Genomic DNA, 56,460 nt, shown 5'->3' on the forward strand with positions numbered 1-56,460 from the left:
GTCCCTGGTCACTTCACCGAGCAACTCACCCAACGACGCGTTATCCGCTTTCTGATGCGCCTCACTCGGCGGCATCTCCGGAATCTGGCTACTCACAGCTGGCGTCCTTCCGTTGACCGGTAGGTGCCGTCAGCAGCGTGGTAGCTGCCGTCCTCGTCACGGTACGGGTCATCCTCGAACCGGAGCGGGGTGTCCTCCGTGCTTCCCGAGGGGAGCGTGGAGGTGGAGACCGGCGCTCCCGAACCCACCACCGGCTCATCAAAGAGGTCATCAGTTCCTGCTGCGTACACCGTCTCCTGATGGATCGGAGCCACCGGGGCGGACTGCACCGGCCGCTGGGCCGGGCTGGACTGCACGGCACCCTGCGAATCCGTTGCGCCTGCCGCGAGGCCGCGGGTAAGCCGGCCTGCCAGGACACCGGCCCCTGCTGCCAGCAGGAGGAAAGTTCCGGGCCGGTTCCGGGCGAACCTCTGGACCTCGCCAAGGAGATCGCCCGGCTGCTTGTTTTCAAGCCAGGACGCCACCGATTCACTGCGCTGGGCTGCCTGGCGGATCAGGTCGCTGGCCACACCCTGCTGGTCGGGGGCGCTTGCCATGCTGTGCAGCTGGCTGGAAATGGTCCGGATGCCTTCGGCGGCCTTCTGCTGCTGCGTTCCGGCCTGGCTGGTCAATCCGGACTTTGCCTGGGCCAGCAGATCCTGGGCGTTGCTCTTCGCCTCTGCGGCGACGTTGGCAGCTTCATCCTTGGCAGTGTGGGCTACGCCCTGGGCTGCAGTGGCGGCGTGGCCGGCCACATTCGAAGCCTCGTCCTTTGCCGCGTCCTTCTTGGAGGTGCCGCCGGTGCCCGGAGTGCCTGGGGTGGCATAAGTGTCTTCAACACCCACTTCGGAAGCACCGTACGGGTCCGAGATAGCGGGGTTGGGAGTCTGGGGCCATTGGTTCTCTGTCATCATGCTCTCTTTCGCAAAGGGTCAGCTGGCGATCAAGAACCAGCAATGCTGGCAATAAGTAGTAAGCAGGGTTACTAGTTAGATACTAAGCACACTTCCCATTTGGATTGCAAGGGGGTGTGTTGGGAGCTTCCCTTTTGAACGGCCCTGCGGCAGGGCGGATAGTAAGCGTACTTGCGAACAGGATGCTAAGCATGCTTATTGTAGGTAGGTAGCGACGCATGAAGGGGTAACTACACCTGCACTTCGCCACCTACAGGAAGGCCGCGGCCGATGACGAGCAACCTCGATCCGGATGCACGGAACAGCTACCGCCTTATTACGCTGGCGGCACGCCTGGTCCAGCGGCGTCAGGATGATGCTCTGGCGCCCCTTGGCCTGACCCGTGCAGCTGTCATAGCCCTGGAAGGGCTGGCAGCCGGACCCCTCAACCAGGAGCAGCTTGCCGAGGTGGTCCGGGTGCAGAGCCAGACCCTTGGCAGGGTGCTTACCCGGCTTGAAGGCTCAGGGCACATCACCCGGACCCGCCAGTCCACAGACCGCCGGCAGTTTAGGGTCGAACTCACCGATCTCGGCCGGGCGGCCCTCGAGGCAGCCCGGCAGGCGGAAATCGACGCCTACCCGGACGATCCGGAGATCTCCTGGAAGGTTCTGCAGGACGAGCTCACCAAGTTCATCCGTGCGGTGCCGCCCGGCAGGGACCCGGAGGTGGTTCCTTTTGTTGCGCCCGAACACCACCGCACTCCGCGCCGGTTTCCGGGTGCGCGCAGCCATGGTTTTCGTGGACTGGACCATCCGCAGCAATGAGCGCGGGAAGAATGAGCACGGGAAGATAGCGCAAAAGAGGGGCAGGGCCGGCAGCCCTGCCCCTCTCCCTGCGCTCTGGCTACTTGTTGTTCTCCTGCGTTCCGGTTCCGGTCGCGTCGTTGTCCTCCAGCAGCCCCCGCTGGGCCAGGTCGGCGGCTTCGGAGGCCTCGGCCGGCAGTGGATCCGTTGCCGGAGGAACGTCGCTTGGTGCGTAGTCGGCAAGGCCCGCAGCAACACGCTCCTGCTCGGCCGCAGCCTCGTACGCGTCGTCGTCCACGTCCTCCGGCATTTTGCCGTGGCCCGTCCGGGTGGGATTCGGCAGCGCATCCTCTTCGGGGATAATCACGCCGCCAGGGGCAAGGTCCTCGTTGTCATTTCCAATTGCCATAGCTGCCTTCCTTCCTGTCAGTTCGCTTGCTGCTGGGGATGACTTACGACGACGGCACGTCCGGGCCCGTGGACCAGCGCAGCAGGGCTGCCACGCCGGCACCCTCCGGCAGGACCGGACCGGGGACCAGCAGCACCTGCGCATCGGTGAGCGCGGCCGCCCGAAGCAGGGCTGCGGGAGCGGGGACTTTGCCCAGTACAGTGGCGCCCAGGGATTCCTCCTCCGCAAGGGCAATCCAGGGCTCGGCATCAAGTGCGAACAGGGTCCGCTCCGAAAGTGCGGCGTCGTCAAAGATGAGCACCTCCACCTGGGCCTGCTGCAGCGCGTGCACCACAGCCCCGATCCCGGTGGCGGACTCAGGATTGGCCTGGCCTTCCTGCATGGCCAGGCGGTCCATGATCTCCTGCTGTTCGGCGGCCCACTGTTCCGCGACGCGCTGGTTGACCTGGTCTTCGAGGAGGCCCTCATCCGCACCCGCTGTGTGCGTGTGGGAATCGATGGTGGACACCAATGCCTGGGTGGCCTTGGAGAGTTGCTCTTGTACGAGCCTCCGCGCGTGGATATCGCCGGCAAGGATCACCAGCCGTGCGCCGCTGCTGGCCACCACCCGGTCAATTTCCCCGGCCACCTGGTCCGCGTTGCGGCGCCAGACGTCCTCGGTGTGGTGCTGGAAGCGGAGATGCGCCCAGCCCCCTCCTTGGAACTTCTTGATGTGCTGGGTATCGCCTTGGACTTCCTCGGTGCTCGCCGGTGCCCCGGCTCCCGCGTAATGCAGCCGGATCTCGCCATGTTCGCGGCTGACTTCGGCAACAACGAAGGGGAATTCCTCCGGCCGGTGCTTGACCAGCGGCAGGAGGTCCGGGATGGAATCCACCGATATCCGCTCCGGCAGCACGAGCGCGCCGGGCAGTACCTCGTTGATCTCCACGTTTCCCTGGTGCACCAGGACGAACCGGGACACGGGGGAGGGGGTGCCTGTTTCGGGCTGCAGGGCCTGCTCCACCGCATCAAGGTCCGCAGCGGAAGCACCCTGCGCTTCGAGGGCGGCGCGGACATTGCCGGGCCGTACATCGCTTGCTTCCAGGCTGTCCACGGTGCCTGTTCCCGCGTCCACGTAAGCGGTGCACCAGGGGCCGGGGAGCCGGTACCGGTCCGCGTGCTCCTTCAGGCTCCGGGTCACTGTTCCTCCTCCGCGTCGCTGATGGAATCGGGGGAAGCGACGGGATTCAGGGCCTCCTGGACTTCAGCAGGATCCGTATCGTCGGGGAAAGGTTCGGTTTCGCGCCACTCCTCCGCGTGGGGAGGCTGGTTTGCATGGACCGCGCCCTGGGTTTCGTGCTTCAGCTCCTCATCGAGGATGGGGCCGTGTTTGGTGTTGCCGCGTTCAGCCATGACGATCTCCTTCGCTCGTGAATTTAGTATCACAGGCTTACTAGTTCGTCATTTCACGGTAGCACCAGGAGGCGGCGGCCAAAAGGGGGAATTCAGGAGGTCTCTGCCGGCTCAATCCCCTGGGTGCACTCAGGCTGCGCAGGCATCCTTCAGGGCCTGGACGGACTCGGACGGCACCTGGTCTCCGGCCTCCGCAATCTGGCCCAACGGCGTCGTAATTTCAGCAGGTACACCGGCGGTGCGGGCGGCCGATACCAGCCCGCCGAGGGCCCGCTTGTCCTCCACGCTGACCAGGCCGTCCTGGACAACGGCGCAAATCTGCCGGTTCACTTCCTCCGCCGCAGCCGTGGCCACCTTCGACGCGGCGTCGCTTGCAGCATTCCCCGCGGCTTCCTCGACGGCGCCGCAGCCGGCGAGCAGCAGCATCAGGGGGACAGCGGACAGGGCGGCAAGGCGGCGGTTCATGGTTCCACCCTAACAACCGGCTAATAAACCGCCGGTGCCCGGGTTCGGGGCCGTTACCGGCCGCTCGCCGCGGGGACGCCGAGGATGTGGTCCAGCAGTCCGTTGCGGAACTTGCCCTCGGGATCGTGCGAAGAGGCCAATGAGCGGAATCCGGCGAAGCGGGGGTACAGCGACTCCCAGTCGTGCCGGGCCGGGGAGAACAGCTTGCCCCAGTGCGGCCGGGCGCCGAAGGGCCGGAGCGCGTCCTCGAGTTCGGGAAGGAGAGCTTCCACCTCGGGCTGCAGCGGCTTCCATGTGAAATGCAGGGCCACGCTCTGCTGCTGGTAGAAGGGGCTCAGCCAGAACTCGTCTGCAGCACCTGTGCGGATTTCCGAGACAAAAAGCAGCGGCGCCAGCTTGTCCGCCAGGCCGCGGACCGCCTGAAGCGCCTCCGGCGCGTTCTCCAGCGGCAGGATGAACTCGCTCTGCAGCTCCTCGCCCTTGCTGGGCGTGAACTCGTGCCGGAAATGCGGCAGCCGGTCCAGCCAGTGTCCCGGCTCATCAAGCTGGATGGTGCAGTTTTCCGCGGACATGTCCGGCAACGGGTGGCGGGGGAGCGTGGCGGCGGTGGCACCGAACAGGTCAGCCAGCGGCGGCTCCTGGTCCAGGGCCTTGAGCCAGACCTGGCTGATGGTTTGGCCGGCGTAGTCCGTGAACAGGCTGACGCTGTACGCGCTGGACATGATGTTTGTGAAGTCTGTCAGCGCCCGGTCCCATGGCAGGTTTTCCAGGACGCGCTGGCGCATCCGGAAGCTGGGCTGGACCGTCAGCTCCAGGCCCGTCACGATGCCCAAGGCTCCCAGGCCCACCACGCTGGCCAGGAACTCGTCCCCGTCCGCGCGGGTCAGCGTAACGCATTCACCCGAGGGGCGGACCAGGTCGATCGACTCTACTGCCCCGGCGAGCGAGGGGTTGTTCACGCCGGAGCCGTGGGTTCCGGTCTGGACGGCTCCGGCCACCGAAATGTGGGGGAGTGACGCCAGGTTGTGGATGGCCATGCCGGATTGCTCCAGCGTGCGGCACAGGGCTCCGTAACTGACTCCGCCGCTGACCTTGACGGTGCTGCGCTCCCGGTCAAGGAGCACCTCCTGCGGCAGGGCTTCAAGCAGAACATGCACGCCGTCGGTGTCCCCTACGCGGTTGAAGGAGTGCCGGGATCCCAGGGCCTTGATCCGGCCCGCGCGCTGCACAATCCGGGCCAGTTCCGCTACCGATTCCGGCCGTTCAACACGCGCGGAGGAGTATTCGAGGTTGCCTGCCCAGTTCTTCAAAAGTCAGCTTTCCGGTGGGGGACGAGAATTCGCTTTCTCAACTGTCAGCGCTAACAAACGGCGGTGTCAAGGCGCTTCCACGGAGTGCACGCTTTCCCGCGGGGAGTGCATTTCCACCCGGGCATCCGGGTACGGGCATCCTGAACAGCCGCACACCTGAAATTCATTTGGCCGGCGCCGTTCGGCGTGCGCGCGAATCGTGGCAGAGTGGGATGCAGTCGAGTTGAGGGAGGAACTCAGTGTCTGATCTGGGAGAAGCGACCACCAGCGTGTCTGGGGCCGATGCAGTAGAACAGGCCGGCGAAACCGGCAACACGACTGGGCCGGAGGCTGCAGCGGTGACAGAACCGGCAGAATCCATCGAGGAGACAGAGTCCTCGGAGGTGCCGGAAGCTCCGGAAATTACTTTCGACGAAAAGTTCTACCCGGCGCGGCCCAAGGCACTGCGCCCTGTGGCCCGGCGTCGGCAGTATTTTGCCAATGCACCGTCACTGGAACTGGACGGCCTGAACAAAACCTACGTGGAGTGGCTGCGGAACCAGGCGATGCTCGGCGACGCCAACGTCCTGGCGAGGCAGCTCTCGGGGCAGGCCAGCATGTGGCAGCACTCCTACGCGCACCCCAACCCGCGCGCCGCCGTCGAACGCGCCTCAGTGTGGTTCACCGCCTACCCGCTGTCCTACATGACCACCCCGGGGCAGTCGTTCCTGGGGGCGCTGGGCGACCCGGAGCTGTGGAAAACGTTCCGGGAAATCGGAATCAGGGCCATCCACACGGGCCCCGTCAAGAAGGCCGGCGGGCTGCAGGGGTGGCGGGAAACGCCAAGCGTGGACGGCCACTTTGACCGCATCAGCATGGCCATCGATCCGCTGTTCGGCGAGGAAGACGAGTTCCGCCGGATGTGCGAGGTGGCCGGCGAACACGACGGCACCATCATTGACGACATCGTCCCCGGACACACCGGCAAGGGTGCGGACTTCCGCCTCGCCGAGATGAACTACCGCGACTATCCCGGCATCTATCACATGATCGATATCCCGGAATCGGACTGGCATCTGCTGCCGGACGTCCCGCCGGGCGAGGACTCGGTCAACATCAGCCCCGACGCGGAACTGGCGCTGCAGCAGGCCGGGTACATCATTGGCAGGCTTCAGCGGGTCATTTTCTACGAACCCGGCGTGAAGGAAACCAACTGGAGTGCCACCCGGGCCATCGTGGACACCACCGGCCAGAAGCGCCGCTGGGTGTACCTGCACTATTTCAAGGCCGGCCAGCCCTCCATCAACTGGCTGGATCCCACGTTCTCCGGCATGCGCCTGGTGGTGGGCGACGCCCTGCACTCGCTGCTTGACCTGGGCACCGGTGCGCTGCGGCTCGACGCCAACGGCTTCCTCGGGGTGGAAAAGAGCGCCGAGGAACAGCCCGGCTGGTCCGAGGGGCATCCGCTCTCCGAGGCAGCCAACCAGCTGATCGGCAGCATGGTCCGCAAGGTGGGCGGCTTCACGTTCCAGGAACTGAACCTCACGATTGACGACATCAAGGCCACGTCGGAAACCGGGCCGGACCTGTCCTACGATTTCATCACCCGCCCTGGCTACCACTACGCCCTGGTCACCCAGGACACGGAGTTCCTGCGCCTCACCCTGCGCCTGGCTATGGAGATCGGTGTGGATCAGGCTTCGCTGGTGCACGCGCTGCAGAACCACGATGAACTGACGTACGAACTGGTGCACTTTGCCACCCGGCACAAGGACGACGTTTTCGAGCTGGCCGGCACCGAAATGAACGGCGCGGAGCTGACGGAGCATGTCCAGGAAACGCTGCGGAATGCGCTGACGGGGGAGAACGGCCCCTACAACGCCGTGTTCACCACCAACGGCATCGCCTGCACCACGGTCAGCGTGATCACTGCGGCCCTGGGCATCAAGGATATTTCCGCGCTCACCGCCGAGCAGATCGATACGGTGCGGGAAGCGCACCTGCTGCTGGTCATGTACAACGCACTGCAGCCCGGCGTGTTCGCCCTGTCCGGCTGGGACATGGTGGGCACCACCACCCTGGACAGGGCGCAGGTCCAGGAGCTCACTTCCCAGGGCGATACCCGCTGGATCAACCGTGGCGCGCACGACCTCATGGGGACCAACGCCGAAGCGACCGTCTCGGCCTCGGGAATGCCGCGGGCCCGCAGCCTGTACGGGCCGCTGCCCGAGCAGCTCAAGGATGAAGGGTCCTTCGCGCGGCGGCTCCAGAAGATCCTGAAGGTCCGCGAGGAGTGGGGCATTGCCACCGGCGTGCTCCTGGACGTTCCGCAGGTTTCCCAGCGCGGACTGCTGGTGATGGTGCACCGGCTCGCGTCCGGCCAGATCCAGGTGACGGTCCTGAACTTCTCCGGTGAAAGCATCACCGGCAGCGTCAACTCCAGCCACCTGGAGGCCGGCGCCGGGGTGCGGGACCTGTTCACGGACGAGACGGTGGGCCAGGTGGATGACCTGCACAGCTTCTTCATTGAGCTTGGTGCGTACCAGGGGACGGCGCTGCTGATTGAAGAGCCGGCTCCCGAGGAGGAAGAGGCGCCGGAGGGCCTGTAGGACCTCATGCTGCCTTGACCAGGGGGAGCTCCTCCCAGTGCGTGGTGTACCGGGGTGAGCGCATCCCGCGTTTCATGGTCCAGTCCGGTCCGCCGCGGATCCCGGCATGGCCCAGGCCAATGGATCCGCGGCCGTAGCGTCTGGTGATGTCCTCCAGCAGCGGGCCGATGTGGCGTTCCTCGTGCGGGTTCTCGAACAGTTCCAGCGGCTTCTGGTTGCCGCTGGGCCGCAGGTCCGTGACCATAATGCCCGCCCGGGCGTACCTGGTGCCTTCGACGATGGCGGGCAGCAGCGCATGGGCTGCCTTGGTGAGGATGACAGGGTCCGCCGTCGGCATGGGAAGCGGAACGCAGACGGACGGAAACGCCGCCTGCCGGGCGTTGAAGTGCGATGTCCCGGCGAAGGCGGTGAGGAGTTTCGCCTGCAGGTTGTGCTTGGCCAGCCGCCCGCTGGCCATCTGGGCGTAGACGCTGAGGACCTGCCGCACGTCCTGGGCCGTGGTGATTGGGGTGGAGAAGGAGCGGGAGAAGATCAGTTGGTCACGCCCGATCCGCGCCTCTTCCATGGGGATGCACGGTGTGCCCTGCAGCTCCAGGACCGTGCGCATCATCACCACGGAGAAGCGTTCGCGGATCCTGACGGGGTCCGCGCGCTTGAGGTCCAGGATGGACTGGATCCCCATGGCGTTCAGGCGTTTGGTGATCCTTGTTGCCACGCCCCAGATTTCGATGACCGGAAGCCGGGCCATCAGGGCCTCCTGCTGATCGGGCGGCACTGAGTCCCAGCGGCAGACACCGCCGAACGCCGGGTTGTGCTTGGCCCACTTGTTGGCGAGCTTGGCCAGCGTCTTGGTGCGGGCGATGCCCACGCAGACGGGCACTCCGACGTTCCGCGCCACGACAGCCTTGATGGTCCGGCCGAGGTCCAGCAGGTGTTCCGGGCTGCCTTTGACGCCGAGGAAGGCCTCATCAATGCTGTACACCTCCAGCCAGGCGGAATACCGGCCCAGCAGTTCCATGACCCGGGCACTGATGTCCCCGTACAGCTCATAGTTGCTGGATTTCGCGATGAGCCCCCACTCCCTGGCCCGGGGTGCGAGCTTGAACCAGGGGTCCCCGGTCTGGATGCCCAAGGCCTTCGCCTCCGGCGAGCGGGTGACGGCGCACCCGTCATTGTTGGACAGCACGATCAACGGCTTTCCCTCCAGCGAAGGGTCAAAGACGCGTTCGGCGCTGGCGTAGAAGCAGTTCACATCGACATGGGCGATCTCGGGCATCTGCCGCATGATGGCCGGCTTCATGGCAACTTCTCACACATGGTGCAGGCACCTGGTGGCCACACCCCAGATGGTCAGCTCGCTCAGCGCGGAGACCCTGATGTCCGGGTACTTGGGGTTTTCTGCCTGCAGCACCACGCCCCCCGGGGTGATCCGCAACCGCTTAATGGTCAGCTCGCCGTCCAGCACTGCGACCACCACCGAGCCGTCCCGGGGCTCGAGGGCCCGGTTGACGATCAGTTCGTCCCCGTCGCTGATCCCCGCGCGCTCCATGGAGTCCCCGGTCACCCGGACCACGAAGGTGCTGGTGATGTCCTTGATCAGGTGTGCATTCAGGTCTATCCGGCCATCGAAGTAGTCCTGGGCGGGCGAGGGATAACCCGCTGCCACCGGCACCGGGGACAGCCAGGCCAGGTGCAAAGAGAGTCCCGCATCTATCACACGGGGACCGATAATAACGCCCACAACACACCCTTATTCGAATATATGTTCGATACTTTGAGTGTACAGCCGGGGGCGGACAATGACGACGGCGCGCTACCCGGTCCGCTCCACGGCCGCGAGGATGGCGCGTCCCAGTTCAGCGGGTTTGGTGAACTGGGGCCAGTGCCCGGTGGGGAGGTCCACGTATTCCACGTCGCGCATCCGGCCCAGCTCGGCCACAAAGGGGTGGCCGGCGTCGATCCACTCCTTCAGCATGGCGGACGGAAACTCGCAGGCGATGATGGTGGCCGGAACGTCGTAGCGGCGCTCGTCGTGAAGGTGCTGCTGCTCGTAGGCCACCCCCTTCGGCTGCGGGATGGCCCGGGCCCGGAAGGCCTCGCGGAGCCCGGTGTCGAGGTCCACCAGGTCCGCGTCCTCGAACTCCTCCCACGGCGGCAGCGGAACGTCGTCGCCGTCGGCTGCCAGTTCGTCGTTGATGACGCCCCCTTCGCCCAGGGGTCCGCTGTCCACATAGATGGCGCGTTCCACCCGGTTCGGCCGCGCATCCAGGGCGCCATGGATGATGGCGCCTCCCCCCGAATGCCCAACGAGCACAACCCTGCCTTCCAGGGAGTCGATGGCGGCAACCACGGCGTCGATATGATCCCGCAGCCCGATCCCGGCCCGGTCGGCGTCAACCGACTCCAGGCCGGGAAGGGTGAGCGGATGCGTCCTATGGCCGGCGGCGTCCAGCGTGGGCGTCACCTCCGCCCAGGAGGAGGCGTCCAACCAGAAACCGGGAACCAGGATGATGTCCATGACGGCACCCTACTAGCCGGGACGGACAAACAGAATGTGCGCTCAGCGACGCTTCCCCGCCCTTCCTTTGGTTCCGGAGCCTTCCTTCCTTTCCGCCGTCTCGCGCTCCGCCCACCGCTGGGACTTCCCGGCGGACACCACCTTCTGGTGCCACTCCCGTTGGTAAGCCCGCTGGGCGGCGGCATCGCTCCGTCGGGCCAGGGCGGCCAGTTCGCGCTGCAGCTTCAGGTAGTTGTGCCAGCGGCGCTCCTCCAGCGCGCCGCCGGCAATGGCTTCCTGCACGGCGCACCCCGGCTCGCCCTGGTGGGCGCAGTCCGAGAACCTGCACCGGGCTGCGAGCACCTCCACGTCGCCGAACATCTCACCAATGCCGTCCTCGGCGTCGAACAGTCCAAAGCCCCGCACGCCGGGGGTGTCCATCAGGACTGTCCCGTTGGGAAGCGGCACCAATTCACGCGACGTGGTGGTGTGCTTGCCCTTGAAGTCCCCGGCCCGCACCTCCCCGGTGTCCTGGACGTCCCGCCCCACCAGGGCATTGATCAGCGTTGACTTGCCGGCACCGGACGGGCCCAGCAGGACGATGGTGCCGCCCGCCGGAATGTGCGCCAGGAGTTCGTCGATGCCGTCACCGTTCTCCGCGGAGGTGGTGACCACGTCCACGCCCGCCGCCTGCAGGATGACTTTGCCGACGACGTCGTCCGCCACCGCGGCGAGGTCCGCCTTGGTGATGATCACCAGCGGAGTGGCCCCCGAGTCCCAGGCGGCAACAAGGGTGCGCTCCAGCCGGTTGTGCGTGAGGGGCCGGTCCACCGGCACCACCACGCCCACCATGTCCATGTTGGCGGCCAGGACCTGCGCGGCGGAGGAGTCCTCGAAGGCGCGCTTGCGGCTGAGTTCCGAGCGGCGGGGAAGGACGCCAAGGATCTGGCGCTCGCCGCCCCGGTTGGGGCCTATCCATACCCAGTCGCCGGTGACTGCGGTTTCACCGGTCAGGGGGTAGGGCAGGTGCAGGAGGTCTGCGCCCACTGCCACGAGCAGCAGGTTGCGGTCCACGCGGACCACCCGGCCGCGCTCGCTGGCATGTGCGAGGGGATGGTTGTCGAAATGTTGGGCGACGGCGGGGGTGTAGCCGTAGAGGAACGGGCTGTTGTTCACTGTGATACCTCGGGGTATGCCCCCTGCGCACCGGCCGCTGACGGCCTTGGCGTTCGGCGCTCCGCTGGTCAGGCGGCGAAGGTGCGGTGCAGGGGAAGGGTTTGGATGAAGGGTGCGGAGCGCTCGGGGCGAGCGACAGTGACAGTCATCAAAAACACCTCCCTCTCCAGCAGCAGGGACCGGTATCCAGTCCGGCTCTTACTGTAGCTGCGGCTGGCTGGATCCGCCACAGGGGTCGTTAGCGCTGCAGCTCCAGCGCCCGCCGCTGCCGCGCCGAGATGCTCGAGACGAAGCCGCAGTTGGTGCACGTGATCCGGTAGGAGCGTGAGGTGGTGAACACCGGGATGAAGAACAGCGTGAACTTGGTGGCCCGTTCCTCCAGGTGATGGTGCACAAAGGATCCGCAGTTCCGGCACGTTGCGGGCTTGCCGGGCAGGGCTTTCAGTACTGTCTTGAAACCGAAGAGAAGGAGCACGGTTCTGCCTTTCGGGATGGTCCTGCGGGCTATTAGACAACTTTAGGCCCGGCGCGTGCGTCAGGGGTTGTCCTGACAGGTTCGCGGGCCGATGCCATACTTGGGGTCGGCACGCTTTTCCGCACTCGGGGGGACTTCGGATACATGGTTCTGGATACCGCGACCCTGAGAATCGCGTTTGGCCTGATGGCCCTGGTTTTGGTGTTCCTCTTCTACTTCTCCGCGTACCGGATCACGCGCTCGCCGTACAGCGGCTGGTGGTGCCTTGCCCTGATCTTCTTCCTCACCGGATCCGCATGCTTCCTGCTGGACGGCACCCCGCATCAGGTCTGGGCCAACCCGGTGGGAAACGTCCTGCTGGTCCACGGTGGCGTGGCGGTCTGGGCAGGCGCACGCTCGCTGCGCACGGTCCCGCCCATCAAATGGGCTTTCACCGGCATTCCGCTGGTCACGCTGGTTGCCTCCGTCCTGGACAATCCCGCCACCAACACCTGGTCCGGCGGCCCTGTGTTCCTGGGCGCCATGTGCCTCACCATCGGGCTTGCATCCCGCGAGCTGTGGCGCCTGGAGCCGGGATATTCGCGCGTCCGGATTCCCATGGCCGTGGCGGCAGGCGGCCTCGCGGTCTTCTATTTCCTGCGCTGGCTGGCTTTCCTGGTGGAGGGGCAGAACGGCCCGACTTTCGTTACGGTCTTCGGATCCGCCGTTACCACCATGGTGACCATGGTGCTGCTGGTGGTGGTCTCCTTCAGCATGGCCGCGCTCAGCAGCGAACAGCAGACCAGGGCACTGCGCGTGGTGGCCACCCGTGACGACCTCACCGGGCTCCTCAACCGGAAGGCTTTCCTGGACCTGGCGGCCGAGCAGTTGGCGGACCGCAGCACCACGCGCGGCTCCGGCACCCTGATCCTGGCCGACCTGGACCATTTCAAGTCCGTCAACGACACCTACGGCCATGCCGCCGGGGACCTGGCCCTGCAGTCCTTTGCCAATGCCTGCACCGACACCGTGCGGTCCACCGACCTGGTGGGGCGGTACGGGGGCGAAGAGTTTGTCCTGTTCCTGCCCGGAACCAATGCTGAGCGGGCCGAAAACATTGCCGAGGAGATCAGCCGGCGCCTGGCCGCGGCCCCCGCAGGGGACGGCATGGAAATGCCAACAGCGAGTTACGGGATTTCCACGTACGACGCGGGCACCAGGGATGTGGAGGGCCTGATCGCCGCCGCGGATGCTGCCTTGTACATGGCCAAGTCACTGGGCAGGAACCGTACGGCCCGCAGCGACAGGATGCGCTAGCACTGCGGACCGGCGGCGGTGCCTTGGAAGGCCGGAGTCAGGCCGGTTCCCCTGCGAGTTGTCCGAGTTTTGGTGCTGCCGCGGCAGCACGGACCGTACCAACCGACCCGCGCCGGACCAGCGTTGCCGTGAACTGCGCCGGTGCGGCCCGGGGGAGCCCTTCCATCTGCCGGATGAGGGCCTTCGCGGCGGCTGCCCCCATGTTGTACACCGGTTGGGCGATCACGGTCAGAGGCGGGCTGGTGAGCCGTGTCCACGGAAAGTCGTCATACATGAGGAACGAAACGTCGGCCGGAATGGACAGTCCCAGCTCCTGGATCGCTTCCACGACGCTCAGGGCGATCAGGCCATCGGACGCCACCACCGCAGTTGCCTGCTCCGGACCCCGGAGAACCTCCCGGGTGATGCTGCGGATGGAGTCGGCGTCGCCGGCATTCAACCGGACCAGATCCTCCGGGAAGGGCAGCCCGTCCGCCAGGAATGCCTGCCGCATGCCCTCAAGGCGGTCCGCGATCTGCGACGAATCCAGCACCGTGTCCGCCCGATAGGGAGCGTCGGTCCTCAGCGTTGAAATGAACGCGATCCTCCGGTGGCCGGCACCGAGCAGATATTGCGTGGCCTGCAGGGAAATCTTCGCCATGTCCACGGCAACCGTCTCAACGTCCAGGGTGCCGCCGCTGCGGTCAAGGAAGACCAGGGGGCGGCCGGATTGGTGGACCTGCCGGAGGTGTTCGGTGTCCACTGACGATGCCGGCGCGACGATCAGGCCATCCACCCGCTTGTCCAGCAGGACCCGCACCGCCTCCACTTCGGCTGCCCGGTCCTCATCGGTATTCACCAGGATGACGTTGTAGCCCGCTTTCTTCGCCGCATCCGTAATGCCCCGGGTAGCCAGGCCGAAGTGCGGGTTTTCAATGTCACCCACCACTACGCCAATAGTGTGCGATTTGCCCGTATTCATGCTGCGGGCGAGTTCGTTGGGGCGGTAGGAAAGAGCCTCCGCCGCGGCGAGGACCCGTTCCCGGACATCATCGCTGACGGCTCCGTAATTTCCCAAAGCGCGTGCGGCCTGCGCTTTGGAGACCTGGGCCGCCTTGGCGACGTCGGCAACTGTTACGTCCCGCCGTCGTGCTCCTTCACCGTTCATCTTCACCTTTCGAAGGGCTGTTGACGGCCCCTGTGACTTCGGCTACATTTCTATCCATCGATGTGAGTCCGGTCTCAATCCTAAGCGGTGAGACCGGACTCAACAAGAACATCGGCGACTTTCTTCGGCGGCCCTGACAGCACCGCCTTCCCACCAACGATTGGACAACGCTGTGAAGAAAATGACATTCCGGCCGGCCGGCATTGCCGCGGCAGCACTGGCCGCCGTCCTGGCGCTCTCCGGCTGCGGCTCGACCTCGGCGGCCTCCACCACGGAAAACAATCCGTATGGACTCATCCAGCCGGGCACCATCAGGGTGGCGAGCCTGGGCGATTCAAAGCCGTACACCTTCGCTGACGGCTCGGGCAATTTCACCGGCTTCGACGTGGAGCTTTTCAAGGACGTGGCCCACCGCGCCGGCGTAGACAACGTGGTCTTCACCGGCCAGGACTTCTCCGGCCTCCTTGCAGCAGTCGCCAACGGGCAGTTCGACGCCGGCGTGGCCGCGATCGGCATCACGGACAAGCGCAAGGAAACGGTGGACTTCTCCGACGGTTACCTCGCCGGCTACCTGACGGTCATCACCACCAAGACATCAGGCATCACCAGCGCTGACGGCCTGGCCGGGAAACGCCTCGGCGTAGTCCAGGGCACCCTCCAGGAGGCATTTGCGGTGAAGAACTTCACCTCGGCCAGCCTGGTGCGCTTCCCGGACAACAACACCGCTGTTGCAGCCCTGAACAGCGGAACGGTGGACGCCCACTTCCTGGATTACGAGGCTGCAAAGGCCTACCAGGAACAGCACGGCCTGGTCAGCGCCGCGGACATCCCGTCCTTCGACGCGCCCGCCGGCTTCGCCGTCGCGAAGGGCAAGCCGGCATTCAAGGAGGCCCTGAACAAGGGCCTGGCCGCGGCCATGGAAGACGGCACCTGGAAAAAGCTCTACCAGAAGTGGTTCCCGGGCTCCCCGATGCCCGAACAGTACCTGCCCAAGGCTGAACAGGCCGCTTCGCCGACGCCGGGCAAGTAGGCCCGCAAGCGGGCCTCCATCCACCTGACCGGGCGGGCAGCCGCACGCTGCCTGCCCGGCACCTCCCTAATATCTACGTCTGAGAGCAACCATGGACTGGTTCAACACCATCATCCGTACCTTCTTCGACTTCGGCGCTATGGCCGAGGTCCTGCCCCAACTCCTGACGGTTGGCCTGCTGAACACGCTGATCATTTCCATTGCCGCCACCGTCCTTGGCACCGTGCTGGGCATGGTGGTGGCCGTCATGGGCATCTCACCGTCCAAATGGCTGCGGGTTCCGGCCAGGATCTACACAGACCTGTTCCGCGGCCTGCCCGCCATCCTCACCATCCTGCTGATAGGACAGGGCTTCGCCCGGCTCAGCCAGTCGGTCTTTGGGCCCTCGCCCTACCCCCTGGGCATCATCGCACTGAGCCTGATCGCCAGCGCCTACATCGGCGAGATCTTCCGCGCCGGCATCCTCAGCGTGGACAAGGGCCAGGGAGAGGCCTGCCGCGCCCTGGGCATGAGCTACGCCAAGTCCATGGCGCTGGTTGTGGTGCCCCAGGGCGTCCGCCGGGTGCTTCCGGCCCTGGTGAACCAGTTCATCGCCATCGTCAAGGATTCCTCCCTGGTGTACTTCCTGGGCCTGCTGGTCAGTGAACGCGAACTCTTCCGGGTGGGACAGGATGCCGCTGTCCTGTCCGGCAACCTTTCGCCCCTGGTGGCAGCCGGGATCTTCTACCTGGTGATCACCGTTCCACTGACCCACCTCGTGAACCACTTCGACAACAAGTTCCGGACAGGACGCCGCCGCCCCGCACCGCCCACCAGCGGCCTAAAGGAAGTCAAGGAACTCGACGCGGCATCGCCGCTCACCACCGGGAGCAACACATGAACATGCCATCCACCACCACTGCCGGACCCGGCGCCGCCGGCCCCGAGACCTTCCACGGGTCCAGCCTGGAACTGCGCAACCTCACCATGGCCTACGGCGACATCGAGGTGCTGCGCAACGTCAGCCTCACCGTGGCCCCGGGCACCACCACCTGCATCATCGGGCCTTCCGGATCCGGTAAATCCACCCTGTTGCGCGGCGTCAACCGGCTCCACGAACCCAAAAGCGGGAACGTGCTGCTGGCCGGGGAAAGCACACTGGCCGCCAACCCGGACACGCTGCGGACCCGTATCGGCATGGTGTTCCAGCACTTCAACCTCTTCCCGGACCACACCGCCGAAGAGAACGTTGCCCTTGCCCTGTGGAGCGTCAAAGGCATGCCGAAGGCCCAGGCCATGGAACGCGCCCGCCAGCGGCTTGCCGAGGTTGGGCTGGCTGAACGCGCCGACCACCGCCCCCGCGACCTCTCCGGCGGCCAGCAGCAACGCGTCGCCATCGCACGTGCCCTGGCGATGGAACCCGAAGTGATGCTCTTCGACGAGGCCACCAGCGCCCTGGACCCCGAACTCGTCAAAGGCGTCCTGAACCTCATGGCCGGCCTGGGCCGGCGCGGCATGACCATGCTCGTTGTCACCCACGAGATGGGCTTCGCCCGCAAAGTGGCCGACCAGGTGGTTTTTATGGACGAAGGCGAAGTGGTGGAAGCCGGAACGCCCGCCCAGCTCTTCGACAACCCTCGCAGCGAACGCCTGCAGCGTTTCCTTTCCGAGGTGCTCTGATGCGCACGGTTGGTAAGGCACCCATCAGGACCGCCGTCGTCGGCTTTGGAATCTCCGGCAAGGTCTTCCACGCACCCCTCCTCGCGGCCAACCCGGACTTTTCGCTGGACGTCATCGTCACGGCGCAGACGGAACGCGCGGGGGAGGCGGCACGCCTCTATCCGCAGGCACGGATTGTTGCCACCCCGGAGGAACTGTTCGCCCTGGCCGCGGACCTGGACCTGGTCATCCTGGGCACCCCGCCGCACACACATTTCGGGCTGGCCGCAACGGCCATCGCCCACGGCCTGAACGTGGTGGTGGACAAGCCTTTCGTGCCCACGTCCGCGCTTGGCGAGGAACTGATCAGCAGGGCGTCCGACGGCGGGGTGCAGCTGACGGTGTTCCAGAACCGCCGGTGGGATGCCGACTTCCTCACCTTGCAGAAAGTGCTGGCCTCCGGAGGCGTAGGCGAGGTCACCAGCTTTGAGTCGCGGTTCGAATGGTGGCGGCCCGAAGGCTTTGGCAACTGGCGGGACACGGTGTCCCTGGCGGAGGGCGGCGGCATCCTGCACGACCTCGGCGCCCACTTGATCGACCAGGCCATCCAGCTGTTCGGCCCGGTGGAAACGAGCTACGGCGAGACGGCCAACCGCGGCCCGCATCCGGACGCGGCGGACACCGAAGCCTTCGTATCGCTGCTGCACGCCTCCGGTGTCCGCACACGGCTCTGGATGAACGGCATGGCCGCCCAGGCCGGGCCCCGCTTCCACGTCCTCGGCAGCCGCGCCGGCTACACCAAGTGGGGCCTGGACGGACAGGAACCCGCGCTCGCCGCCGGGATGCCGCCGTCGGACCCTGCCTACGGCGTGGACCCCCAGGAGCATTGGGGGCTCCTGGGGGTGGACGGGGCAACCGCTCCCGTACCTGCCGAGCGCGGCGCCTACCCGCAGTTCTATGTCCAGCTGGCCGCCGCCCTGCGCGGAAACGGGCCTCTTCCCGTCGACCCAGCCGAACCTCTTGAGGTCCTGAAGGTCATCGAAGGCATCCACGCCCTGGCCTGAAGTCCCGAACTCTTCCCAGCGACGCAGGTAAGCGTCTTCCGCTCCCATAAATTCCACAGAAAGGGACACCATGTCCTCTGCTCCAGCCTCCCCGCGCACTGCCACCAAGCGCGTCGCCGTCATCGGCGGCGGCATCCTCGGCGTCTCCACCGCAGTCCACCTGCTCCGCGAAGGAGCCTCCGTGATCCTGCTGACTGAGCGCGGCCTCGCCAGCGAAGCCAGCGGGCGCTCACTTTCCTGGCTGAACTCCGCCGGCGAACGGTCCACCCCCTACCACCAGCTGCGCGTGGCCGGCGTGGACCGCTACCGCACGCTTTTCGCCGCGGACCCCAGCCGGGAATGGCTGCAGTTCGGCGGCGGCCTCATGTGGAACGCCGCTGGGCAGCGCGAAGCCACCGAGGCCAGGCACGCCTTCGAAAAATCCATCGGTTATGACTCCAAGCTGGTTGCTCCAGGCGAAATCTCGTCCGTTACCCCCGGAATCGATCCGGACGCCGTGCCGGAGAACGCCATCTTCAATCCCGGCGAAGGCTGGGTCAGCCTGCCGGACCTGATCGACTTCCTGATGGAGGAATTCCACGCCAGGGGCGGAGAACTGGTCCTCAACGCCGGCAAGGCTTCCGTTATGGTGGAGGGCGGCCGCACCTCGGGCGTGGAAACCTCGTCGGGCGGGACGTACCCGGCCGACGCCGTACTGGTGGCCTGCGGCGCAGCGACGCCCGCCGTCGTCGGACCCCTGGGAGTGCACATCCCGAACGGCTCTCCAGTGTCCATGCTGGTGGTGACCAAGCAGGTGCAGCACAGCGTGGCAGCGGTGATGAACACCCCGCGCGCAGCCGTGCGGCCCAACCCGGGCGGCACCTTCGCGCTGGACCACGACTGGTATGAGGAACACATCACCGAGCACGCCGACGGTTCCTTCAGCATCCCGGACGGTGTAGTGCAGGAACTGGCCGACGAAGCTTCAAAGCTCATCGCTGGCAATCCCGAGCTCAAGCCTGCGTCCTGGAAGATGGGCTACAAGCCGATTCCCGGCGATGGCGAACCGGTCCTGGGCGAGCTGGGACAGGTACCCGGATGCTTCGTTGCCTTTACGCACTCCGGGGCCACGCTGGGGCTTATTGCCGGCGAACTGCTTGCCGGCGAAATCCTGACCGGCAAAAAGCACCCCATGCTGGCTACCTTCCGGCCCGGGCGCTTCTCCTGAGGTGTGCCGGCAAGGGGCGGGGCTGCACCTTGCGGCCCCGCCCCCGTGGCGGGTACAGGCGGCCGGTCAGGCCCCCAAGTGCCCCGTGAGGCGGCGGTGGAAGCCGGTGCTGCGCTCATCAAGCCCCTGGATGGCCACGGTGGCCCCGTGGGCGCTGTACTTCGTTTCGATGGAGTCGAGGGCGGCCACCGTTGAGGCGTCCCAGATCTGGGCGCGGCTGAGGTCGATGGTTACCGATGCGGGGTCATCGGCGTAGGCGAACTGCTCCACGAGGTCGTTGCTGCTGCCGAAGAAGAGCGGCCCCACCACGTCGTAGCGGACGCTCCGGCCATCCTCGGCCGGGGTCCGTTCCACGCTGATGACGTGGGCCACCCGGCGGGCGAACAGGACCATCGCCAGGACGACGCCGACAAGGACGCCGTAAGCCAGGTTTCCGGTGAGGACCACAACGGCCACCGTGACCACCATGACCAGGGTCTCCGGGATGGGCATCCGCTTCAGCGTGGAGGGTTTGACGCTGTGCCAGTCCACCGTGGTGACGGCTACCACCATCATGACCGCTGCGAGGGCGACCATGGGGATCTGGCCCATGACGGAGCTGAGTCCAGTTACGAGCGCCAGCAGGAACAGCCCCGCCACGAAGGTCGAGATCCGGGTACGAGCCTGGCCCGTCTTTACATTGAGGACCGTCTGGCCGATCATCGCGCACCCGGCAATGCCACCGTAGAAGCCGGCAAGGATGTTCGAAACGCCCAAGGCCCACGACTCACGGCTTTTGTGCGAGGGCGTTTCGGTGATGTCATCAACGAGTTTCGCCGTGAGGAGGGTTTCCATGAGGCCGACGAACGCCACACTCAGCGCAGTGGGCAAGACCAGTTGGAAGGTCTCAAGGGTCAGCGGAACCTGGAAAGGGGTGATGCCGGGCATCCGGCCGGTCAGCGGGCCCTCATCCGAAACGTTTGGTACGGCGAGGCCGGCGACGATGACAATCGCCGTAACCACGACGATGGCCACCAGCGGCGACGGGACCACCTTGGTGAACCGCGGAAGGATGAAAATGATCGCGAACGTCAGGGCGAACAGGGCGTAGGCCGGCCAGGGGACGTTGAGTACGTGGGGCACCTGTGCCATGAAGATCAGCACACCCAGGGCGTTGACGAACCCGATCATCACCGATCGCGGGATGAACCGCATCAGGCGCGCAAGCCCGGCCAAGCCAAAGACCACCTGGATCACACCGCCCAGGAGCACAGCCGGCAAAACATACTGGACACCGTGCTCATGCACGAGCGGGGCGATCACGAGGGCGACAGAGCCCGCTGCGGCTGTAACCATCCCTGGACGCCCGCCAAGGATGGACATGGCCAGGGCCAGCACGATGGAGGCCACGAGACTCACCATGGGATCAACCCCGGCAACGATCGAGAATGAAATCACTTCCGGGACCAAGGCCAGGGTGGTGACCATCCCGGCAAGGACTTCGCGGGACAGTTGCCGCGGTGAGCGGAGGGCCGTGCGAACCGTGATCGGTTGCCGCAGAGGGCGGGGGCGGTCGGCGACAGCCAAGGAGCGGCTCCAGGGGCTTGGCTCTTATGGAAAAGAGCGGTTGGGGGGGATCGCTGCACGCCACGTTGCGCGCGGTCCAGCCCCGTCATGGGAGGGAGCCGGAGTGCAAAGGGGTGCGCCGGTGACTTTTGGCTGCAGGTTCAAGATTACCCGGACGTGAGAGGGGGACGTCATCCGGGAGCAGGCGGAACCGCGGCTGATAAAATGGCCAGGTTGCAGGGCGGCCTTTTCGCTGGTGCAGCCAGCGCCGTAACGAAGTAGGGGACCAACACACATGACGGCAGGCGGTGCACACCTCGGGACGTCGGAAAGCCAGCCTGGCCCGCCGGCCACTGCCGCGGCCGCGCCCGTGAAGCGCCGGGTCTATGTAGCAACCATTGAAGGATTCCTCGGCGCCCTGATGATGTTCGTGGGCTCGATCGGCACCGGCTGGATCGCCAACGGCTCGCCCATGATCCGCCAGCCCATCGTCATCGCACTGCGCACCGAGGGCTGGGGCGTCACAGTGTCCACGGTGCTGCTCACGGTGGGTGCCATGGTGCTGATGCGTTCGTGGCTCCGGCTGGGCCAGCGCCTTGCCGAGTGGGGCGCTTCCTCGTTGCGGTCCGTGGTCATTGCCATCTCCGCCTGGTCCCTGCCGCTGCTCTTCTGCGTGCCGGTCTTCTCCCGTGACGTCTACGCCTACACCGGCCAAGGCAGGCTGGTGATGGAAGGCCAGAACCCGTACCAGGTGGGCATTTCCACCCTCAACAACTGGTTTGCGCTCGGCGCCGATCCGGCCTGGGCCGAAAACAGGACCCCTTACGGCCCCTACTTCCTGTGGCTGGCGCGCGCCGTCGTCGGACTGACCGGAGCCCAGCCCGACGCATCAGTGCTGCTCTTCCGCCTCCTGGCCGGCGTGGGCGTCCTGCTCTGCGTGATCTATGTGCCCAAACTTGCGGAACTGCACGGCATTAACGGGGCGCGCGCCCTGTGGATCGCCGTAGCCAACCCCCTGTTCCTGATCAGCTTCATCGCCAGCGCCCACAACGACGCCCTGATGGTGGGACTCGCCGTCGCCGGCGTCTACTTCGCGGCCACCCGCCGCTACCTGCTGGGCATTCTCCTGGTCACCGCGTCCATCGGCATCAAGCCCATCACCGTGCTCCTGCTGCCGTTCATCGGTGTGATGTGGGCCGGTCCCTCCGCGTCCTGGCCGCGGAAGTTCCTGATCTGGGGCGCGACGGCGGGCATCAGCCTCGCCATTCTGGCCGTCAGCGGGATTCCGTACAACCTTGGACTGGGCTGGACCTGGGCGATCATGGACCCGACCCCCGGCTACACCGGCTACTCACCGTCGGGCTTCCTGGGCCAGCAGGTGGAGTTCCTGGCCAACGTGCTGGGGTTGCCGGGCGGCACCTTCGCCACCCTGCTGCGGACGGGCATGAAGTATGCCGCGGTCGGGCTGGTCCTGCTGCTGATGTTCCGCGGGGACTACTCGCGTGCGGTGCGGCGGATGGCCCTGGCATTCACCGCCGTGGTGATGCTCTCACCCATCATCCAGCCCTGGTACATCCTCTGGTTCATCCCGTTCCTGGCCGTCACCGGGATCCGGGACGACTGGCAGATCAGGTCCTTCTACGTGGCCGTCACGTTCTTTGTGGTGTTCGGGGCGCAGGACCAGCTCTCGGTGTGGTCCTTTGTGGAACTGCCCATCGACGCGTCGTCGCTGGCATTCATTACCGCCCTGGCATTTACGTTCTACCTTCTATTCCTCGACGTGCATACACGCAAACTGCTCATCGAGGCCAAGCCCTGGGACCTTGCCAAACGGGGCTGGACCTGGAGCCTGGACCGGTGGGAAAGGTACCAGGCCTCGCGGAGCGCCTAAGCGCCCGCAGGCACCGCGGCAGGCTTCCGGCCCAGTTCCGCCGTCCGCTTTACGGACCACCACAGCAGCACCACCAGGAGCACGTTGCGCGCAGTGAGGATCGCGGCCATCACCGGGTGGGCGTGGATGAGCGGGGTGTAGAACAGCGGGTAGATCACGAAGGTGGTCATCGCGATCCCCATCAGCAGGGCCGCCGGGACCTTCCACCTGTTCCAGTCGTGCGTAAGCCCGGCAATGATCACCGGTGCCAGCCAGATGATGAACTGCGGGGAGCCCACCTTGTTGAACACGATGAAGGCGGTGACCATCATGAGCGAACCCTCAAGGAACAGTTCCTCCCGCTCCGCCCCGCGGTTCAGTGCACGGACCAGCAGGACGGCGGCTCCCACCGCGGCGAGGATCAGCAGGGGCTGCATCAGGAAGGCTGCCGTGCCGGCCCCCGGGCCGTAGACCTCGGTGGAGTTGATGGCGGTGTTGTCCGCCATCTTCGAACCTGCGATCTTGAAGACGCTCAGCCACACCCATGGTGTGGAGAAGGTGGCCTCCAGCTGCATGCCCCGCTCGCCCTGGTTCAGGAGGAAATCCAGGATGTGCCTTAGCCCGCCGGACAGCCAGGTTCCCAGCGCCACCGCGGCGGTCACCGCGGCGCCGGCGAGGACCACCTGGATGCGCTTCCGGCTCGCAATGACGATGGGCACCAGCACCGCCGCAGGCCACACCTTGATCCACGTGGCGATGCTGAGCAGGACACCTGCCACCACCGGCCGCTGGGCGGCGTAGAGCAGCGCGATCAGCACAATGGGAGCGGTGATGCCTTCCACCCGCGCGAAGCTGAGGTAGCCCATAAACACGGTGAAGAACAGCCACCACCAGGCCGGCGCGATGCCGCTGACCTTCCGCGGCCCGCGCGTGAGGAAGGCAAGTCCGACGGCGTTAAGGGCCGTGATGATCAGGAACCAGACGAGCAGGTACAGGCCGGGACCGGTGATGTTCGCGAGGAAGATGGGGAGCTGCGCCAGCACCGGGTACACCCACGGGCTGATCTTTTCGTCCAGGTCCTGCGGGTTGTAGCCGTCCTGGGCCCATTGTCGGTACTGCTCGGTGTCGCTGAAGGTATCGCCGTTGAGGAAAAAGGACGCCATCCAGCCCAGGAAGTAGAGATGGACGACGGCGAAGCCCCACCACACGCTGGACGGGCGGGCGAACCAGTCCACCACCGTGGCGGGGAGGACTTTGGTGCGGACGGTCACCAGCCGGTCAAAGAACTTCGTGGAAATCTTAGGACTCCTTGAGCGCGGGAGCGGCTGCGGGCGTCTTCTTGCCCAGCAGGTAGAGGCGCCGGACGCTCCAGATGAACAACACCACCAGCAGGACGTTGCGGATGGTCAGCACCAGCGCCATCCACGGGTTGTTGTGGCTGAGGGCGTCGTAGAACAGCGGGTAGATGAAATACGTGGCCACGGCGATGACAATCAGCATGGCGGCAGGCACCCGCCATTCCCGCCAGCTGTGGGCCAGCCCGACGGCGACCGCAGGGGCCAGCCACACCATGAACTGCGGGGAGCCCACCTTGTTGAAGACCACAAACGCGGTGGCGAGGGTCAGGGCGCCGGCCAGGAGAAGCTCGGTGCGGTCCACGCCGCCGCTGGTTTTTCCGTTGTGGAGCGCCCAGAATGTCAGGCCGGCCACCAGCAGCGCGGCCAGGACCAGGAGGGGCTGCATCAGGACGGACATCAGCGCAGTACCGGGACCGTCCACCTGCATGGAGTTGATGTCCGTGTTCATGTACATCCGCGAGCCGCCCACATTAAGGACGGACAGCCAGAGCCAGGGCGTGGTGAAGGTGGCCTCGAGCTGCATGCCGCGGTCGCCCTGCTGGGTGAGGAAATTCAACAGCTTGGGCACGCTGCCGACTGCTGCTGCCAGCGCAATGACGCCCGCCGTCGTCGTGATTCCGGCAAGCACCACCAGGATCCGGTTCCGCACCACGGCGAACAGGGCCAGCATGATGGCCGCCGGCCAGACCTTCACCCAGGTGCCGACGGCCAGCAGGATGGAGGCGATGAAGGGCCGGCCTACACCGTAGGCGAGGGCCACCAGGACCAGCGGTGCGGTGAGGCCGTCCACGCGGGCGAAGCCGAGCCAGCCCATGAGGAAGGTGAACGCGAGCCACCACCAGCCGGCGGGGATGGCGTTCTGGTCACGGCCGCGGTTGGTCAGCTTCAGCAGTGCCCAGCCGTTGAGCAGGGTGGTCATCAGGACCCAGAGGAAGAAGAACGGTCCGGGGCCCGCGATGCCGGCGATGGCCATGGGAATCAGCGCGAGGATGGGGTACACCCAGGGGCTGGGGCCACCGGTGAGGTTGGCGTCGTCGAAGCCTGCCATGGCCCAGTCCCGGTAGATGAACGTATCGCTGAAGGCTTCGCCGCGCAGCGACAGGGAAGCGGCGAAGACCAGGAAAACCAGGTGCATCACGATGAAGCCGCCCAGCAGTCCGCGGCCGGTGTTCAGCCGGTTCCGGGCGGGTGCGGGAAGGATGACGTTGCGGATCCGGGTGAGATTGCCGAAGAAAGCGTCCGTGGAAATGGCGGGATCCTTGTCAGGTCGTGGCACAGGTATGGTGTTGTGCTGGTGGCTTGGGTTCTGCCGCATGGCTGGTTCAGGGGCATCGGAGCCGTCCGGAAACAGCTTCCACTCCTGTCCAACTCTAATTCACGGTGCTTTGGCCCCGTAATTTGCTGGAGCGGGCCCCGGCCGTCAAGCGTTTGACCTGCGACGACTTATTACTTGATTTTTCAAGTTGCTGGTGATCCATTACTCGGGCATCATGAACTGGGCACAAAGGTGCCCAACTTCGTCTGCAGCCTTGGGGAGCGCAGGTGTTAGATATGAACCCCTACCCCCAAACACTAAGGCTAGACCATGAACTTCCCACTGACCCTCACCGTTGCCGACCGCCAGAGCATGGACAGCGAGCTTGACGCCGCCGTCACCGCTGCCAAAGCCCACGCGCTGGCCGAGAAGCGGCACGGCATCCTGGTCACCCGGCACGGCGTGGACAAGTTCACGGTGGCGCTGAGCGAATCTGTTCCCTTCGGCCTCACCCAGGAACACCAGGCCTGGTAGGCCGCCCCGCGCGCCTTCGTCCGTAGCGGCGTTATTTCTCTTCGGCGCCGCCGCCTGACACTCTTCCGCTGCGCTGCTGCAGGCGGTCAATGTGCTTGGACGCTTCCGCCTTGCTGAGATCAGCGGGCAATTCTTCCCCTGCCTCGCGCGCCAGCGTATCGAGGTAGCTGCGCTGTGCCGCGGTCATGGGCTCATCTCCTGTGACCCAATCCTCAGGGTCCCGGTTCAAGCCTGCATCCGGCTCGGGTGTGGAGCTTCCGATGGTTTCCTGGTTTTCACTCATGCCGAAAAGTCTAGGCTCCGGGACTGACAGCGTGAACCTGCAGGCTTTCGCCGATGTCCCGCCCTATCCGGTGCAACAGCGCGGCCGAGAGTCCGGCATCCTTGGACGAGTCCCGGTCCGTGTACTCCGCCAGCGTATAAACGCGGGCAAGCGACATTTCGGACCAGCGCTCCCGTGGAAGGAGTGAGCGGCCGGCGACGGCAATGATCGGCCGGTCCCCGGACCGGCGGGCGACGGCGGCGGGCAGTTTCCCGGCGAGCGTCTGCTCATCGATGCTTCCTTCGCCCGTGATCACCACGTCGCAGCTGTCCTTGCGGGTGTCGAAGTCCAGCAGGTCCAGGAAGTAGTCCGCGCCCGACACCTGCCGCGCCCCGAGCAGGAGACACGCATAGCCGATGCCGCCCGCGCTGCCGGCACCCTCGTTTTCGGCCAGGGCCGCGGCGTCGCCGAACCCTGCCTCGGACATCTTCGCCACGAAATTCGCCAGGCCGGAATCGAGGGCGGCAACGTCCGCAGCGGTGGCGCCCTTCTGCGGACCAAAGACGGCTGGGGCTCCGTCCGGGCCGCGGAGCGGGTTGTGGACATCGCTTGCGAGGACGAGTTCGATGTCCGCGAGCTCGGGAAGCGGACTGCCCGATACCGAAGCGACCAGCCCCAGCGCCTGTCCGCTGCCTTCCAGCGGACGCCCTGCAGCATCACGGAAGCGGAGGCCAAGGGCGTTGAGCATTCCCATCCCGCCGTCGGTGCTGGCGCTGCCGCCCAGGGCAAGGATGATCCGGGCCGGGTTGAGGCTGAGGGCAACCAGGACCGCCTCGCCGAAACCGCGGCTTGACGCTTCCATCGGTTCCAGCTTTCCGCCGGGCAGCAGCCCCAGCCCGCAGGTGTTCGCCACCTCAACAACCGCCGTGACGCCGTCGAACGCGATGCCCGCCTGGACAGGCTGGCCGGTGGGCCCAGCCACTGTACAGCTGCGGCGGCCGAAGCCGGAGGCGACGGCGGCGTCAACACTGCCGTCACCTCCGTCTGCCAGCGGAAGGAGCTCGCAGCGTACCGTCCCGGCAGTGGAACCGGCGCCGGGGAAAGCGGCCGAGCGGAGGCCGGCGGCCAGGGCGTCGGCGACTTCGGCGGCGGTAAGGCTGCCTTTGAACTTGTCCGGCGCAATGAGCGCGCGGACGCTGTGCGGGGCGGTTGCTGCGGACATGTCAGATGGTTTCCGAGTAGGCGGGGCGGCGGTCAGCGGAGGTGGCGTGGTGCTTCGGTGCGTGGTGGCCGTACTCGGTGAGGTCGTCATCGATCTCGGCGACGTCCGCACCGTGGATGGGGTCCTCGGCGGGCATGGGCTCCACCGTTTCGCCGGCGAAGACGCGGCGGGCGCGGTCCACGTCCAGGGTGCGGTCCCACCAGGCGATGAAGAGGGTGGCTACGGCGTTGCCGGTGAAGTTCACCAGGGCACGGCACTCGGACATGAACTTGTCGATGCCGAAGATGAGCATGATGCCGGCGGCGGGGATGGTCCCCATGGTGGTGAGCGTGGCGGTCAGGGCGATGAAGCCGCCGCCGGCCACACCTGCTGCGCCCTTGGAGGTCAGCAGCATCACTGCGAGCAGGCCCAGTTGCTGGCCGATGGTCAGGTCCGTATTCGTGGCCTGGGCGATGTAGAGGGCGGCGAGGGATAAGTAGATCGCTGCGCCGTCGAGGTTGAAGCTGTAGCCGGTGGGGACCACCAGGCCCACGGTTTCCTTCTTGACGCCGGCGTGCTCCAGCTTGCGCATCAGGCCGGGCAGGGCGGGTTCGGCGGTGGAGGTGCCCAGGATGAGCATGTACTCCTCCTTCAAGTGCCGGATCATCCGGAAGATGTTCAGCTTCAGGAAGGCCATCACGGAACCGAGGACCACCACCACAAAGAGGATGGACGTGACGTAGAACAGGGCGATGAGTCCGCCCATGCTGGTCAGTGATGAGACGCCGTACTTGCCAACAGCGAAGGCCATGGCGCCGAAGGCACCCAGCGGGGCTGCCTTCATGATGAAGCCCAGGATCTTGAACATCACGCCGGTGAGGCGCTGCACGCCGTCGAGCACCGGTGCGCCCACCTTGCCCATGGCGTTCAGGGCGATGCCGAACACCACGGCGATGAAGATGATCTGCAGGATGTCCCCCTCAACGAACGGGCCCACGATGCTGTTCGGGATGATGTGCGTGAGGAACTGCCACCATTCCTGGTGCTGGCCGGCGTCGATCAGCTTCGCGGCGGAGTCGGAGGTCTTGATGGTGCCGGCGTCCGCGTTGACGCCGTCGCCCAGGCGGAAGATGTTGATGGCCACCAGCCCGAACACCATGGCGCAGATAGTGCCGATCTGGAAGTACGTCAGGGCCTTCAGGCCCGTCATGCCGACCTTTTTCAGGTCCGCCACACTGGCGATGCCGCCCACGATGGTCAGGAACACGATGGGGCCGATGAGCATCTTCATCGAGTTCACGAACGTGGTGCCGATGGGCTCCATCGCGATGCCGGCGCTCGGTGCCAGCCAGCCGACCAGGATGCCGATAACAATCGCTGTCAGTACCCAGAAGTAAAGCTGCCGGTACCAACGTGTTTTCCGGGCCGCGTTTTGTGCTGTTCGCGCGCTGCCGGCTGAGCTGATGTGATCCATGATTCCTACCTCATTGTGGAACGTCGCTGGAAGTTGTGAAGACTAAGGGGAGCGTCCGACGGCGGCCCGCAAGCCGCCGTCGGACGTTTGAGTTGGGAGAAGCTGGGTTAGACCGCGGCAGGTGCCAGGGTCAGCGCCTTGATGATCGCCTCGGTGACGTCGTCCGTGGTGGCGTCGCCGCCGACGTCGCGGGTCAGGTGGCCGGAGCCGGTGGCTGCCTCGATGGCTGCTTCCACCCGGCGGGCTTCCTGGTGCAGGCCGAAGTGGTCCAGCATGAGGGCTGCGGACGCGATGGCGCCGATGGGGTTGCTGATGCCCTGGCCGGCGATGTCCGGGGCGGAGCCGTGGACCGGTTCAAACATGGACGGGAAGCGGCGTTCCGGGTTCAGGTTGGCGCTGGCGGCCAGGCCCAGGCTGCCGGCAAGCGCGGAGCCGAGGTCGGAGAGGATGTCGGCGTTCAGGTTGGACGCCACGACGACGGACAGGTCCTCGGGCTTGAGGATGAACTTGGCGCTCATGGCGTCCACCAGGACGCTTTCGGTCTGGACGTCCGGGTAATCCAGGGCCACACGCTGGAAGGTTTCGTCCCAGAGGACCATGCCGTACTGCTGGGCGTTGGATTTGGTGACCGAGGAGACCTTCTTCACGGTGCGGGTGCGGGCCAGGTCGAAGGCGAAGCGCATGATGCGCTCGCAGCCCTTTTCGGTGAACAGCGCGGTCTGCAGTGCCACCTCGTTGCCGGGGCCGCGGCCGCTGAGGTTGCGACCGCCCAGGCCGGCGTATTCGCCTTCGCTGTTCTCGCGGACCACAACCCAGTCGAGTTCGGTGTTGTCCGCCTTGCGGAGCGGGGACTGGATGCCGGGCAGGAACTTCACCGGGCGGATGTTGGCCCACTGGTCGAAGTTCTGGGTGATGTTCAGGCGCAGGCCCCAGAGGCTGATGTGGTCCGGGACGTTCTCCCAGCCGACGGCGCCAAAGTAGATGGCGTCGAAGTCCTTGAGGGCTTCCAGGCCCCTGGGGTCCATCATCTGGCCGGTCTTTTGGTAGTAGCCGCAGCCCCAGGGGAACTCGGTCCAGTCGAAGGCGAACCTGCCGTTGGAGTCCTGCGCCAGGGCATCCAGTACGCGGCGGCCTGCGGAAACAACTTCCTTGCCCACGCCGTCGGCGGGGATGGATGCGATGCTGAATTTCTGGGTGGCGCTCATGCCAGCCTCCTCGTTGAGTGTTTGCAGTGAGCCTGTTAGCGCGGTCACACTGTCCTTCCTCTTCAAGTAGACGGCCCGCGGGCAGGCAGCGTCCAAGACTTAGTTTCGATACGCCTGATAGGAACGGCCTATCTATTGCTGCTGGTTTTCCGTGTGCCGGGCCGCGACGCCGAGGAAGGCTTTGGCCGCCGGCGTGAGGTTTTCCTTGCGGCTGAGGACGGCGACGTCTAGGTGGTGCACGGGTTCGATGAGCAGCGTGCGGAGGCCCGCCTTATGGGCCGTGGGTGCCCACGACGACGGCATTACCGCATGGCCCACACCCGCGAGAACCAACGGCAGGATGGAGGTCCGGTGGGCCACCTCGACGACGATTTCCACCTTGACACCGTGCGCCAGGGCATCGTCCACCAGCCAGCGCATCAGGGAACCGCGCTGGCTGGCGATGATGCGGTGCCCGCCGAGGTCTTCACGCTGGATGGCTTTGCCGTCTGCCGGGAAGGTGTCTGCCTGCGCGTTGACGATGAGGATCAGCGGCTGGCGCTCCAGTTCCAGGACCTCCACGCCGGGGACCAGGATGGGCGTGGGAGAGCCTGCCAGCCCGATTTCCGTGCTGCCGCTGCGGACGGAATCGATGACTTCCTCGGGCGTAAAGGCGGCGCTGACATTGAGCCGGACAGAGGGGTGGAGGCTGGTGAAGTCCGCGATCATCGACGTCAGGGGTTCGATGCCGGGGGAAGGCATGGTGATGATATCCAGCCGTCCGCTGCGGATGCCGCGCAGTGCCTGGACCGCGGACTGGGCGGCGTCGAGGTCCCGCATTACCAGCCGCGCCGGGCCCACCAGTTCCTTCCCCGCTTCGCTGAGTACCGCCCGCCGTCCGATGCGGTGGAACAGCGGAACGCCCAGTTCCTTCTCCAGGCTGGCGATGGTCTGGCTGAGCGACGGCTGGGCGATCAGCAGGTGCTCCGCCGCCCGGTTGAAGCCGTCATGGTCCACCACGGCGAGGAAGTATTTGAGTTTGCGGGTGTCCACGCCTGCTCCTTTGCCGGTAAGCCTGACCGGGTGGAACGGCAGACGGAAGCGGAGCTGATGCACTCCTTCCATTTCCAATGTATCGCCCCGGGTGGGGCTTGCCGCAAGGCCCGGTGGGGGCCGGATAATCGACGAGGCCTCAACCGGAGAGAACGGGAGCAAGCGATGACCGAACATGCGGTAGTGATTGTGGGTGGAGGCCCCACGGGGTTGATGCTGGCAGGGGAGTTGGCGCTCGCGGGAGTTGATGCAGCCATTGTGGAGCGGCGCACCAGCCAGGAGCTGGCAGGTGCACGGGCAGGCGGCCTGCACTCACGGACCCTTGAAGTCCTGGACCAGCGCGGCATCGCCGGGCGGTTCATCACGGAAGGCCAGCCGGCCCAGGTGGCAGGGTTCGCGATGACACGCCTGGACATCAGTGACTTTCCCACCCGCCATCCCTACGGGCTGGGGCTGTGGCAGAACCACATCGAACGCATTCTGGCGGGCTGGGTGGACGAGTTGGCCGTGACGTTCTACCGCGGGACGGAGGTGACGGGCCTCGCCCAGGACGGTGCCGGCGTCGACCTCCAACTCAAGCACGGCGGCACCCTGCGCGCGGACTACGTGGTGGGGTGCGACGGCGGCAGGAGCCTGGTGCGCAAAGTGGCGGGCATTGAATTTCCCGGCTGGGATCCCACCACCAGCGCCCTGATCGCCGAGGTGGAGATGACCGGCCAGCCCGAGTTCGGCGTGCACCAGAATGCTTTTGGAATCCATTCCTTTGGCCGGCGGGAGTACAAGATCGTGGACGGCAAGGTGGTCTACGCGGACAGCGGGCCGGTGGGCGTGATGGTGACCGAGGAACACGTGGGGCCTCCCACCGAGCCAACCCTGGAGGATCTCCAAGCAGCACTGGTTGCCGTCTGCGGCACCGATTACGGGGCGCACAGTCCCACATGGATTTCCCGGTTCACGGACATGACCCGGCAGGCTTCGACGTACCGCTCCGGCCGGATCCTGCTGGCCGGCGACGCCGCACACGTGCATGCCCCGGACGGCGGGCAGGGCCTGAACATCGGGGTGCAGGATGCGGTGAACCTGGGCTGGAAGCTGGGGCAGGTGGTCAAGGGGGCCGCCCCGGAAACCCTCCTGGACACCTATCAGGCGGAGCGGCATCCCGTGGCTGCCCGCGTGCTGCGCAACACCATGGCGCAGAGTGCGCTGCGCCGCCCGGACCCGCGGATCAAGGCCGCCGGGGAGGTGGTGGCCGAGCTCCTTGGCATGGAGGAGCCGCGCCGGAAGTTCGCCGGGATGCAGTCCGGCCTGGACGTCCATTACGACCTCGGCGAGGGACACCCGCTGCTGGGACGCCGGATGCCCGACGTCGACCTTGCCACCGCGAATGGGGCGCTGACCGTGTATTCGCTGCTGCACGAGGCGCGTCCGCTGCTGCTGAACCTTGGTGCGCCGGGCGTCTTCGACAACGTGCAGCGGCCGGATCGGGTGAAGCTGGTGGATGCGCACTATGACGGGCAGTGGGAACTGCCGGTGCTTGGGGAGGTCCCCGCACCGGCAGCTGTCCTGGTCCGGCCGGACGGATATGTCGCCTGGGTGGGGGATGGAACGGATGAAGGCTTGGTGGAGGCTCTGGCAACCTGGTCCTGATGCGCCCTAGGTTAGGAGTATGACCACCAAGACCGCACTTGTAACAGGAGCATCCTCAGGAATCGGGGAGGCCACTGTCCGCAAGCTGCAGGGCCTCGGCTATACCGTGTACGGCGCGGCCCGGCGCACGGACCGGCTGCAGGAAATGGCGGCAGAGGGCATCCGGCCGCTCGCCATGGACGTCACCGACGAAGCCTCGATGAGCACCGGCGTCGAGCAAATCATTGCCGATACCGGCCGCATCGACGTCCTGGTCAACAATGCCGGATACGGCTCCTACGGCGCCTTGGAGGATGTCCCTATTGATGAGGGCGGGGCGGCAGTTCGAGGTCAACGTCATCGGGGCCATCCGGCTGGCGCAGCTGGTCCTGCCGCACATGCGCGGGCAAGGTTCGGGCACCATCGTGAACGTCACCTCGATGGGCGGCAAGATCTATACCCCGCTGGGCGGCTGGTACCACGGGACGAAGTTTGCCCTGGAGGCGCTCAGCGACTGCCTCCGCCTGGAAGTCAAACCGTTCGGCATCGATGTGGTGGTTATCGAGCCCGGCAGCATCGCCACTGAGTGGGGTGGCATCGCGGCGGACAATCTGGAGGCTACCTCCGGGCGCGGGCCGTATGCGGCGCAGGCCGAAGCTGTGGCCAGGACCTTGCGGGCGGAGTCGGCCGGAAACCGGAACTCACCGCCGTCGGTGGTGGCGGATGCGATCGGGAAGGCGGTGACCGCCGCGAAGCCCAAGACCCGCTACGCGATGGGCTTCGGCGCCAAACCGCTGATCACTGCACGAGGATTGCTCGGCGACCGCCAGTTCGACGCTGTGATCAGCCGGGCCCTCGGACTGCCGCGCAGTTGACCGCCGGATTGGCCGGTCCCCTGCTCAGGAGCCTTTACAGGTGCGCATCCCTGACATTCGGCGGCGTGGCGCCCTGGAGGACCCACCGGTTGCCGTCCGGATCGGCGAACTGGGCAAACAGCACGCCACCCATGTCCTGGACTTCGCTGATGTCCGCGCCGCGGCGGACCAGTTCGTCGCGGGTGGCACCCATATCCGGCACCACCAGCTGCAGTCCCTCCAGGCTGCCCGGCGGCATGGCAGTCATCCCGGTGCCGATAACGATCGACGTGGCCGAGCCCGGGGGCGTCAGCTGCACCACCCGCATCCCCGGAACGTGCTCCACGTCGTGATCGAGCACGAAGCCCAGTTGCTCGGTGTAGAAGGACTTTGCCCGGTCCACATCGGACACGGGTACCTGGACAACCTCAAGGCGCATCTCCATTGGGCCACCGTACCCTGCGCAGCCCTTTGGGGAGCGTCATTTAGACGACGGCGCTGTCCCGGCTTTCGGTGCCTGCGCCTGGGGCGGCAGGCCGGTACGGCAGGTCAAGGGTGAAAACAGCCAGTGGGACTTTGGGCGGTTCCCGGTGGACGTCCCGCTCAGGCCGGTGTTCAAAACCAAACCGGACGTACAGGCGCTGCGAACGCAGGTTGTGCTGCGCGGTATCCAGGACCAGGCGTTCAGCACCCCACTCAGTGGCAATTTTCGCCCCTTCCGCAAGAAGCGCAGCACCAAACCCCTGTTTCCGGGCAGCGGGAAGTACGGCGAGCAGCCGCAGCTCCGCTTCACCTTCGCGGGCCCTGGCGGGCCTAGGGGACAGTGTGCGGGAAGACGCTGGCGGTACCCAGGAGCACGCCGTCGGTTCCCTCGGCCACCAGCAATACTCCCTGCTGGTCGCGGCCCTCGGCGTCCAACAGCAGGGCAAGGCGTTCCCCGTCCGGGAGCGATCCGCCCGGTTCGAGGTGGCCGAATCCAGCCAGCGTCAGTTGCCCGATGTCCCGGTATTCGTCGGGGCGTGCCCGGCGCACAATAAAAGTCATTGGCCCACCCTACGGCCCCAAAAATCAGCAGCCCAAGGCAGTTGAGCCGTGTTTCACGAGGTTGCGCTTTGTGTTTTCCAACGCCCCGTCGCGCGCCATCAGTGCTGGTCAGATGCCCCTTTTCGTTACTCCATGCTTCGGGCCATGACCGCATGTTGCCTACGGCGTCAGTGCGTTTCAGCCAGGATTGAACAGCGCGCCGGCGGGTGGTTGGTTGGAACAACCGGCCTTGAAAGGAAAGAACATGACGGAATACTTTGATCTCACCCCGCAGCGCCTGCGCCACGTCCTGGGCCACTTTGCCTCCGGACTGACCGTCATCACGGCCGCCACGGACAATGGTCCGGCGGGCTTCACGTGCCAGTCCTTCTCTTCCCTTTCGCTGGAACCCGCACTGGTCTCCTTCAGCCCGGCACGCAGCTCCAGCACCTGGCCGCAGCTGCGCAACGCCGGCCGGTTCACGGTCAACATCCTTCGCGCGGAGCACCAGCACCTGGCAGCCCAGTTCGCCCGGTCCGGCACCGACAAATTTGCCGGCGTGGACTACTCGGAGTCACCCCTGGGCAACCCCGTGCTGGACCAGGCGCTCGCCTGGGTGGATTGCGAACTGCATCAGGAGTACGACGGCGGCGATCACACCATTGTGGTGGGTGCCGTCCGCGCCCTGGGGGCACGGGACGGCGCAGAGCCGCTCCTCTTCTTCAAAGGCCGCTACTTCGAAGGAGTGGAAGCGCCCGCCCGCCGGCTGGAGCAGGTCGCATGACGGGGGCGAGGTCCCGCTCGCGGGGACGGGTCCGGCGCCGGGCAGGAGCCTGACGGCATGATCGGCACACTCACCCGCAGGATCCAGGCGACCTGCGCTGATGAGCTTTCCCTGCTCCGCCGCCAGATGTATTCCCTGGCCTGGCAGGAGATCCGCGAAGGCGGGGTGGAGGGGGCCGCCACGGCGATGGCCCGCAAACCTTCGTGCGTAACCCACGGGGTCAGCGTGAACGTTGTCTGCTTCGCCCAACGCGCCACCCTTGAGGACGCGCCCTTGATGATTTCCGTCGCCATGCACCTCCACCCTGGCCGCCGGTCCGATGAGGTGTACTGGGAGGAGGCCGATGCGTGGGCGCAGGCGGTGGCCGGCCACGAACGGTTCAGGGTTGAAGCGCGCGGCGGCCTGGAAACCCTGGATGGCAGGGTCTTCCACTATGCGCTGACCGAGAAGGCGCCCGAGGCCCGGGCCGTTCCGCTGGCATGGCCGTCCTGATCCAAGAAAGGCGCCGTCCAGGAGGCTCATGACCTGGACGGCGCCTTTCTTGCTTTCGTAAGTATCAGTTAGAGCTGGAGTCTGCAGTTGCCGCGTTTTTTGCGTCCAGCTCCTGGGCGGCTGAAATACGCCGATCGAGGTTCGAAAGCGTTTCCGGAGCGAGGATTGTGGCGACCACGGTGATAACGCCAATGATGCTGAAGTACAGGATGACCCAGCCCGGCTTGCCGTTGCCGGCGGTGAGGAGCGCGACGGCGACAAGGGGTGCGATGCCGCCGGCCAGGACCGAGCCGAATTGGTAGCCCATGGACGCGCCGCTGTAGCGCAGCTTGGTGGAGAACAGTTCCGCGAAGAACGCGGCCTGGGGGCCGTACATTGAGTTGTGGAAGACTGCGAGCCCGATGATGATGGCCAGCGTTGCCAGCAGTGCGCTGCCGGTATCCGTCATGACGAAGTACAGCGGGAAGAACAGGAGTCCGCCGATGGAACCGAACAGGTACAGCGGCTTGCGGCCGATCTTGTCGGAGAGGATTGCCCACAGCGGGACGGCGAAGACGCCGATGGCGGAGGCAATCAGAACGGACATGGTGCCCTGGTTGGCGCGTTCAGCACCGAAGGTCTTCATGATGTAGACCACGGAGAAGGTGGTATACAGGTAAAACGCGGAGTTTTCGGCCAGGCGCATTCCGACGACCAGCCAGATGCCCTTGGTTTCCTTCTTCATGGCCTCGCCCAGCGGCTTCTTCGCGGTCTCGTTGGCCGCCAGGAGTTCCTTGAAGTCATTGGAGTCTTCGAGCTTATTGCGGACCACCATGCCGGTCACGATCAGGATGACGCTGAGCAGGAACGGCAGGCGCCAGGCCCAGGCGTCAAACTCGGCTGCCGGGACGGCTGCCTTGACGGCAAGGACGCTGGAGTTGGCCAGCAGCATGCCTGCCGGGACGCCCATCTGGGTGAAGCTACCGAAGAATCCGCTGCGTCCGGCAGGGGCGTGTTCGATGGAGATGACAGCCGCGCCGGCCCACTCGGCTCCGGCGCCAAAGCCCTGCAGCAGGCGCAGGACGGTCAGCAGGATGGGAGCCCAGACGCCGATCTGTGCGTAGGTGGGCAGCATTCCCATGGCCAGGGTGGCGAAACCCATGATGAGCAGGGAGAGCACCAGCATCGGCTTGCGGCCGATCTTGTCACCGAAGTGGCCGGCGAACATGCCGCCGAACGGGCGGGCAACGAAGCCCACCGCGTAGGTGACAAATGCCATCAGCAGGCCAGTGGCCGGATCCTGTTCCGGGAAGTACAGGCGGCTGAAGACACCGGTCGCGGCGAGCAGGCCGAAGATGTAGTAGTCATACCACTCAATGGTGGTGCCGATGAAGCTGGCGAGGGGAACGCGCCACGGCGTCTTCGCCTTGGCTTGGGTGTTCGAGATCGTCATTAATCTTTTCTTTCGGATGGAGACGGTGGGACCGGCAGTGCTACCAGTCGAGGGCGATGTATTTGGTTTCGGTGAAGTCCAGCAGGCCCTGGTGGGCACCTTCGCGGCCCAGGCCGCTCTGCTTTACGCCACCGAACGGTGCTGCGGGGTCTGACACAAGTCCGCGGTTGAGGGCCACCATTCCGCTTTCGATGCGCTCGGAGACCCGGAGCCCCCGGCGGAGGTCCTCGGTGAACACGTACGCGGCGAGGCCGTACTCGGAGTCGTTTGCGGCTGCGATGACTTCCTCTTCGGTGTCGAAGGGGATGACCGAGGCCACCGGTCCGAAGATTTCCTCGGTGACCATACGGGCCTGAAGCGGCACGTTGGTCACGACGGTGGGCGGGTAGTAGTACCCGGCGCCGTCGACGGCCTGGCCGCCGGCGAGGAGCCGTGCGCCCTGGCTGACCGCGTCGCGGACCAGCGAGTCGACTTTGCGGACGCTGGCCTCATCCACCAAAGGTCCAACTTCGGTGCTGGCATCGGTGCCTGGGCCCACCCGCATGGCGCCCATGCGTTCGGCCAACCGGCGGGCGAACTCGTCGTGGATGCCGCGCTGGACGTAGATCCGGTTCGCCGCGGTGCAGGCCTGTCCGCCGTTGCGCATCTTGGCTACCATCGCGCCCTCGAGCGCCAGGTCCAGGTCTGCGTCATCGAACACCAGGAACGGGGCGTTGCCGCCTAGTTCCATGGAGCATTTGAGGACGTTGTCGGCGGCCTGGCGGAGCAGGTGGCGTCCGACGCTGGTGGAACCGGTGAAGGACAGCTTGCGCACCCGGGGGTCGGCGAGGATGGGCGTCATGACTTCGCTGGTCTTGCTCGTGGTGATGATGTTCACCACGCCTGCCGGGACACCGGCGTCGATCATCAGCTGGGCGATCGCCAGGGTGGTCAGCGGCGTGAGCGTGGCCGGCTTGAGCACTGCGGTGCAGCCGGCGGCCAGCGCCGGCGCCAGCTTCCGGGTAGCCATGGCCGCCGGGAAGTTCCAGGGGGTGATCAGGACGCAGACGCCGATCGGCATGTGCTGGACGAGGATCCGGTTGGCGCCCGACGGCGAGACGGACACATCGCCGATGATCCGGACCGCTTCCTCGGCGTACCAGCGGAAGAATTCGGCGGCATACGCCACTTCGCCGCGGGCGTCGCTGAGGGCTTTGCCGTTTTCGAGGGAGATGAGGCGGGCGATCTGCTCGCTGCGCTCGGTCATCAGGTCGAAGCAGCGGCGCAGGATTTCAGCCCGCCGGCGCGGCGGGGTCGCTGCCCAGTCCGGGAAGGCTGCGGCGGCGGCGTCGACGGAGGCGAGCCCGTCCTCGACATCGGCGTCGGCGATGTCGGTGATGACGGAAGCATCGGAGGGGTTGATCACCTCGACGGTGTCACCGTTGCTGGCGTCCTGCCACTTCCCGGCAACCAGCAGCTGGCGGGGCACGGTCAGGCCGTTAATGTCGAGCGGTTCAGAGATTGAAAGGAGGGTCATCAGTGGTCCTTAAGTGCTGATCAACGGATGGTGCGGTCGCCGGCATAGGCAGCGGAAACGATGGAGGTGACGGCGTCGAGGTCAAGCGGCACCGGGTTGTTGTCGATGAGCCGCTTCGAGTTCAGCGACAGTTTGGCGATCTGGGCGAGGTCGCTTTCCTGCACGCCAAGGTCCTGCAGCGTCGGGGGCAGCTCGATGGCTGCGATGACCTCATCGATTGCCTCAACACCTGCGACGGCAGCGGCACGGGTGTCCAGCCCGCGGATGTCGCGCCCCAGGGCTTCAGCGATCTGCGCCAGCTGCGGCTGGATGGCCTCGAAGTTGTGCCGGACAACGTAGGGCAGCAGAAGGCCGACGCCCACGCCGTGGGGAGTGTGGGTGAGGGCGCCTACCGGGTACTGGATGGCGTGTGCCGCCGCGGTTCCGGCGTTGCTGAGGACCACGCCGCCGTAGAGTGCGGCGAGCATCATCCCGGCCCGGGCCTCGGTGTTTTCGGGGTCCTTGTAGGCGGTCACCAGGCTACGGCCCACGAGTCCGATGCCGTTCAGGGCAATGGAGTCCGTCAGGATGTTCTTGCCGACGAAGACCCGTTCGCTTGCCAGTGAGGAGGTGGGTTCCCGGGTGATGGCGGTGAAGGACTCCACCAGGTGCACGAAGGTGTCAGCGCCGGTCGCCGCCGTCAGGGACGGCGGGCAGGAGTAGGTCAACTCGGGGTCGCACACCGAGGCGAACGGGATGATGTGGGGGCTCGAGATGCCCATTTTCATGCCAAGTTCAGGATCGGACACGACGGCGATGGCCGTGGCTTCGGAACCGGTGCCGGCGGTGGTGGGCAGCGCGATGACGGGCTTGACGGGGCCGGGGACGGCGAACTCGCCGTAGTAGTCGCTGGGCTTGCCGCCGTGGGTGAGCAGCACGGAGACGACCTTTGCCATGTCCATGCAGCTGCCGCCGCCGAAACCGATGATGACATCGATCTCCTGGCCCTTGAGCTCCTCGACGCAGGCCACGATCCCGGGCACCGGCAACTCCGCCTGGGTGTCGCCGTAAACCCGGACGGTCAGGTTCTTGTCTTCGAGGCTGCGGACCAGGGCTGAAAGGTCCTCGGAGACGGCCAGCCGCGGATCGGTGCAGATGAGGACGTCGGTTCCGAATTCGGCTGCGATATCGGCGACGGCGAAGCGCTGCTGGGCGCCGACGACGACGCTCCGCGGCAGACGGAGGACGCCGAAAGTTGCGGGACGGATACCCGCTGCGTGCGCACACGACATTGTGAATAACTCCTAGAAATGGGATGGGCGGGCTTCCTGAAAGGTGCCGCAGATCTCAGCATTCCAGAAGCGGGTGACCCTCACCATGTGGTTCCATGCCATATAAATGGCCAGCACGTGTGTGTCGGTGCCATGGGCTTTGGGCTGGCGGCAAAGAGGGTGCGTTGTTCAGGAACCGGCGGAACCGACGCCTGCCGTCTTCATTCGCCACAAGCGCAGCGCAACCTGGACGTCCAGGGAACGGCTTCCCCGGCGCCACGAGGCACCCGCCAGCGCGTCGATCCGGTCCAGCCGTTGTCTCAGGGTGTTCGAGTGGATGTGAAGCGCATCGGCCGTCTCTTGCGTGGCGCCACCGTTGTTGTGGAACGTCCACGCTGTGAGAACCAACTGTGTGCCCCGCCGCTCGTCGTAGTCCAGGAGGGGCCCCAACTGCGCAGAGAGCAGTTGTCCAGCGAAAGGGCTATCCATCGCTCCGAGCAGCATCCCCGCGGTACCCAGGGCTGCGCGGTCCGCTGCCTCTCCGTCACGCGAGAGGGCCTGCAGGGCACGGAGGACGGAGTGGGCTTCACTGTGGGCCGTGGAGAGTCGGGCAAAGCCGGTCACTGGCTCTGAGGACCCAACGGTGGCCGTGATGCGGCGTCGCCTTAGTTCGTCAATGATGGATTGGCCGGCGCGGCCGGAAGCGCGGGCGTCATCCTGACGGCTGCCGTTCCCGTCCACAGGTTCAATGATGCACAGATGTGATTCGTGCAGTGCGGTGATTCCCGGGCTGCCCTCGGACCGGTGCCTGAGCACGGAAAGAGCCCGTTGGCGCTGGTCGTCGGCGACGCCCACCACGCGAACTGCGAGCCGGGCGTGGTTTGCCAAGCCGAACTGCCCGGCCCTGCGGGTCAGTGCGGCCGAGTGCTCAGCCCGGGGGCTGAGCAGGTCATCGATGAGTTCGAGCTGCAGACGGTATTGGGCGTCCTGATAGGTGCGTTCGAAAAGCAGCGACACACTGAGCACCAGGGCGCTGCGTTCCAGGACGGCGAGCTGGGCCGGGCGCAGCTGCTCTGCGACGATCAGGGAGGCCAGGTGCTGCTCGCCCGCGACGGCAGACATGACTGTGTACTTCTTGTCGTTGACCTCGAACTCGATGGCCACACTCTTGGCAGCTGACTCCTCGGCGGCGCTCAGGGCCGGAAGGCTTCCAAAGTCAGGATGCGCCGTCCCGTCCGCCAGCGGCTCGCCCATGGGCGAAACCAAGAAGACAGGACTGCCGAGGGACTCGGCCAGCAGGTGGAGCAGGTGTGGAAGGCTTCCGGCTGACGCCAGGGTCTCCATGAGCCGTCGGTCCAGGGTTGAGAGCTCTTCGAGTGCCTGCATGTGGGACAGGTTCTGTTGCTGTGCCTGGTCCAGCCGCGCTAGAGCATCAGCCATCTCGCTGAAGTAGCGGGCGTTTTCCAGCGCGACGGCAGCGTGCGTACCGATGGATTCCATGAGCGCCACGTCGTCACTGCTGAAATCGTGTGCATGCCTGTCGGCCACCAGCAGCGCGCCGATCACTTTCCCTTCTGCGCGAAGGGGAACGCCCATGATCGCCCGGACACCTTCGGCCGCCACAGCAGCGTCGCTGGATTCCAGATGGGATTTTGACCCGTCCAAGAGGTAGTCCGCGCTCTGGGCCGGCGCCTCGCCGGTGGCCACAGCACCGAGCACGCCTTCGCCCAGGGGCATGCGGATGTTCCGGAAAAGAGCGGTCGTTGCGCCGTCGGTCACCCGGACGTAGGACTCGCCGGTGTCATAGTTGTTCAGGCTCAAGTAGGCGATGTCGCTGCCGATCAAAGACCGGGTGCGCCGTACGATGGCCTTGAGCACCGCCTCGACATCGCGTATGCCCGTCAGGTCGGTAGCCGTATCGTAGAGCACGCGAAGCAGACCCTCCCTGCGGCTCGCCTCCCATAACCGTGCGTTCAGCCGGCGCGCGGCTGCAGCGCTTGACTGGTCGATGGACCCGGAGTCCAGCCAGGCAGAGAGCGTCGTCTCCAGTTCAGCCGCGGAGATGCCGCGATCAAGCATGTCCATAATCTGGCCGGCACCCTTGGCATCGCCCGACGTGCCGCCGCCATGAACAGCAGAGACGTCATTCGTAGCCATGAGCCAATGCTAGTCCGGAGTCCACGGCGCAAACCCAGGAGGAGGCTTCAGTAAACGGAGCCCTCGAGCAGCTCGGAAAGCCTGCTTGCTGCACGCCGTAGTTCCGGGACGCCTGCCTTGAGCGTGGCCTCGCTGGCTGCCTCCACGGGACTGGTGAGGGAAATCGACTCGCTCGGGCGGCGCCCCGTCCTGTTCGGCACGGCCACGGCTACGGAGAGAACCCCAGTGGCCCGCTCATCCGCAGAGTACGCATACTCGGCGTCGGGCTCGGGCAGCCTGGAGCGGAGCTCCCCGGCGGTCAGTTCAGGGTCCTGACCCGCAGCAACCGCCGCCGCCACCACCTGCTCCAGCTCGTCGTCGGACGCCGAAGCGAGCAGGATCTTGCCGGCGGCGCCTAGTGTGAGCGGCAGCCGCTTGCCCAGCGGAAGGTCGTATCGCAGCGGGGCCTCGCCGTCCACCCGCGCCACGAGGATGCGTTCAAACCCCAGCCGCGTATACAGCGACGCCGTTAGTCCGGTCTGTGATGCGACCTGCTGGAGGATGGGCCGGGCGGCGACCACGAGCGGATCGTTTTCGAGGAAACTCCGGGCGGCGGGCAGGACCGCCGGCCCTATCCGGTAGGACTTGTCGGTCTGGCTCACCATGCCGAAGTCCTGCAGCACCCGCAGGATCCGCAACGTGGTGGGCAGGCTCATGCCGCAATTCCTGGCCAGGTCGCTGAGCCGCTGCGGCCGCTCAGCGCGCTGCAGCTCCGCGAAGACCTCCATGGCCCGTGAGAGGGAGCGCATGTTCGAGGCTTTAGGGCCTTCCTCTGCCGGGGCACCCGAGGCGCTGGATGTCGTCGTCGTCATTCTTCCATTCTATGTAAGTTCCTTGCGCTTGACAGCTCATGTGTCTGCTGTCACTATTTCTCTGTACGCAATATAGTTTCATCCTGTGAAATGAAGCAACGCAGGCTGGAACCACGCACGGAGAAGGAACCCATGACAACGAAGTCAGTTGCAATCGCCCCCAAAAGCACTGTCCGAGTAGCACCCTCAGTGTTGGCGGGCATCGGAGCCTTTGCTGCTGTGGGCGCCTACGTCCTGGTCGCCTCGATCGACCTCGGCCTCTGGACTTCCCTGGGCCCGGGCGCCGGTCTGTTCCCCTTCGCCATGGGCGCCGTCCTGGTGGCCATGTCTGTTGTCTGGCTGATCCAGGAACTCCGTAAGCCCAGCCAAACGGCAGAAGGTGTTGACCGCGGGCTGGTCCTCGCCGTCGTCCTGAGCCTGGTGGTCCTCGCGGCAGTCCTGGACCTGATCGGCTTCCAGCTGGGCATGTTCCTGTTCCTCATGTACCACCTGAAGCTGCGCGGCCGCAGGGGCTGGCCCTCCTCGCTGATCACCGCGCTGGCCGGCAGCGTCGGCGCGTTCTACGCCTTCAACTACGGCCTGAACGTGTCCCTGCCCGTCTCGGCCTTCCCCCTGCTGAACACGATCGGACTCTGAACGTGGATACCCTCAACGAACTTATGGGCGGCTTCGCGGCCGCCATGACCTGGCAAAACCTGCTTTTTGCCTTCCTTGGCTGCCTGCTGGGCACCATCATCGGCGTGCTGCCCGGCATCGGCCCCGTTGCCGGCGTTGCGCTGCTCATTCCCCTCACGCTGAACCTGGACGCGACCGGCGCGATCATCATGCTCTGCGCCATCTTCTACGGCACCGCTTACGGAGGAACCATCACCAGCGTGCTGCTGAACACCCCTGGCGAAGCCGCCTCGGCCATCACCACCATCGACGGCTACGCCATGACCAAGATCGGCAAGGCCGGCGCCGCCCTGACCATTGCCGCCGTAGGGTCCTTCGTGGGCGGAACTGTTGCCACCATCGGCCTGGTGGCGGCCGCCAAGCCGCTCGGTGAACTGGGCCTGCTGGTGGGACCGCCGGAATTCTTTGCACTGATGGTGGTGGGCATCTCCCTGCTCGTCGCACTTGCCGGCAAATCCATGGTCAAGGCCGTCATCTCCGGCGCCCTGGGCCTGCTGATCGCCATGGTGGGCATCGACCCCGTTGCCGGGGCCCCGCGGTTCACCTTCGGCATGGACCGGCTCCTGGATGGCGTGAGCTTTGTTGCCGTGATTGTGGGTGTCTTTGGCCTTTCGGAGCTCCTTTCCTACCGCAAGGACACGGCCACCCCCATAGTGCACGCACCGAACCTGCGGTCCCTGCTTCCCACCCGCGGGGAATGGCGCCGGAGCGCCCCGGCCATGGCGCGCGGCACCGGCATCGGTTTCGGCCTGGGACTCATCCCGGGCATGACCGGTTCAGTGTCCTCGCTGCTGGCCTACGGTGCGGAAAAGAAGTTCTCCCGCCACCGCAATGAGCTGGGCAAGGGCGCCATTGAAGGTGTTGCCGGCCCGGAGACAGCCAACAACTCCCACGCCAACGCGGCCCTTATCCCGCTGTTCACCCTCGGCATCCCCGCATCACCCACCATCGCGGTGCTGATGGGCGCCTTCCTCCAGCAGGGCCTCACCCCGGGTCCCACCCTCTTCACCGAACACTCCGAGATCGCCTGGGCCATCATCGCCAGCCTCTTCATCGGAAACCTGCTCCTCCTGCTGCTGAACGTTCCGCTGGTGGGCCTGTGGACCTCCATCCTCCGCGTCCCGTCGTCGATCCTCACCGCACTGATCCTGCTGTTTATGGTGATCGGCGCCTACACCATCAACTTCAGCGTTTTCGATGTCTTCGTGATGATCGGGTTTGGCCTGCTGGGCCTCGCCCTCCGGCACCTGGACATCCCGCTGGCACCCATGGTGCTGACCCTGGTGCTCGGGCCGCTCATGGAACGTTCCCTGCGCGAATCCCTTGAAATTTCCCAGGGCGACTTCAGCATCTTCACCAGCCGCCCCATCTCCGCAGTCCTGATCGGCCTGGGCCTGCTGATCGTCTTCAGCCCGCTGCTCAAGCTGCGCAAGCCGAAGGCACTGAACGAAGACCCCGAAACCTAGACCCAAACCAGTACACCGCCCAAGCACAACCCGAAGCACACCTTCAAAGGAGAAGAACCATGAAAACCCGTGCACGCATCGCAGCCGCCCTGGCCGCCGCATCCCTGATCGCCCTGACCGGCTGCGGCGCCAACGCCGGAGCCACCAACGCCCCGGCCGGCGACTTCCCCAAAAAGGGCAAAACAATCGACCTCGTCGTCGCCTTCTCCTCCGGGGGTGCCGTGGACACCGCTGCGCGGCTGATCCAGCCCATCCTGGAAAAGGAACTGGGCACCAACGTGGAGGTCATCAACAAGCCAGGCGCCGGCGGACAGATCGGCTATACGCAGCTGACCAGTGCCAAGCCTGACGGATACACCATCGGCGCCACCGGCTCACCGTCCGTCGTCGTCTCACCCCTGGATCCCGCCCGCGGCGCCAAATACACCCGCGACAGCTTCCAGCCACTGGGCCGCCAGGTCATCGACCCCACCGTGATCGCAGTGCAGCCGGACAGCCCCTACAAAACGCTGAAGGAACTCCTGGACGCAGCCAAGGCCAGCCCCAAGTCCCTGACCGCCAGCACCACCGGGCTCCAGACCGGCGAACACTTCGCCCTGGCGCAGATCCAGGAGAACACCAGCTCCGAATTCGCTCCGGTCCACTTCTCCGAAGGTGCATCCCAGGCCACCACCGCTTTCCTTGGCAAGCATGTGGACGTCCTGGTGGCCAACGTCAGTGACGTCACCGACCTGACCAAGCAGGGCAAGGCCCGCGTCCTGGGCGTCATGACGTCAGAGCGGGCACCCTCGCTGCCGGACGTTCCGACGTTCAAGGAAGCGGGCTACGACCTCGAAGCCGGCACGGTCCGCGGCTACTCCGCCCCCGCCGGCCTGCCGGACGACGTGGCCAAGAAGCTCGAAGCCGCCATCAAGACGGCCATCGAAGACCCCACGGTCAAGGAAAAGATGAGCGCCCTCGGCCTGCAGACCAGCTACCTCTCCGGCGAGGACTACAAGCAGTTCTGGGCCGGACAGGAAGAGGACTTCAAGAAGGTCCTGCCGCTGGTCCAGAAGACCAACTGACCCTGCCGCAAACCCACCGGACGGAAGAAACCCTCATGACAACCCCAGCAATCGACACCATCGATGCCGACTTCCCCCGCCCCGACAGGGACGTGGTGGAGCGCCTCGCCAAGCTGCCCGCCGCCAACATCGGCGATGCGATGGACCGGCTCGGCGTGGCGGACTCCGCCATCCAGGCCATCTGGCCCGGCGCCCTTCTCGCCGGCCCCGCCTTCACGGTGTGGACGAGGCCCGGCGACAACCAGGGCATCCACAAGGCCCTGGAACAGGCCCGGCCGGGGGACGTCATTGTGGTGGCCGGCGGCGGCGACGCCTCCCGCGCGCTGCTTGGCGAGCTCATCGGCGAACGCGCCATCAACCTTGGCATCGCCGGCTTCGCACTGGACGGAGCAGCGCGCGACGCCGAAGCGCTGGGTGAGATCGGCATGCCCGTCTTCGCCCGGGCTACTTCCCCCGCCGGCCCTTACAAGAACGGTCCCTTCCGCCTGGGGACAGCGCTCGCCTTCGGCGGCGTCCCCGTCCTGCCCGGCGATGTGATCATCGGCGACTCCGACGGTGTGGTGGTGGTGCCCCGCGATCAGGCAGCCGCCGTGGCCGAGGCTGCCGAAGCAGTCTTCGCAGACGAAACGAACCGCAGGCAAGCCATCGTGGCAGCCCGCGCCTGAAGCAAGAAAGACAGAGAAAACCATGAGAGCGGTAACCGTCATTGGCCTCGGCGAAGCCGGCGCCACCTACGCCGCGGCGCTCCACGCCGCGGGCCACAAGGTCACCGGGTTTGACCCGGTTGCGCCCACCAGCCCCGCCGGCGTCACCCGCGCAGCAACCGCCGCGCAAGCCTGCGCCGGAGCGGACATCGTCCTCGTTATGACAGGAGCCGCTGCTGCACGCGGCGTCGCCCAGGAGTGCCTTCCGGTCCTGGAAGCCGGCAGCTGCTACGCGGACTTCACCTCGTCCTCGCCCGGAGTGATGCGCGAGCTGGGCCAGCTGCCCGGCAAAGCCGACTTCGCCGACGTCGCCATCCTTGGACCCGTCGCCGCGCTGGGGGAGAAGACGCCCCTGATGGTCAGCGGCCCCGGAGCCCAGGCGGTGGCTGACCTGCTGGCTCCGCTGGGCGCCGACGTCGAAATTGCAGCGGGAGAACCAGGTGCGGCCATGGCCCACAAACTCCTGCGCAGCGTCCTGATGAAAGGCCTGGCTTCCGTGGTGGTCGAGGCCGTAACCGCCGGCAAGGCAGCCGGACTCGAAGAATGGATCCGGGCCCAGATCGCCAGCCAGCTCGCAGGTGACGGCCAAGCAGTGATCGACAGGTTCCTGGCCGGCACAGCAAAGCACGCCGTCCGGCGCTCCAAGGAAATGCAGGACACGGCCAGGTACCTCGCCGATCTTGGAGTTCCCGCCGAGATGACGAGCGCCTCCGCTGCCGCCCTGCAGCGCATGGCACTGGAAACTGAGCCGGCCTTGCGCTGACCGCTGTGTCCGGCAGAATCAAGAACGGGCAATACGTGACTCACCACCTAACCGGCATCCCGCCGTCAGGAGCAGCAACATGATCGGCATCTGGGCACTCGGCGCCTACCTTGCCGTCATCCTGTTATGGACCACAGTGCTCAAGCGCAGCGTGGGGGAGGCCATGATCCTGGGCTTCCTGGCCGTGCTTCCGTTCACCGGGGCAGCGGCGGTGCGGATCGGCTGGGACGCGCTCTACTCGGCCATCACCGATGAGATCGTCTACGCCACCATGGCCTTCGTCTTTATGGGCTACCTGCTGGACAAAACCGGTGTGCTGGACAAGCTCATCGATCTCCTGAACTCCCTGATCGGCGGGCTTAAAGGCGGACCGGCCTGGGTGTCCACAGTGGCCTCAGCCGGCCTGGGCGGGGTGGTCCACAACCAGGCCGCCATTGCCGCCACCGTGGGATCGGTAACCATCCCCTGGATGGAAAAGTCACGGCTGGACAAGCCCTCGGCGGCCACGCTGGTGGCCGGCAACGCCGGGATGGGAATCACCTTTCCGTTCAGCGCCTCGATGTTCGTGCTGGTGGGGTCCGCCACCGCGGGTCCCCTCCTGGACATCAACGCGCTGGTCCTGCCCTTGCTGTTCGGCGGCCTGTGGTGCTTCCTGCACCGGCTGATCGTCACCTGGCTGCTGATCCGCAAGAGCGGGATGGCTCCGCTTGATGCAGCCCACCGGCTGCCGGTCCGGGACGCATTTGGCCGTGGCTGGGCCACCCTGCTGCTGTTCGTTGTGGTGGCCATCCCGCTGGTCATCACATCCGGGGCCATCGCGGAGGGGCTCTCGGACTGGACCGGGGGAGACGTCACCAAGTCCGTGAGCGTCATCGTCTGGATCCCCGTGGTCCTGATCATCACGGGCTTCCTGCTGGGCCGGAAGAAACTTCCCACGGACGGGCGGGCGTGGTGGGCGTTGCTGCAGAACTCGGCCCCGCGCTTCGGAATCGTGGGCGTCACCGTGGTGTTCGCCTTCGCCGGGGCCAACGCCCTGGCCGCCACCGGCCTGCCACAGCAAATGACAACGCTCCTCAACGGAATGAACCTGCCGCTTTGGATCCTGGCCATCCTGATCGGGCTGATTGTCATCGCCGTCGCCGCACCACTGTCCGCCACCGCCACCATGGCTGCTGTGGGGACAGTCGGCGTCGCCGCCCTGGTGGCAGCCGGGGTGCCGGCAACCACGGCAGCCGTGGCCGTCCTGGTCTTCTCCTCCTGCGAGGCGGCGGTTCCGCCCGGCGGTGCCCCGCTGTACGTGGCGTGCGGCATCGCGGACGTGGATCCGATCACGACGTTCCTCCGGCTGCTCACCCACTATGCGCTGCCGCTACTCGGCATCGGGGTCCTGATCATCCTCGGCGTCCTGCCCATCTAAAGGAAGTCACCATGCACACCATCCGACGGGCCATCGAAGTCCTCTTCGTGCTGACCCTCGCAGCGCTCCTTGTTGGCGGCGTCGTGTTCGTGGCCGGGCAGGCCATTGCCCTGGTGGCCGGCCAAGGTGACTGGCTCACCCTGCTCAACGAGACCATCAAGGCGCCCATGTGCATCGCTGCCTCCGTCTGCGCCGTCGCCGGCTTCCTGCTCAGCTACAAACGCCGGCAGAACCAGGAGCAGCCGCAGGAAGCAGGGGCGCGGTGAGCTCCGGGGACGGAACCTACCCGACGTTCGCCGGGCTGCTGAAGCGGGAGGGCGCTCTGGCCGGGACCTCCTGGGGCCTGTTTCCGGACGCAACCCGAGGGACGCCGTCGTTCATTAATTCCCGGGCCGTGCTGGAGGCGCGAAGCTGCATCCGCACCGGCACAACCTTTGGCCTGGACTATCCGGCCGATGCGTTCAACCCCGGCATGTCCCTCAAGCGCGGCGCTCCCCGGCACACCATCTACTCCTCGCACCCGGCCCACCGGGACGACTTCCTGGACGGGTACTACCTGCAGGGATCCAGCCAGATCGACGGGCTGCGGCACCGCCGGGCAGACGACGTGGGCTTCTACAACGGCACACCCGATGACCTTGTCCGTGAGGGTACCCCCGATCTTGGCGTCCAGGAATGGGCGGACAACCCGATCGTGGGCAGGGGAGTGCTTGTTGACCTCGTCGGTTACCGCGCCGGGCACGGCGATCCGATTGACCACGCCGCAGGTGAGCCCCTGGGCCTGGAGCTGATCCAGGCAGCGCTGGACGCCCAGTCCGTGACCCTCCGGCAGGGCGACATCCTGATGCTGCATACCGGCTGGTGCGAGTGGTTCCTGGCCCTGGCGCCGGAGGACAAACAGCGTATGCGGGAGAACAGGCAGGCCACCGGCGTTGCCCAGTCCGAGGACTTCGTCGCCTGGGCATGGGACCACAAGCTGGCGCTCCTCGCGGCGGACAACTTCGCCTTCGAATGCCTGCCAGCATTGGCTTCCAGCCCCTACCGCGACTCCGCCCCAAACGATCACGGGATGATGCACCAGCAGCTCCTCGCCAAGCTGGGCATGCCGCTGGGTGAACTGTGGCGGCTCGGGCCCCTCGCCCGCCACATGCGGGGCATCAGCCAGTGGGACGCCTTCGTTACTATCAAACCGCTGAACATCACCGGCGGGACCGGATCACCAGCGAACGCCACCGCGTTGCTGTGACCCCTGCCGGGTCAGTTGGCTGTGCCCCTACCGGTCCCCGTCAGGAGCAAGGAACTTCATCATTGTCTCCATCAGGTGCAGTGTCTTCCGGCCGGGGTCCAGGAGGGACTGGATCCGGAGGCCGTCCATCATTGCCATGACCATGGTGACCTTGTCGTCTGCGCTGAGCTCCCCGCTGTCCTGGGAGGTGGCAAGCCGGGTGCTGGTGAAGTGGTCCCGCATCTTCTCGCGGCGCTCGATGAAGAAGTCGTGGGCGGGGTGGCTGGGATTTGTTGCCGCGATGGTGATGGCAAGCCAGTTCCGCTGCTGGTCCGGGTGGGCGAACTCGTCCCGAAGGATGGTGGACAACACCTGTTCCCTGGGCACTTTCGATTCGATGATGCGGCGGGCCAGTTCCGAATCGTCGGCATCGCGCTGGGCGAGGGCGGCCAGGAGAAGCTCATCCTTCGTCGCGAAATGGCGGAGCAATGCCGCGTGGGTCACGTTCGCCCGGGCCGCGATATCCCTCAGGGATGCCCGTTCATAGCCGTGCTCGGCGAAGCTTGCTGACGCTGCCCTGACAATCTCCGCCCGGCGGGCGGGAGTTGTTGCATACGGGCCGCGTCGCCTGGTGCCGGCCTTTTTTCCGGTCTCTTGCCCGGCAGTGGTGGTCACGGAAATCGTCTCTTTTCTGTGGCCGGGCTTTTCTTCCCGGGGGTATTGCCAATTGTAACCACTCTGGCTACTATTTCTCGAAGAGTAACCACGGTGGTTACTATTTACTTGGCTTTCGACACAACTGTCGTCCGTCGTCTGCGGTGCTGCGGGCGGGGAGCCATCCGATTAAGGAGTCATAGGTGACTACGAACGAACACGAGGCTTCTGGTTTCGTTGGCGGCATTGCGGCCGCCCAGCCGGTGCCCGGCAACCAGAATCCCGGAGAAGCTTCCGACGGCGTTGCGACCGTCCCAGAGGAACCCCAGTCACCCGTGAGCAGGAGCTACATTCTTTGGCTGATGCTCGCCAGCTTCGGGGCATCCATCGCCATGATGGTGCCCCTTTCCTACGGCATCGCCGTGAGGATCAGCGAACTGGCCCCCGGCCACGAAGAGGTGCTGGGTTACATCACCGGCACGGCCCAGCTGATTTACCTGGTCATCAGCCCGATGGTGGGTATCTGGAGCGACCGCATGCGGTCCGGTTTTGGCCGCCGCACCCCGTTCATCTTCCTCGGCACCGGCATCGGCCTGGCAGGCCTGGTGGTGATGGGACTGGCGCCCGATCTGCTGATCGTAGGCGCCGGATGGGTGCTGGGCATGTCAGGGTGGTCCATTTCCGGTGGGGCCATCCAGAATTTGATGGCCGACAAGCTGCCGGACCAGCAGCGGGGGCGGGTTTCAGCGCTGACGTCGCTCATGACCCAGATCGCGCCCGTGCTGGGCATCGGGGTGGCCTACGCGGTCTCGTCAAACACCCTCCTGGTCTTCGTCGTCCCAGGTCTCATCGGCGCCGTGCTCCTGGCCCTGCTTCCGATCATCAAGCCCGAGGGCAGCTCCAAGGACCTGGCCGTTACCTCGCAGGTGACTGCAAAATCGGTGATCGCCAGCTACGGCTTCAACGTGCGCAAGTACCCCGACTTCGCGTGGAACTGGCTGGGCCGGTTCGTGTTCTTCATGGGGCTGTACTTCAACACCACTTTCGGCACGTTCTTCTATGCACAACGCCTTAACCTCCCTGTGCGGGAAGTGGCCGGGGTGGTCGCCACGATCGGCATGCTCGGCGTCGTCGCGGCTGCTGCAGGCGCGCTCCTGGGCGGGTTCCTGTCTGACAAACTGCGGCGCCGCCGCCTGTTCGTGATGATCGCCGCCCTCCTCTTCGTAGGTGGAGCGCTGGCAGAGGCAACGGCGTGGTCCCTGCCCCAGCTGATCATTGGCGCCGTGCTGATGCAGACGGCCATCGCCGTCTTCGCAACAGTCGACCAGGCCATCATTTTCGCGATTTTGCCGAACCGCAGCGAAACCGGGCGGTACATGGCGGTAGTGGCCTTCGCGCAGAAGATCCCGAGCGCCGTGGCACCGCTCATCGCTTCCCTGGTTATCACGATCGGCGCCATTGGACCGGAGAAGAACTACACGCTCCTCTACCTCACCGGCGCCGTCCTGGCCCTGTTTGGCGGCGCAGTGATCGCACTCAAGGTCAAGGCCGTCCGCTAAGAGCCCTCCGAAGGAAGAAGGACCACCCATGGGCAGAGCGCCCTACGATCTGGCCGTCGACAGCGGCGGAGACCAGTTCCCAGTTACGGGGCCCGCCCCCAGGCTGTCGTGGAAGATTTCAGCCGACACCACCGCTTCATATGAAATCGAAGCGACCATCGACGGCGTACTGCAGCCCGCCGCGACAACTGGTCAGCGCCTGTACGTACCCTGGCCGTGGCAGGCCCTGCGCAGCCGTCAGCGGGTCCAGTGGCGCGTCCGGGCCGGAGCCTCGGGGGACTGGTCTGCTTGGTCCGCTTTCGAAGCCGGGCTCCTGGACGCGGACTGGACCGCCGCCTGGATTTCCCCGCTGGAACCGGAAGACCCGGGCTACGGCCGCCGTCCCGCCTACCTCCTCACCACCCACTTCGAGCTGCCCGGCGCAGTGAAGTCAGCCCGGCTCTACGCCACGGCACTCGGCGTCTACACCGCGGCGATCAACGGCGAAAGCGCCGGTACCGCGGAACTGTCCCCCGGATCGACGTCGTACGACCACACCCTCTACGCGCAGGCCTTCGACGTGGCTTCCTCGCTGAGGCCGGGACGCAACCGGGTGGACCTTGAACTGTCCGACGGCTGGTACCGCGGCCAGGTGGGCGCCTTCCGGCTGCCCGCCGGCTGGGGCACGACGCTGGGAGCACGTGCAGAACTGCACATCGAACTGAGCGACGGAACCCGCCAGGTCATCCCCACGGACGGCACTTGGACGAGCGCCCCGTCAACGACGACCCGTGCGGACCTGATGGACGGGCAAAGCGTTGACTTCGGGAAGGCGGCCGCTTCGGAGAAAGTTCTTGTGAACGTGGTGGAGGCGCCGTCCATCGACTGGTCACCTGCTCCACCGGTCCGAGTCATTGACTCCCGTGCCCCCGAAGACATCCAGGAGGTCAGGCCGGGAGTATGGGTGGCCGATTTCGGCCAGAACGCGTCCGGGTGGATCCGGCTGGCGGACCTGGGACCAGAGGGCACCCGCACGGTCATCGAGTACGGCGAACACCTTGGTCCGGACGGTGACCTCTCCACCTCGCACCTCGATTCCCACCGGCCGGGAGAGCCGGCAAGAATCTTCTCGCAACGTGATGATGTAACAGCCGGACCTGTCCCCGCGGTCTTCGAGCCACGCCACACGGTTCATGGCTTCCAGTACGCCCGCATCAGCCGTTTTGGCGCCGGGCTGGACCCGTCCGCGCTGACCATGCAGGTGGTCCATACCGACCTTCGTCCCACCGGTGAATTCTCCTGCAGCAATGAGGACCTCAACCGGCTGCACAGCATCGGCGAATGGAGCTTCCTGGGGAACGCGGTAGATGTCCCCACCGATTGCCCCACCCGGGAACGGGTGGCCTGGACGGGTGACTACCAGGTGTTCATCTCCACAGCTACCAGGCTGCGGGACGTACTCGGATTCAGCCGGAAATGGCTGAGGTCAGTGCGCGACGACCAGCTCGACGATGGACGGATCGCCAACTTTTCCCCCGACGGCCGCCGCATCAAGAACGACCTCGATGACCAGTTCGCGATGATGACCGGATCCGCCGGCTGGGGAGACGCCATTGTGGCAGTTCCCTGGGCCCTTTACGAGGAGTACGGCGATGAGGCGGTACTCTCCGAGAACTGGGACGCCATGGACCGGTGGGTCCGGTGGGCCCTCGACAAGGCACGCACCACCCGCCACCACGCCCGCGCGCAGCTCTCGCCCGAGCCGGAGCCCTTCGAGGAATACCTCTGGGACGGCACCTTCCATTGGGGCGAATGGACCGAGCCGAAAAAGCGCGACGCCGACGGGAAGCTGATCGACCCCGTCCAGGACAACCCGATGGCCTGGTTCATGGAAGACAAGGGCGAAGTGGGCACGGCCTACCTCTACCGCTCCACGGCAACACTCGCCCGGGCAGCCCACGTTCTGGGACGCGCCGAAGATGCAGCACACTACGCGGACACCGCGGAGTCCATCCGGCTGGCGTGGCAGGCCGCCTACCTTCGCGCGGACGGCACCACCGTCACGGACAGCCAGGCCAGCTATGTCCGGGCGCTCTCGTTTGGCCTGCTGCCGGACGAAGCCCGCGGGCCTGCCGTAACCCGCCTCGTGGAGCTGATCCGGAACGAGGACACACATCTGGGAACTGGGTTCCTCTCCACCGGTGACCTGCTGCCCGTTCTCGTTGAGGCCGGCCGGGAGGACGTGGCGTACGGGCTGCTCCTGCAGCGCAGCGCGCCGTCGTGGCTCTACATGGTGGACAAGGGCGCTACCACCATCTGGGAATCCTGGGAGGGCATTGACGAGGACGGCAACGCCCACGACTCACTGAACCACTACAGCAAGGGAACTGTCCTCCGGTTCCTCCATGAATACACGCTCGGCCTGCGGCAGGCCTCGGGTTCGGTGGCCTGGCGGTCCGTCGTCATCGCTCCAACCCCTGGCCCGGACCTGAGTTGGGCGCGCGGGTCGCATGAGACACCCAACGGGACCATCAGGGTCCACTGGCAGCTCGATGAAGAAGAACTCCGCATCGACGCTGACATCCCGGCCGAAACCACCGCTCGGATCGTCTTCCCCGACGGCACTGAATACACGGCCGGCCCGGGCAGGTTCCGCGCTGCAAGATCCATCCCCTCCACGAACGACCACCTGACCTACGCAACTTAGAGGACCAAATGACTACTTTCCCCGACGGCTTCCTGTGGGGCGCCGCAACTGCCGGCCACCAGATTGAAGGCAACAACGTCAACAGCGACTGGTGGGCCCGCGAGCTGACCATGCCCGGCATGGAGCTTTCCGGCGACGCCTGCGACAGCTACCACCGCTACCGCGAGGACATCGCCCTCCTCGCAGACGCGGGCCTGACTTCCTACCGGTTCAGCCTCGAGTGGTCCCGGATCGAACCGGTTGCCGGGCACTTTTCCACGGCGGAGCTGGCCCACTACCGCCGCATGATCGAGTACTGCTTCGAGCGGAACGTCACGCCCGTGGTCACCCTGCAGCACTTCACCACACCCCAGTGGTTTGCGAACGACGGCGGCTGGCTGGCTCCGGATGCGTCCGAAAAGTTCCAGCGCTACGTCACAGCCACCACGGAAATCCTCGACGGTGTCGAGTGGGTGGTCACCATGAACGAACCCAACATGCAGGCGGCCATCATGACGGCCATGCGCCGCATGCAGCAGAATCAGGGTGCCCAGTGGCAGAGCCCCACCGTCGAAGCCGAAGGGGAAAAGACGCAGACGCACAGCGACTTCCTCACCTACGCAGACCCCGAAATCGGGCGCACCTTCACGGCCATCCACCATGCCGCCCGTGACATTGTCCGCGCACGGACCAACGCCAAGGTCGGATGGACCATCGCCGCCGGAGCCCTCACCCCGGCCCCCGGCGGTGAGGAAAAGCTCCTCGAAATCCGGTACGGCAAAGAGGACGTCTACTGGGAGGGCAGCCGCGGGGATGACTTCGTCGGCGTGCAGGCCTACTCCAGCCAGGAAGTGGACGCCAACGGACTCGTTCCCCACCCGCCGCACCCCGACAACACGCTCGTGGGCACCGCCTACCGCCCAGACGCGCTCAGCATGGCCGTGCGCCACGCCTGGGAGATCACCGGCGGTGTGCCCGTCCTCATCACGGAAAACGGCATCGCCACCGCGGATGACGAACAACGGATCCGCTACACCACCGAAGCGCTCGTTGGCCTCCTTGAAACCATGGCTGAGGGCATTGACGTGCGCGGCTACCTGCACTGGTCGCTTCTGGA

54 protein-coding genes and 1 pseudogene (1 of these 55 only partly in view) are annotated in these 56,460 nt (G+C 65.9%); 26 read left to right on the forward strand and 29 right to left on the reverse strand.

Going from position 1 to position 56,460, the window contains the following annotated elements; translation table 11 throughout:
• Positions 1-92: 92 nt before the first annotated feature.
• On the reverse strand, positions 93-950 hold the full coding sequence (locus BMX78_RS09635; protein WP_091419291.1) for a hypothetical protein: 858 nt from the start codon (positions 948-950) through the stop codon (positions 93-95).
• A gap of 273 nt (positions 951-1,223) precedes the next feature.
• Between BMX78_RS09635 and BMX78_RS09640 the strand changes: the two genes are divergently transcribed.
• Entirely contained in the window at positions 1,224-1,757 is a 534-nt protein-coding gene (locus tag BMX78_RS09640) for a MarR family winged helix-turn-helix transcriptional regulator (protein WP_091418955.1), read from the forward strand.
• Between the two features lie 79 nt (positions 1,758-1,836).
• Here BMX78_RS09640 and BMX78_RS09645 read toward each other — a convergent pair whose 3' ends face one another.
• The 5 genes from BMX78_RS09645 to BMX78_RS09665 all read right to left on the reverse strand — a co-directional run bounded on the left by BMX78_RS09645 (position 1,837) and on the right by BMX78_RS09665 (position 5,312).
• A complete protein-coding gene (locus BMX78_RS09645; RefSeq protein ID WP_091418957.1) occupies positions 1,837-2,145 on the reverse strand; it encodes a hypothetical protein in 309 nt (102 codons plus the stop codon).
• Between the two features lie 43 nt (positions 2,146-2,188).
• Positions 2,189-3,325, reverse strand: a complete 1,137-nt coding sequence (locus BMX78_RS09650; protein WP_091418958.1) for a baeRF2 domain-containing protein — start codon at positions 3,323-3,325, stop codon at positions 2,189-2,191.
• Positions 3,322-3,537, reverse strand: a complete 216-nt coding sequence (locus tag BMX78_RS09655; protein ID WP_091418960.1) for a hypothetical protein — start codon at positions 3,535-3,537, stop codon at positions 3,322-3,324. Before BMX78_RS09655 ends, BMX78_RS09650 begins: the two co-directional genes overlap by 4 nt.
• 129 nt (positions 3,538-3,666) lie before the next feature.
• Entirely contained in the window at positions 3,667-4,002 is a 336-nt protein-coding gene (locus BMX78_RS09660) for a hypothetical protein (RefSeq protein ID WP_091418962.1), read from the reverse strand.
• Positions 4,003-4,055: 53 nt separating this feature from the next.
• Positions 4,056-5,312, reverse strand: coding sequence for a D-arabinono-1,4-lactone oxidase (locus BMX78_RS09665; RefSeq protein ID WP_091418964.1), 1,257 nt, complete (start codon positions 5,310-5,312; stop codon positions 4,056-4,058).
• 359 nt (positions 5,313-5,671) lie between these two features.
• On the opposite strand from BMX78_RS09665, the gene treS reads away from it, so the two are divergent.
• Entirely contained in the window at positions 5,672-7,900 is a 2,229-nt protein-coding gene (gene treS / locus BMX78_RS09670) for a maltose alpha-D-glucosyltransferase (RefSeq protein ID WP_370455799.1), read from the forward strand.
• 4 nt (positions 7,901-7,904) lie between these two features.
• On the opposite strand, the gene BMX78_RS09675 is transcribed toward treS, so the two are convergent.
• From BMX78_RS09675 to BMX78_RS09695, 5 genes are all read right to left on the reverse strand, one after another.
• A complete protein-coding gene (locus tag BMX78_RS09675; protein ID WP_170850771.1) occupies positions 7,905-9,185 on the reverse strand; it encodes a Y-family DNA polymerase in 1,281 nt (426 codons plus the stop codon).
• 24 nt (positions 9,186-9,209) lie between these two features.
• Positions 9,210-9,641, reverse strand: a complete 432-nt coding sequence (locus BMX78_RS09680) for a LexA family protein (RefSeq protein ID WP_091418965.1) — start codon at positions 9,639-9,641, stop codon at positions 9,210-9,212.
• A 72-nt stretch (positions 9,642-9,713) separates the two neighbouring features.
• Positions 9,714-10,418 (reverse strand): alpha/beta fold hydrolase, encoded by a 705-nt coding sequence (locus BMX78_RS09685; protein WP_091418967.1) that lies wholly within the window; start codon positions 10,416-10,418, stop codon positions 9,714-9,716.
• 42 nt (positions 10,419-10,460) lie between these two features.
• Entirely contained in the window at positions 10,461-11,573 is a 1,113-nt protein-coding gene (gene rsgA, locus BMX78_RS09690; protein ID WP_286138893.1) for a ribosome small subunit-dependent GTPase A, read from the reverse strand.
• Between the two features lie 238 nt (positions 11,574-11,811).
• Positions 11,812-12,048: a zinc-ribbon domain-containing protein gene (locus tag BMX78_RS09695; protein ID WP_091418971.1), complete on the reverse strand. Its 237-nt coding sequence runs from the start codon at positions 12,046-12,048 to the stop codon at positions 11,812-11,814.
• Between the two features lie 144 nt (positions 12,049-12,192).
• Between BMX78_RS09695 and BMX78_RS09700 the strand changes: the two genes are divergently transcribed.
• Positions 12,193-13,344, forward strand: coding sequence for a GGDEF domain-containing protein (locus tag BMX78_RS09700; RefSeq protein WP_091418972.1), 1,152 nt, complete (start codon positions 12,193-12,195; stop codon positions 13,342-13,344).
• Between the two features lie 37 nt (positions 13,345-13,381).
• Here the strand turns inward: BMX78_RS09700 and BMX78_RS09705 are convergent, their stop codons facing one another.
• On the reverse strand, positions 13,382-14,491 hold the full coding sequence (locus tag BMX78_RS09705; RefSeq protein ID WP_091418973.1) for a LacI family DNA-binding transcriptional regulator: 1,110 nt from the start codon (positions 14,489-14,491) through the stop codon (positions 13,382-13,384).
• Positions 14,492-14,672: 181 nt separating this feature from the next.
• On the opposite strand from BMX78_RS09705, the gene BMX78_RS09710 reads away from it, so the two are divergent.
• From BMX78_RS09710 to BMX78_RS09730, 5 genes are all read left to right on the forward strand, one after another.
• Entirely contained in the window at positions 14,673-15,521 is an 849-nt protein-coding gene (locus BMX78_RS09710) for an ABC transporter substrate-binding protein (RefSeq protein WP_502686287.1), read from the forward strand.
• A 91-nt stretch (positions 15,522-15,612) separates the two neighbouring features.
• The gene (locus BMX78_RS09715) at positions 15,613-16,401 is read left to right on the forward strand and encodes an amino acid ABC transporter permease (protein WP_091418976.1); all 789 of its coding nucleotides are present in this window, start codon (positions 15,613-15,615) and stop codon (positions 16,399-16,401) included.
• Complete coding sequence (locus BMX78_RS09720; protein WP_091418978.1) at positions 16,398-17,180, forward strand: amino acid ABC transporter ATP-binding protein; 783 nt, start codon at positions 16,398-16,400, stop codon at positions 17,178-17,180. Before BMX78_RS09715 ends, BMX78_RS09720 begins: the two co-directional genes overlap by 4 nt.
• A complete protein-coding gene (locus BMX78_RS09725) occupies positions 17,180-18,223 on the forward strand; it encodes a Gfo/Idh/MocA family protein (protein ID WP_091418979.1) in 1,044 nt (347 codons plus the stop codon). The genes BMX78_RS09720 and BMX78_RS09725 overlap by 1 nt, the downstream gene beginning before the upstream one ends.
• Positions 18,224-18,293: 70 nt before the next feature.
• Positions 18,294-19,430 carry an NAD(P)/FAD-dependent oxidoreductase gene (locus BMX78_RS09730; RefSeq protein WP_091418981.1) on the forward strand — a complete coding sequence of 379 codons (1,137 nt, stop codon included), beginning with the start codon at positions 18,294-18,296 and terminating at the stop codon, positions 19,428-19,430.
• Positions 19,431-19,496: 66 nt separating this feature from the next.
• Here the strand turns inward: BMX78_RS09730 and BMX78_RS09735 are convergent, their stop codons facing one another.
• Complete coding sequence (locus BMX78_RS09735) at positions 19,497-20,996, reverse strand: SulP family inorganic anion transporter (protein WP_091418983.1); 1,500 nt, start codon at positions 20,994-20,996, stop codon at positions 19,497-19,499.
• A gap of 274 nt (positions 20,997-21,270) precedes the next feature.
• Here BMX78_RS09735 and mptB point away from each other — a divergent pair, with 274 nt between their 5' ends.
• Positions 21,271-22,866 (forward strand): polyprenol phosphomannose-dependent alpha 1,6 mannosyltransferase MptB, encoded by a 1,596-nt coding sequence (gene mptB, locus BMX78_RS09740; RefSeq protein ID WP_091418985.1) that lies wholly within the window; start codon positions 21,271-21,273, stop codon positions 22,864-22,866.
• On the opposite strand, the gene BMX78_RS09745 is transcribed toward mptB, so the two are convergent.
• Positions 22,863-24,116 (reverse strand): glycosyltransferase 87 family protein, encoded by a 1,254-nt coding sequence (locus BMX78_RS09745; RefSeq protein WP_091418987.1) that lies wholly within the window; start codon positions 24,114-24,116, stop codon positions 22,863-22,865. The two genes, mptB and BMX78_RS09745, sit on opposite strands and share 4 nt — an antisense overlap.
• Before the next feature lie 28 nt (positions 24,117-24,144).
• Positions 24,145-25,479, reverse strand: coding sequence for a glycosyltransferase family 87 protein (locus tag BMX78_RS09750; RefSeq protein ID WP_091419296.1), 1,335 nt, complete (start codon positions 25,477-25,479; stop codon positions 24,145-24,147).
• Between the two features lie 309 nt (positions 25,480-25,788).
• On the opposite strand from BMX78_RS09750, the gene BMX78_RS09755 reads away from it, so the two are divergent.
• Positions 25,789-25,992, forward strand: a complete 204-nt coding sequence (locus BMX78_RS09755; RefSeq protein ID WP_091418988.1) for a hypothetical protein — start codon at positions 25,789-25,791, stop codon at positions 25,990-25,992.
• A 31-nt stretch (positions 25,993-26,023) separates the two neighbouring features.
• On the opposite strand, the gene BMX78_RS09760 is transcribed toward BMX78_RS09755, so the two are convergent.
• From BMX78_RS09760 to BMX78_RS09780, 5 genes are all read right to left on the reverse strand, one after another.
• A complete protein-coding gene (locus BMX78_RS09760; RefSeq protein WP_091418990.1) occupies positions 26,024-26,275 on the reverse strand; it encodes a DUF3072 domain-containing protein in 252 nt (83 codons plus the stop codon).
• A 10-nt stretch (positions 26,276-26,285) separates the two neighbouring features.
• Positions 26,286-27,476, reverse strand: coding sequence for a glycerate kinase (locus BMX78_RS09765; protein ID WP_091418992.1), 1,191 nt, complete (start codon positions 27,474-27,476; stop codon positions 26,286-26,288).
• A gap of 1 nt (position 27,477) precedes the next feature.
• The gene (dctA, locus tag BMX78_RS09770; protein WP_091418993.1) at positions 27,478-28,929 is read right to left on the reverse strand and encodes a C4-dicarboxylate transporter DctA; all 1,452 of its coding nucleotides are present in this window, start codon (positions 28,927-28,929) and stop codon (positions 27,478-27,480) included.
• Between the two features lie 107 nt (positions 28,930-29,036).
• A complete protein-coding gene (locus BMX78_RS09775) occupies positions 29,037-30,134 on the reverse strand; it encodes a tartrate dehydrogenase (protein WP_091418995.1) in 1,098 nt (365 codons plus the stop codon).
• Positions 30,135-30,266: 132 nt separating this feature from the next.
• Positions 30,267-31,166: a LysR family transcriptional regulator gene (locus tag BMX78_RS09780; protein WP_091419297.1), complete on the reverse strand. Its 900-nt coding sequence runs from the start codon at positions 31,164-31,166 to the stop codon at positions 30,267-30,269.
• Positions 31,167-31,331: 165 nt separating this feature from the next.
• Between BMX78_RS09780 and BMX78_RS09785 the strand changes: the two genes are divergently transcribed.
• The 3 genes and pseudogenes from BMX78_RS09785 (at position 31,332) to BMX78_RS09790 (ending at position 33,667) form a co-directional block, all read left to right on the forward strand.
• A complete protein-coding gene (locus BMX78_RS09785) occupies positions 31,332-32,813 on the forward strand; it encodes an FAD-dependent monooxygenase (RefSeq protein ID WP_091418997.1) in 1,482 nt (493 codons plus the stop codon).
• Between the two features lie 19 nt (positions 32,814-32,832).
• Positions 32,833-33,057 (forward strand): annotated as a pseudogene (locus BMX78_RS23660) (SDR family NAD(P)-dependent oxidoreductase); the annotation flags it as partial.
• 61 nt (positions 33,058-33,118) lie between these two features.
• Positions 33,119-33,667 carry an SDR family NAD(P)-dependent oxidoreductase gene (locus BMX78_RS09790; protein ID WP_353615437.1) on the forward strand — a complete coding sequence of 183 codons (549 nt, stop codon included), beginning with the start codon at positions 33,119-33,121 and terminating at the stop codon, positions 33,665-33,667.
• A 34-nt stretch (positions 33,668-33,701) separates the two neighbouring features.
• Here BMX78_RS09790 and BMX78_RS09795 read toward each other — a convergent pair whose 3' ends face one another.
• Genes BMX78_RS09795 through BMX78_RS23415 form a run of 3 tightly spaced genes read right to left on the reverse strand, consistent with a single transcriptional unit; the run spans position 33,702 to position 34,690 of the window.
• On the reverse strand, positions 33,702-34,091 hold the full coding sequence (locus tag BMX78_RS09795; protein ID WP_091418998.1) for a VOC family protein: 390 nt from the start codon (positions 34,089-34,091) through the stop codon (positions 33,702-33,704).
• 40 nt (positions 34,092-34,131) lie between these two features.
• Positions 34,132-34,470 carry a GNAT family N-acetyltransferase gene (locus BMX78_RS23410; RefSeq protein WP_286138903.1) on the reverse strand — a complete coding sequence of 113 codons (339 nt, stop codon included), beginning with the start codon at positions 34,468-34,470 and terminating at the stop codon, positions 34,132-34,134.
• On the reverse strand, positions 34,460-34,690 hold the full coding sequence (locus BMX78_RS23415) for a hypothetical protein (RefSeq protein ID WP_286138895.1): 231 nt from the start codon (positions 34,688-34,690) through the stop codon (positions 34,460-34,462). The genes BMX78_RS23410 and BMX78_RS23415 overlap by 11 nt, the downstream gene beginning before the upstream one ends.
• 244 nt (positions 34,691-34,934) lie before the next feature.
• Between BMX78_RS23415 and BMX78_RS09805 the strand changes: the two genes are divergently transcribed.
• A complete protein-coding gene (locus tag BMX78_RS09805; protein ID WP_091419000.1) occupies positions 34,935-35,453 on the forward strand; it encodes a flavin reductase family protein in 519 nt (172 codons plus the stop codon).
• Positions 35,454-35,510: 57 nt separating this feature from the next.
• Positions 35,511-35,945, forward strand: a complete 435-nt coding sequence (locus BMX78_RS09810; RefSeq protein WP_091419002.1) for a hypothetical protein — start codon at positions 35,511-35,513, stop codon at positions 35,943-35,945.
• Positions 35,946-36,009: 64 nt separating this feature from the next.
• Here BMX78_RS09810 and BMX78_RS09815 read toward each other — a convergent pair whose 3' ends face one another.
• The 5 genes from BMX78_RS09815 to BMX78_RS09835 all read right to left on the reverse strand — a co-directional run bounded on the left by BMX78_RS09815 (position 36,010) and on the right by BMX78_RS09835 (position 43,151).
• Entirely contained in the window at positions 36,010-37,377 is a 1,368-nt protein-coding gene (locus BMX78_RS09815; RefSeq protein ID WP_091419003.1) for an MFS transporter, read from the reverse strand.
• A 40-nt stretch (positions 37,378-37,417) separates the two neighbouring features.
• Positions 37,418-38,893 carry an NAD-dependent succinate-semialdehyde dehydrogenase gene (locus BMX78_RS09820; protein WP_091419005.1) on the reverse strand — a complete coding sequence of 492 codons (1,476 nt, stop codon included), beginning with the start codon at positions 38,891-38,893 and terminating at the stop codon, positions 37,418-37,420.
• Between the two features lie 20 nt (positions 38,894-38,913).
• Positions 38,914-40,164 carry an iron-containing alcohol dehydrogenase gene (locus BMX78_RS09825; protein ID WP_091419006.1) on the reverse strand — a complete coding sequence of 417 codons (1,251 nt, stop codon included), beginning with the start codon at positions 40,162-40,164 and terminating at the stop codon, positions 38,914-38,916.
• Between the two features lie 168 nt (positions 40,165-40,332).
• Complete coding sequence (locus BMX78_RS09830; RefSeq protein ID WP_091419008.1) at positions 40,333-42,300, reverse strand: helix-turn-helix domain-containing protein; 1,968 nt, start codon at positions 42,298-42,300, stop codon at positions 40,333-40,335.
• A 47-nt stretch (positions 42,301-42,347) separates the two neighbouring features.
• The gene (locus BMX78_RS09835; protein ID WP_091419010.1) at positions 42,348-43,151 is read right to left on the reverse strand and encodes an IclR family transcriptional regulator; all 804 of its coding nucleotides are present in this window, start codon (positions 43,149-43,151) and stop codon (positions 42,348-42,350) included.
• Positions 43,152-43,283: 132 nt separating this feature from the next.
• Between BMX78_RS09835 and BMX78_RS09840 the strand changes: the two genes are divergently transcribed.
• From BMX78_RS09840 to BMX78_RS09875, 8 genes are all read left to right on the forward strand, one after another.
• Positions 43,284-43,787, forward strand: coding sequence for a tripartite tricarboxylate transporter TctB family protein (locus tag BMX78_RS09840; RefSeq protein WP_091419012.1), 504 nt, complete (start codon positions 43,284-43,286; stop codon positions 43,785-43,787).
• 2 nt (positions 43,788-43,789) lie between these two features.
• Complete coding sequence (locus BMX78_RS09845; protein ID WP_091419013.1) at positions 43,790-45,292, forward strand: tripartite tricarboxylate transporter permease; 1,503 nt, start codon at positions 43,790-43,792, stop codon at positions 45,290-45,292.
• A gap of 59 nt (positions 45,293-45,351) precedes the next feature.
• Entirely contained in the window at positions 45,352-46,356 is a 1,005-nt protein-coding gene (locus BMX78_RS09850) for a tripartite tricarboxylate transporter substrate binding protein (RefSeq protein ID WP_091419015.1), read from the forward strand.
• A gap of 35 nt (positions 46,357-46,391) precedes the next feature.
• The gene (locus BMX78_RS09855) at positions 46,392-47,021 is read left to right on the forward strand and encodes an RraA family protein (RefSeq protein ID WP_091419016.1); all 630 of its coding nucleotides are present in this window, start codon (positions 46,392-46,394) and stop codon (positions 47,019-47,021) included.
• 22 nt (positions 47,022-47,043) lie between these two features.
• Complete coding sequence (locus tag BMX78_RS09860; protein WP_091419018.1) at positions 47,044-47,823, forward strand: DUF1932 domain-containing protein; 780 nt, start codon at positions 47,044-47,046, stop codon at positions 47,821-47,823.
• A gap of 79 nt (positions 47,824-47,902) precedes the next feature.
• Entirely contained in the window at positions 47,903-49,240 is a 1,338-nt protein-coding gene (locus BMX78_RS09865; protein WP_091419020.1) for a TRAP transporter large permease subunit, read from the forward strand.
• Positions 49,241-49,251: 11 nt separating this feature from the next.
• Entirely contained in the window at positions 49,252-49,506 is a 255-nt protein-coding gene (locus BMX78_RS09870) for a hypothetical protein (protein WP_091419021.1), read from the forward strand.
• Positions 49,503-50,486: a cyclase family protein gene (locus BMX78_RS09875; RefSeq protein ID WP_091419023.1), complete on the forward strand. Its 984-nt coding sequence runs from the start codon at positions 49,503-49,505 to the stop codon at positions 50,484-50,486. The genes BMX78_RS09870 and BMX78_RS09875 overlap by 4 nt, the downstream gene beginning before the upstream one ends.
• A gap of 27 nt (positions 50,487-50,513) precedes the next feature.
• On the opposite strand, the gene BMX78_RS09880 is transcribed toward BMX78_RS09875, so the two are convergent.
• Entirely contained in the window at positions 50,514-51,140 is a 627-nt protein-coding gene (locus BMX78_RS09880) for a TetR/AcrR family transcriptional regulator (RefSeq protein WP_091419025.1), read from the reverse strand.
• 182 nt (positions 51,141-51,322) lie between these two features.
• Between BMX78_RS09880 and BMX78_RS09885 the strand changes: the two genes are divergently transcribed.
• The 3 genes in view from BMX78_RS09885 to BMX78_RS09895 are tightly spaced (at most 28 nt apart) and all read left to right on the forward strand, a layout consistent with a single transcriptional unit that may run on beyond the window.
• A complete protein-coding gene (locus BMX78_RS09885; protein ID WP_211482565.1) occupies positions 51,323-52,678 on the forward strand; it encodes an MFS transporter in 1,356 nt (451 codons plus the stop codon).
• 28 nt (positions 52,679-52,706) lie between these two features.
• On the forward strand, positions 52,707-55,364 hold the full coding sequence (locus BMX78_RS09890; RefSeq protein ID WP_091419027.1) for a family 78 glycoside hydrolase catalytic domain: 2,658 nt from the start codon (positions 52,707-52,709) through the stop codon (positions 55,362-55,364).
• 8 nt (positions 55,365-55,372) lie between these two features.
• Positions 55,373-56,460 carry the 5' portion of a glycoside hydrolase family 1 protein gene (locus tag BMX78_RS09895; protein ID WP_091419029.1) on the forward strand. It continues 145 nt past the right edge of the window, so 1,088 of the gene's 1,233 nt are visible here — the first part of the coding sequence; the start codon lies at positions 55,373-55,375; the stop codon falls past the right edge of the window.

Source organism: Arthrobacter sp. OV608 (assembly GCA_900110595.1).
Classification (GTDB): domain Bacteria; phylum Actinomycetota; class Actinomycetes; order Actinomycetales; family Micrococcaceae; genus Arthrobacter.

Coding starts and splice junctions, on each gene's coding strand:
- BMX78_RS09635 (WP_091419291.1), bottom strand. CDS start 950: ATGACAGAGAACCAATGGCCCCAGACTCCCAACCCCGCTATCTCGGAC.
- BMX78_RS09640 (WP_091418955.1), top strand. CDS start 1,224: ATGACGAGCAACCTCGATCCGGATGCACGGAACAGCTACCGCCTTATT.
- BMX78_RS09645 (WP_091418957.1), bottom strand. CDS start 2,145: ATGGCAATTGGAAATGACAACGAGGACCTTGCCCCTGGCGGCGTGATT.
- BMX78_RS09655 (WP_091418960.1), bottom strand. CDS start 3,537: ATGGCTGAACGCGGCAACACCAAACACGGCCCCATCCTCGATGAGGAG.
- BMX78_RS09660 (WP_091418962.1), bottom strand. CDS start 4,002: ATGAACCGCCGCCTTGCCGCCCTGTCCGCTGTCCCCCTGATGCTGCTG.
- BMX78_RS09675 (WP_170850771.1), bottom strand. CDS start 9,185: ATGCGGCAGATGCCCGAGATCGCCCATGTCGATGTGAACTGCTTCTAC.
- BMX78_RS09685 (WP_091418967.1), bottom strand. CDS start 10,418: ATGGACATCATCCTGGTTCCCGGTTTCTGGTTGGACGCCTCCTCCTGG.
- BMX78_RS09700 (WP_091418972.1), top strand. CDS start 12,193: ATGGTTCTGGATACCGCGACCCTGAGAATCGCGTTTGGCCTGATGGCC.
- BMX78_RS09705 (WP_091418973.1), bottom strand. CDS start 14,491: ATGAACGGTGAAGGAGCACGACGGCGGGACGTAACAGTTGCCGACGTC.
- BMX78_RS09710 (WP_502686287.1), top strand. CDS start 14,673: ATGACATTCCGGCCGGCCGGCATTGCCGCGGCAGCACTGGCCGCCGTC.
- BMX78_RS09715 (WP_091418976.1), top strand. CDS start 15,613: ATGGACTGGTTCAACACCATCATCCGTACCTTCTTCGACTTCGGCGCT.
- BMX78_RS09720 (WP_091418978.1), top strand. CDS start 16,398: ATGAACATGCCATCCACCACCACTGCCGGACCCGGCGCCGCCGGCCCC.
- BMX78_RS09725 (WP_091418979.1), top strand. CDS start 17,180: ATGCGCACGGTTGGTAAGGCACCCATCAGGACCGCCGTCGTCGGCTTT.
- BMX78_RS09730 (WP_091418981.1), top strand. CDS start 18,294: ATGTCCTCTGCTCCAGCCTCCCCGCGCACTGCCACCAAGCGCGTCGCC.
- mptB (WP_091418985.1), top strand. CDS start 21,271: ATGACGGCAGGCGGTGCACACCTCGGGACGTCGGAAAGCCAGCCTGGC.
- BMX78_RS09755 (WP_091418988.1), top strand. CDS start 25,789: ATGAACTTCCCACTGACCCTCACCGTTGCCGACCGCCAGAGCATGGAC.
- BMX78_RS09760 (WP_091418990.1), bottom strand. CDS start 26,275: ATGAGTGAAAACCAGGAAACCATCGGAAGCTCCACACCCGAGCCGGAT.
- BMX78_RS09765 (WP_091418992.1), bottom strand. CDS start 27,476: ATGTCCGCAGCAACCGCCCCGCACAGCGTCCGCGCGCTCATTGCGCCG.
- dctA (WP_091418993.1), bottom strand. CDS start 28,929: ATGGATCACATCAGCTCAGCCGGCAGCGCGCGAACAGCACAAAACGCG.
- BMX78_RS09775 (WP_091418995.1), bottom strand. CDS start 30,134: ATGAGCGCCACCCAGAAATTCAGCATCGCATCCATCCCCGCCGACGGC.
- BMX78_RS09785 (WP_091418997.1), top strand. CDS start 31,332: ATGACCGAACATGCGGTAGTGATTGTGGGTGGAGGCCCCACGGGGTTG.
- BMX78_RS09790 (WP_353615437.1), top strand. CDS start 33,119: ATGAGGGCGGGGCGGCAGTTCGAGGTCAACGTCATCGGGGCCATCCGG.
- BMX78_RS09795 (WP_091418998.1), bottom strand. CDS start 34,091: ATGGAGATGCGCCTTGAGGTTGTCCAGGTACCCGTGTCCGATGTGGAC.
- BMX78_RS23415 (WP_286138895.1), bottom strand. CDS start 34,690: ATGACTTTTATTGTGCGCCGGGCACGCCCCGACGAATACCGGGACATC.
- BMX78_RS09805 (WP_091419000.1), top strand. CDS start 34,935: ATGACGGAATACTTTGATCTCACCCCGCAGCGCCTGCGCCACGTCCTG.
- BMX78_RS09810 (WP_091419002.1), top strand. CDS start 35,511: ATGATCGGCACACTCACCCGCAGGATCCAGGCGACCTGCGCTGATGAG.
- BMX78_RS09815 (WP_091419003.1), bottom strand. CDS start 37,377: ATGACGATCTCGAACACCCAAGCCAAGGCGAAGACGCCGTGGCGCGTT.
- BMX78_RS09820 (WP_091419005.1), bottom strand. CDS start 38,893: ATGACCCTCCTTTCAATCTCTGAACCGCTCGACATTAACGGCCTGACC.
- BMX78_RS09825 (WP_091419006.1), bottom strand. CDS start 40,164: ATGTCGTGTGCGCACGCAGCGGGTATCCGTCCCGCAACTTTCGGCGTC.
- BMX78_RS09830 (WP_091419008.1), bottom strand. CDS start 42,300: ATGGCTACGAATGACGTCTCTGCTGTTCATGGCGGCGGCACGTCGGGC.
- BMX78_RS09835 (WP_091419010.1), bottom strand. CDS start 43,151: ATGACGACGACGACATCCAGCGCCTCGGGTGCCCCGGCAGAGGAAGGC.
- BMX78_RS09840 (WP_091419012.1), top strand. CDS start 43,284: ATGACAACGAAGTCAGTTGCAATCGCCCCCAAAAGCACTGTCCGAGTA.
- BMX78_RS09850 (WP_091419015.1), top strand. CDS start 45,352: ATGAAAACCCGTGCACGCATCGCAGCCGCCCTGGCCGCCGCATCCCTG.
- BMX78_RS09855 (WP_091419016.1), top strand. CDS start 46,392: ATGACAACCCCAGCAATCGACACCATCGATGCCGACTTCCCCCGCCCC.
- BMX78_RS09860 (WP_091419018.1), top strand. CDS start 47,044: ATGAGAGCGGTAACCGTCATTGGCCTCGGCGAAGCCGGCGCCACCTAC.
- BMX78_RS09865 (WP_091419020.1), top strand. CDS start 47,903: ATGATCGGCATCTGGGCACTCGGCGCCTACCTTGCCGTCATCCTGTTA.
- BMX78_RS09870 (WP_091419021.1), top strand. CDS start 49,252: ATGCACACCATCCGACGGGCCATCGAAGTCCTCTTCGTGCTGACCCTC.
- BMX78_RS09890 (WP_091419027.1), top strand. CDS start 52,707: ATGGGCAGAGCGCCCTACGATCTGGCCGTCGACAGCGGCGGAGACCAG.